The sequence below is a fragment of the Streptomyces sp. NBC_01451 genome, from assembly GCF_036227485.1.
In the GTDB taxonomy this organism is placed as follows: domain Bacteria; phylum Actinomycetota; class Actinomycetes; order Streptomycetales; family Streptomycetaceae; genus Streptomyces.
This window is the reverse complement of the sequence record NZ_CP109479.1, coordinates 7390056-7446970: the sequence shown is the minus strand read 5'-3', so window position 1 is coordinate 7446970 and position 56915 is coordinate 7390056. Positions and strand designations below refer to the sequence as shown.

At 70.7% G+C, this 56915-nt stretch carries 53 protein-coding genes, 1 tRNA gene and 1 pseudogene (2 of these 55 cut by a window edge); 19 read left to right on the top strand and 36 right to left on the bottom strand.

The window, feature by feature from the left end:
• The 5 genes from OG595_RS32760 to OG595_RS32740 form a co-directional block, all read left to right on the top strand.
• Positions 1-1019, top strand: the 3' portion of a protein-coding gene (locus tag OG595_RS32760) for a branched-chain amino acid ABC transporter substrate-binding protein (RefSeq protein WP_329283412.1). The gene continues 196 nt to the left of window position 1, outside the view; the window shows 1019 of its 1215 coding nt (coding positions 197-1215); its start codon lies beyond the left edge, outside the window; the stop codon is at positions 1017-1019.
• Positions 1020-1162: 143 nt separating this feature from the next.
• Entirely contained in the window at positions 1163-2092 is a 930-nt protein-coding gene (locus OG595_RS32755) for a branched-chain amino acid ABC transporter permease (RefSeq protein WP_329278316.1), read from the top strand.
• Positions 2093-2097: 5 nt separating this feature from the next.
• The gene (locus OG595_RS32750) at positions 2098-3957 is read left to right on the top strand and encodes a branched-chain amino acid ABC transporter permease (RefSeq protein ID WP_329283410.1); all 1860 of its coding nucleotides are present in this window, start codon (positions 2098-2100) and stop codon (positions 3955-3957) included.
• A gap of 5 nt (positions 3958-3962) precedes the next feature.
• Entirely contained in the window at positions 3963-4835 is an 873-nt protein-coding gene (locus tag OG595_RS32745; RefSeq protein ID WP_329278313.1) for an ABC transporter ATP-binding protein, read from the top strand.
• Positions 4832-5548 (top strand): ABC transporter ATP-binding protein, encoded by a 717-nt coding sequence (locus tag OG595_RS32740; RefSeq protein ID WP_329278310.1) that lies wholly within the window; start codon positions 4832-4834, stop codon positions 5546-5548. Before OG595_RS32745 ends, OG595_RS32740 begins: the two co-directional genes overlap by 4 nt.
• Before the next feature lie 87 nt (positions 5549-5635).
• Here OG595_RS32740 and OG595_RS32735 read toward each other — a convergent pair whose 3' ends face one another.
• On the bottom strand, positions 5636-6292 hold the full coding sequence (locus tag OG595_RS32735) for a response regulator (protein WP_164314724.1): 657 nt from the start codon (positions 6290-6292) through the stop codon (positions 5636-5638).
• Between the two features lie 99 nt (positions 6293-6391).
• Here OG595_RS32735 and OG595_RS32730 point away from each other — a divergent pair.
• Both OG595_RS32730 and OG595_RS32725 read left to right on the top strand, forming a co-directional pair.
• A tRNA-Leu gene (locus OG595_RS32730) sits at positions 6392-6466 on the top strand.
• A 106-nt stretch (positions 6467-6572) separates the two neighbouring features.
• Positions 6573-7346 carry a transcriptional regulator gene (locus OG595_RS32725; RefSeq protein WP_329278307.1) on the top strand — a complete coding sequence of 258 codons (774 nt, stop codon included), beginning with the start codon at positions 6573-6575 and terminating at the stop codon, positions 7344-7346.
• A gap of 49 nt (positions 7347-7395) precedes the next feature.
• Here the strand turns inward: OG595_RS32725 and pyk are convergent, their stop codons facing one another.
• Both pyk and OG595_RS32715 read right to left on the bottom strand, forming a co-directional pair.
• Positions 7396-8832 carry a pyruvate kinase gene (pyk, locus tag OG595_RS32720; RefSeq protein ID WP_329278305.1) on the bottom strand — a complete coding sequence of 479 codons (1437 nt, stop codon included), beginning with the start codon at positions 8830-8832 and terminating at the stop codon, positions 7396-7398.
• A 157-nt stretch (positions 8833-8989) separates the two neighbouring features.
• On the bottom strand, positions 8990-9706 hold the full coding sequence (locus OG595_RS32715; protein ID WP_329278303.1) for an SIMPL domain-containing protein: 717 nt from the start codon (positions 9704-9706) through the stop codon (positions 8990-8992).
• A gap of 159 nt (positions 9707-9865) precedes the next feature.
• On the opposite strand from OG595_RS32715, the gene OG595_RS32710 reads away from it, so the two are divergent.
• Entirely contained in the window at positions 9866-11671 is a 1806-nt protein-coding gene (locus OG595_RS32710; RefSeq protein ID WP_329278301.1) for a bifunctional metallophosphatase/5'-nucleotidase, read from the top strand.
• Between the two features lie 65 nt (positions 11672-11736).
• Here the strand turns inward: OG595_RS32710 and OG595_RS32705 are convergent, their stop codons facing one another.
• The 7 genes from OG595_RS32705 to OG595_RS32675 all read right to left on the bottom strand — a co-directional run bounded on the left by OG595_RS32705 (position 11737) and on the right by OG595_RS32675 (position 20434).
• Positions 11737-13209 (bottom strand): lysine N(6)-hydroxylase/L-ornithine N(5)-oxygenase family protein, encoded by a 1473-nt coding sequence (locus tag OG595_RS32705; protein ID WP_329278299.1) that lies wholly within the window; start codon positions 13207-13209, stop codon positions 11737-11739.
• A complete protein-coding gene (locus tag OG595_RS32700) occupies positions 13206-14570 on the bottom strand; it encodes a pyridoxal phosphate-dependent decarboxylase family protein (RefSeq protein ID WP_329278297.1) in 1365 nt (454 codons plus the stop codon). The genes OG595_RS32705 and OG595_RS32700 overlap by 4 nt, the downstream gene beginning before the upstream one ends.
• Positions 14571-14750: 180 nt before the next feature.
• A complete protein-coding gene (gene pepN, locus OG595_RS32695; protein ID WP_329278295.1) occupies positions 14751-17258 on the bottom strand; it encodes an aminopeptidase N in 2508 nt (835 codons plus the stop codon).
• A 139-nt stretch (positions 17259-17397) separates the two neighbouring features.
• The gene (locus OG595_RS32690) at positions 17398-17943 is read right to left on the bottom strand and encodes a response regulator (protein ID WP_329278293.1); all 546 of its coding nucleotides are present in this window, start codon (positions 17941-17943) and stop codon (positions 17398-17400) included.
• A gap of 140 nt (positions 17944-18083) precedes the next feature.
• Entirely contained in the window at positions 18084-18428 is a 345-nt protein-coding gene (locus tag OG595_RS32685; RefSeq protein ID WP_164314705.1) for a chorismate mutase, read from the bottom strand.
• 87 nt (positions 18429-18515) lie between these two features.
• Positions 18516-19406: a helix-turn-helix domain-containing protein gene (locus OG595_RS32680; RefSeq protein ID WP_329278289.1), complete on the bottom strand. Its 891-nt coding sequence runs from the start codon at positions 19404-19406 to the stop codon at positions 18516-18518.
• Positions 19407-19639: 233 nt separating this feature from the next.
• Complete coding sequence (locus OG595_RS32675; RefSeq protein WP_329278287.1) at positions 19640-20434, bottom strand: S1 family peptidase; 795 nt, start codon at positions 20432-20434, stop codon at positions 19640-19642.
• Positions 20435-20614: 180 nt separating this feature from the next.
• Here OG595_RS32675 and OG595_RS32670 point away from each other — a divergent pair, with 180 nt between their 5' ends.
• Both OG595_RS32670 and OG595_RS32665 read left to right on the top strand, forming a co-directional pair.
• Positions 20615-21544 carry a hypothetical protein gene (locus tag OG595_RS32670; protein ID WP_329278285.1) on the top strand — a complete coding sequence of 310 codons (930 nt, stop codon included), beginning with the start codon at positions 20615-20617 and terminating at the stop codon, positions 21542-21544.
• 75 nt (positions 21545-21619) lie between these two features.
• Positions 21620-22357, top strand: a complete 738-nt coding sequence (locus OG595_RS32665) for an ankyrin repeat domain-containing protein (protein WP_329278283.1) — start codon at positions 21620-21622, stop codon at positions 22355-22357.
• Between the two features lie 177 nt (positions 22358-22534).
• On the opposite strand, the gene OG595_RS32660 is transcribed toward OG595_RS32665, so the two are convergent.
• The 6 genes and pseudogenes from OG595_RS32660 to OG595_RS32635 form a co-directional block, all read right to left on the bottom strand.
• A complete protein-coding gene (locus OG595_RS32660) occupies positions 22535-23341 on the bottom strand; it encodes an SDR family oxidoreductase (protein ID WP_329278281.1) in 807 nt (268 codons plus the stop codon).
• 5 nt (positions 23342-23346) lie between these two features.
• Positions 23347-24504: an acetyl-CoA C-acetyltransferase gene (locus OG595_RS32655; RefSeq protein WP_329278279.1), complete on the bottom strand. Its 1158-nt coding sequence runs from the start codon at positions 24502-24504 to the stop codon at positions 23347-23349.
• Between the two features lie 23 nt (positions 24505-24527).
• Positions 24528-25157 carry a TetR/AcrR family transcriptional regulator gene (locus tag OG595_RS32650; protein ID WP_329278278.1) on the bottom strand — a complete coding sequence of 210 codons (630 nt, stop codon included), beginning with the start codon at positions 25155-25157 and terminating at the stop codon, positions 24528-24530.
• A gap of 31 nt (positions 25158-25188) precedes the next feature.
• Complete coding sequence (locus OG595_RS32645; protein ID WP_329278276.1) at positions 25189-25974, bottom strand: SDR family oxidoreductase; 786 nt, start codon at positions 25972-25974, stop codon at positions 25189-25191.
• A gap of 261 nt (positions 25975-26235) precedes the next feature.
• Positions 26236-26451: pseudogene (locus OG595_RS45460) on the bottom strand (ubiquinol-cytochrome c reductase cytochrome b subunit); the annotation flags it as partial.
• A 122-nt stretch (positions 26452-26573) separates the two neighbouring features.
• Positions 26574-27293 (bottom strand): vWA domain-containing protein, encoded by a 720-nt coding sequence (locus OG595_RS32635; protein WP_329278274.1) that lies wholly within the window; start codon positions 27291-27293, stop codon positions 26574-26576.
• A gap of 117 nt (positions 27294-27410) precedes the next feature.
• On the opposite strand from OG595_RS32635, the gene OG595_RS32630 reads away from it, so the two are divergent.
• The gene (locus OG595_RS32630) at positions 27411-28250 is read left to right on the top strand and encodes a chitosanase (RefSeq protein ID WP_329278272.1); all 840 of its coding nucleotides are present in this window, start codon (positions 27411-27413) and stop codon (positions 28248-28250) included.
• 168 nt (positions 28251-28418) lie between these two features.
• Here OG595_RS32630 and OG595_RS32625 read toward each other — a convergent pair whose 3' ends face one another.
• From OG595_RS32625 to OG595_RS32615, 3 genes are all read right to left on the bottom strand, one after another.
• Positions 28419-29879 carry a glutamate synthase subunit beta gene (locus OG595_RS32625; RefSeq protein ID WP_329278271.1) on the bottom strand — a complete coding sequence of 487 codons (1461 nt, stop codon included), beginning with the start codon at positions 29877-29879 and terminating at the stop codon, positions 28419-28421.
• Entirely contained in the window at positions 29872-34497 is a 4626-nt protein-coding gene (gene gltB / locus OG595_RS32620; protein ID WP_329278269.1) for a glutamate synthase large subunit, read from the bottom strand. The genes OG595_RS32625 and gltB overlap by 8 nt, the downstream gene beginning before the upstream one ends.
• 363 nt (positions 34498-34860) lie before the next feature.
• The gene (locus OG595_RS32615; protein ID WP_329278268.1) at positions 34861-35592 is read right to left on the bottom strand and encodes a VIT1/CCC1 transporter family protein; all 732 of its coding nucleotides are present in this window, start codon (positions 35590-35592) and stop codon (positions 34861-34863) included.
• A gap of 316 nt (positions 35593-35908) precedes the next feature.
• On the opposite strand from OG595_RS32615, the gene OG595_RS32610 reads away from it, so the two are divergent.
• From OG595_RS32610 to OG595_RS32580, 7 genes are all read left to right on the top strand, one after another.
• Entirely contained in the window at positions 35909-36964 is a 1056-nt protein-coding gene (locus OG595_RS32610) for an ADP-ribosylglycohydrolase family protein (RefSeq protein ID WP_329278266.1), read from the top strand.
• A 124-nt stretch (positions 36965-37088) separates the two neighbouring features.
• Positions 37089-38216, top strand: a complete 1128-nt coding sequence (locus OG595_RS32605) for an ADP-ribosylglycohydrolase family protein (protein ID WP_329278264.1) — start codon at positions 37089-37091, stop codon at positions 38214-38216.
• A gap of 92 nt (positions 38217-38308) precedes the next feature.
• Entirely contained in the window at positions 38309-39457 is a 1149-nt protein-coding gene (locus OG595_RS32600) for an ADP-ribosylglycohydrolase family protein (RefSeq protein ID WP_329278261.1), read from the top strand.
• Positions 39445-40851 carry an ADP-ribosylglycohydrolase family protein gene (locus OG595_RS32595; protein ID WP_329278258.1) on the top strand — a complete coding sequence of 469 codons (1407 nt, stop codon included), beginning with the start codon at positions 39445-39447 and terminating at the stop codon, positions 40849-40851. The genes OG595_RS32600 and OG595_RS32595 overlap by 13 nt, the downstream gene beginning before the upstream one ends.
• Positions 40848-41744, top strand: a complete 897-nt coding sequence (gene rbsK, locus OG595_RS32590) for a ribokinase (protein WP_329278255.1) — start codon at positions 40848-40850, stop codon at positions 41742-41744. Before OG595_RS32595 ends, rbsK begins: the two co-directional genes overlap by 4 nt.
• Complete coding sequence (locus OG595_RS32585) at positions 41741-42982, top strand: CaiB/BaiF CoA transferase family protein (RefSeq protein ID WP_329278253.1); 1242 nt, start codon at positions 41741-41743, stop codon at positions 42980-42982. The genes rbsK and OG595_RS32585 overlap by 4 nt, the downstream gene beginning before the upstream one ends.
• Positions 42979-43845 carry an HpcH/HpaI aldolase/citrate lyase family protein gene (locus OG595_RS32580; protein ID WP_329278251.1) on the top strand — a complete coding sequence of 289 codons (867 nt, stop codon included), beginning with the start codon at positions 42979-42981 and terminating at the stop codon, positions 43843-43845. The genes OG595_RS32585 and OG595_RS32580 overlap by 4 nt, the downstream gene beginning before the upstream one ends.
• Positions 43846-43907: 62 nt before the next feature.
• On the opposite strand, the gene lgt is transcribed toward OG595_RS32580, so the two are convergent.
• The 11 genes from lgt to hisI all read right to left on the bottom strand — a co-directional run bounded on the left by lgt (position 43908) and on the right by hisI (position 53157).
• Positions 43908-44933, bottom strand: coding sequence for a prolipoprotein diacylglyceryl transferase (lgt, locus tag OG595_RS32575; protein ID WP_329278249.1), 1026 nt, complete (start codon positions 44931-44933; stop codon positions 43908-43910).
• 148 nt (positions 44934-45081) lie between these two features.
• Positions 45082-45858, bottom strand: coding sequence for a DsbA family protein (locus tag OG595_RS32570; protein ID WP_329278247.1), 777 nt, complete (start codon positions 45856-45858; stop codon positions 45082-45084).
• Between the two features lie 89 nt (positions 45859-45947).
• Positions 45948-46766 (bottom strand): tryptophan synthase subunit alpha, encoded by an 819-nt coding sequence (gene trpA / locus OG595_RS32565; RefSeq protein WP_329278245.1) that lies wholly within the window; start codon positions 46764-46766, stop codon positions 45948-45950.
• Positions 46763-48055, bottom strand: a complete 1293-nt coding sequence (gene trpB / locus OG595_RS32560) for a tryptophan synthase subunit beta (RefSeq protein ID WP_329278242.1) — start codon at positions 48053-48055, stop codon at positions 46763-46765. Before trpB ends, trpA begins: the two co-directional genes overlap by 4 nt.
• A 233-nt stretch (positions 48056-48288) precedes the next feature.
• On the bottom strand, positions 48289-48462 hold the full coding sequence (trpM, locus tag OG595_RS45455) for a tryptophan biosynthesis modulator TrpM (RefSeq protein ID WP_371659256.1): 174 nt from the start codon (positions 48460-48462) through the stop codon (positions 48289-48291).
• A 22-nt stretch (positions 48463-48484) separates the two neighbouring features.
• A complete protein-coding gene (gene trpC / locus OG595_RS32555; protein ID WP_329278240.1) occupies positions 48485-49294 on the bottom strand; it encodes an indole-3-glycerol phosphate synthase TrpC in 810 nt (269 codons plus the stop codon).
• Between the two features lie 166 nt (positions 49295-49460).
• Positions 49461-49910 (bottom strand): DUF2752 domain-containing protein, encoded by a 450-nt coding sequence (locus OG595_RS32550; RefSeq protein WP_329278238.1) that lies wholly within the window; start codon positions 49908-49910, stop codon positions 49461-49463.
• Positions 49911-50002: 92 nt separating this feature from the next.
• The gene (locus OG595_RS32545) at positions 50003-50257 is read right to left on the bottom strand and encodes an HGxxPAAW family protein (RefSeq protein WP_329278235.1); all 255 of its coding nucleotides are present in this window, start codon (positions 50255-50257) and stop codon (positions 50003-50005) included.
• Between the two features lie 267 nt (positions 50258-50524).
• Positions 50525-51172 carry a TIGR02234 family membrane protein gene (locus tag OG595_RS32540; RefSeq protein ID WP_329278234.1) on the bottom strand — a complete coding sequence of 216 codons (648 nt, stop codon included), beginning with the start codon at positions 51170-51172 and terminating at the stop codon, positions 50525-50527.
• Positions 51173-51241: 69 nt separating this feature from the next.
• On the bottom strand, positions 51242-52720 hold the full coding sequence (locus OG595_RS32535; protein WP_329278232.1) for an anthranilate synthase component I: 1479 nt from the start codon (positions 52718-52720) through the stop codon (positions 51242-51244).
• 11 nt (positions 52721-52731) lie between these two features.
• On the bottom strand, positions 52732-53157 hold the full coding sequence (gene hisI / locus OG595_RS32530) for a phosphoribosyl-AMP cyclohydrolase (RefSeq protein ID WP_329278230.1): 426 nt from the start codon (positions 53155-53157) through the stop codon (positions 52732-52734).
• A 170-nt stretch (positions 53158-53327) separates the two neighbouring features.
• Here hisI and OG595_RS32525 point away from each other — a divergent pair, with 170 nt between their 5' ends.
• Positions 53328-53963: a TIGR03085 family metal-binding protein gene (locus OG595_RS32525; protein WP_329278228.1), complete on the top strand. Its 636-nt coding sequence runs from the start codon at positions 53328-53330 to the stop codon at positions 53961-53963.
• Between the two features lie 83 nt (positions 53964-54046).
• Here OG595_RS32525 and hisF read toward each other — a convergent pair whose 3' ends face one another.
• The 6 genes in view from hisF to hisB are tightly spaced (at most 3 nt apart) and all read right to left on the bottom strand, a layout consistent with a single transcriptional unit that may run on beyond the window.
• Positions 54047-54802 (bottom strand): imidazole glycerol phosphate synthase subunit HisF, encoded by a 756-nt coding sequence (gene hisF / locus OG595_RS32520; protein WP_329278226.1) that lies wholly within the window; start codon positions 54800-54802, stop codon positions 54047-54049.
• Positions 54799-55197, bottom strand: coding sequence for a RidA family protein (locus tag OG595_RS32515; RefSeq protein ID WP_329278224.1), 399 nt, complete (start codon positions 55195-55197; stop codon positions 54799-54801). Before OG595_RS32515 ends, hisF begins: the two co-directional genes overlap by 4 nt.
• Complete coding sequence (gene priA, locus OG595_RS32510; RefSeq protein ID WP_329278222.1) at positions 55194-55934, bottom strand: bifunctional 1-(5-phosphoribosyl)-5-((5-phosphoribosylamino)methylideneamino)imidazole-4-carboxamide isomerase/phosphoribosylanthranilate isomerase PriA; 741 nt, start codon at positions 55932-55934, stop codon at positions 55194-55196. The genes OG595_RS32515 and priA overlap by 4 nt, the downstream gene beginning before the upstream one ends.
• On the bottom strand, positions 55934-56590 hold the full coding sequence (gene hisH, locus OG595_RS32505; RefSeq protein ID WP_329278220.1) for an imidazole glycerol phosphate synthase subunit HisH: 657 nt from the start codon (positions 56588-56590) through the stop codon (positions 55934-55936). Before hisH ends, priA begins: the two co-directional genes overlap by 1 nt.
• Entirely contained in the window at positions 56581-56745 is a 165-nt protein-coding gene (locus OG595_RS32500) for a hypothetical protein (protein ID WP_006377507.1), read from the bottom strand. Before OG595_RS32500 ends, hisH begins: the two co-directional genes overlap by 10 nt.
• A gap of 3 nt (positions 56746-56748) precedes the next feature.
• Positions 56749-56915, bottom strand: partial view of an imidazoleglycerol-phosphate dehydratase HisB gene (gene hisB, locus OG595_RS32495; RefSeq protein WP_006377508.1) — the end only. It continues 427 nt past the right edge of the window; the window shows 167 of its 594 coding nt (coding positions 428-594); its start codon lies beyond the right edge, outside the window — the gene reads right to left on this strand; the stop codon is at positions 56749-56751.

The following is a 56915-nucleotide window of genomic DNA, read 5'->3' as shown; positions in this document are numbered from 1 at the left end:
AGAACAACCTCGTCCCCGGCGTCAAGTTCAAGGTCAAGGCCCTCGACGACAAGGCCCAGCCCGCCACCGGCCAGTCCAACGCGACGGCCCTCGTCGGCGACAAGAACGTCGTCGGCGTCGTCGGCCCCCTGAACTCCGGCGTCGCCCAGTCGATGCAGCAGGTGTTCGAGTCGGCCAACATGGTCGAGATCTCCCCTTCCAACACCAACCCCACCCTGACCCTGGGCAAGGACTGGCAGACCAACAAGCAGCGCCCGTACAAGACGTACTTCCGTACGGCGACCACGGACGAGCTGCAGGGCACCTTCGCCGCCGAGTACGCGTACAACAACCTCAAGAAGAAGAAGGCCTTCGTCGTAGACGACAAGCAGACCTACGGCGCCGGCCTCGCCTCCATCTTCAACGAGCAGTTCAAGGAGCTCGGCGGTACCGTCGCCGGCACCGACCACGTCAACACCGGCGACAAGGACTTCGGCTCCCTCGTCACCAAGATCAAGACGTCCGGCGCCGACCTGCTCTACTACGGCGGCCAGTACGACGAGTCCGCGCTGATCACCAAGCAGCTCAAGGACGCCGGCGTCAAGATCCCGCTCTTCGGCGGTGACGGCATGTACGCCACCACCTACATCGAGACCGCGGGCGCCGCCGCCGAGGGCGACCTCGTCACCTCCGTCGGCGTCCCCGTCGACACCCTCGCCGGTGCCAAGGCCTTCGTGGCCGAGTACAAGGCCAAGGGCTACAAGGGTGACTACGGCGCCTACGGCGGTTACTCGTACGACGCCGCCACCGCCATCATCAAGGCCGTCGGCGCCGTGAAGTCCGCCAACGACGACAAGCTGCCCGACACCAACGACCTGCGCGCCAAGGTCGTCGACGCCGTCCAGAAGTCCGACTTCGAAGGCATCACCGGCAAGGTCTCCTTCGACGAGTACGGCGACACGGGCAACAAGCAGCTCACCGTCTACCAGGTCGTGAAGGGCGCCTGGAAGGCCGTCCACACCGGTACGGCCGGCAGCTGATCATCTGACCGGCTGATCCAAGCCCAGCAGAACACCACGGGCCGCGCGGCAGGACGACCCCGACCGCGCGGCCCGTTGTCACACCCCACCACCCCCGGCACGTATCCAGTGCACACGACCACCAGCGACATGGAGGCCACGCGGTGAACACCCTGCCGCAGCAGCTGGCCAACGGGCTGCTCCTCGGCTCGATGTACGGGCTCATCGCCATCGGCTACACGATGGTGTACGGCATCGTCCAGCTCATCAACTTCGCGCACGGCGAGATCTTCATGACCGGGGCATTCGGCGCCCTCACGGTCTACTTCTACGTTCTCCCCGACAACACGGCGATGATCATCGCCGTGCCCCTGATGCTGATCGGCGGCGCCATCGTCGCCATCCTCATCGCCGTCGGAGCGGAACGGTTCGCCTACCGACCCCTACGCGGAGCACCACGACTGGCGCCGCTCATCACGGCCATCGGCCTCTCCCTGGCCCTCCAGGAGGTCGTCCGCAACTTCTACCCCGACGCCGACCGGGCCCGCGCCTTCCCCGGCCTCGACGCCACCCACGACATCGGCTCCGTCACCATCAAGGACGCCGACATCTTCCTCGTCGTCGCCGCCATCGTCTGCATGTCCGGCCTCGCGCTCTTCGTCCGCCGCAGCCGCACCGGCCGCGCCATGCAGGCCACCGCGCAGGACCCCGACACCGCACAGCTGATGGGCATCGACACCAACCGCATCATCGTCATCGCCTTCGCCATCGGCGGCTTCTTCGCCGCCGTGGCCGCCCTCGCCTACGGCCTCAAGTACGGCAACGTCGACTACCGCATGGGCTTCCTGATGGGCCTCAAGGCCTTCACCGCAGCCGTCCTCGGCGGCATCGGCAACATCTACGGCGCCATGCTCGGCGGCATCGTCCTCGGCGTCGCCGAGACCCTCGCCTCCGCCTACATCGACGGCATCCCCGGCATGCAGCAGCTCGGCGGCCAGGGCTGGGCCAACGTCTGGGCCTTCTGCCTCCTCATCATCGTGCTGCTCGTCAGGCCACAAGGCCTGCTCGGCGAACGCGTCGCGGACAGGGCGTGATCACCATGACCGACCTCTCCAAAGCGACGCCCGCCCCCGAGCCGGGCCTCATCCCGCTGCCGCCCACCGCGGCCCGCGCCCTCACCCTCGTCGGCGGCATCGCCACCACGGTCTCCGCCTTCCTCGCCTGGACCTGGACCTCCAAGTTCCCCGGCGACCTCACCATCACCGGCTACCCCGGCGGCCTCCAGTGGCTCACCTTCACCGGTGGCCTCCTGATCACCCTCTTCGCCCTCGCCGCCTACGGCATCCGCGGCCTCGGCTGGCTCGTCCCCGGTGGCAACAACGGCCCCATCGTCCTCACCGCCCTGGGCACCTTCGGCACCACCTGGTTCACCGTCGTCGCCATCACCGTCAACCTCGACGGCCTCGTCAACCTCGAACCGGGCGCCTACGTCGCCGCCGCCGCCTCACTCCTCACGGTCGTCGGCGCCTTCGCGCTGCCCACCACGGCCGACGAGACCCGCAACGCCAAGGCCGCCTACGACGCGGGCCTGCGCAAGGGCGGCATCCCCTCCCGGACCCGCATCGTCATCGCCACCCTCAAGGGCCTGACCGCCTACATCGGCAAGCCCGACCGCGTCCCCGCAGCGCAGACCCTCTCCCCCTGGATCGAGCGCGCGATCATCACCGCGGTCACCGCACTCGGCCTCGGCGTCTTCACCTACGGCATCGACACCGAGTACGGCGAGCTGTTCATCGGCTACCTCATCCTCGTCGTGTTCGCCATGTGGGCCGTACACTCCGCGGGCCTCACCGACCGCTTCTCCCGGCTCGTGGCCCACCACCGCGGCTTCACGCTCGCCATGGGCTTCGCCGCCGCGATCCTGTTCCCCTTCACCCAGACCGACGACCACTACGCCAACATCGGCGTCAACATCCTGATCTTCGGGACCGTCGCCCTCGGCCTCAACATCGTCGTCGGCCTCGCCGGCCTCCTCGACCTCGGATACGTCGCCTTCCTCGGCGTCGGCGCCTACACCGCCGCCCTCGTCTCCGGCTCCGAGTTCTCCAAGTTCTCCGGCGTCCAGTTCCCCTTCTGGGCCGCCGCCCTCTCCGGCGCCGCCGCCTCGCTCATCTTCGGCGTCCTCATCGGCGCGCCCACCCTGCGCCTGCGCGGCGACTACCTCGCCATCGTCACCCTCGGCTTCGGAGAGATCTTCCGTATCGCCGTCAACAACATGGACGGCGTCTCCGGGCCCGACATCACCAACGGCCCCAACGGCATCCCCTCCATCCCCGACCTCGACTTCTTCGGCTTCAACTTCGGCGAAGCCCACGACGTCGGCGGATTCACCCTCGGCCGGTTCGCCAACTACTACCTCCTCATGGTCCTGATCATGGCGATCGTGGTCCTCGTCTACACCCGCGCCGCCGACTCCCGTATCGGCCGCTCCTGGATCGCCATCCGCGAGGACGAGACCGCCGCCACCGCCATGGGCATCAACGGCTTCCGCGTCAAGCTCATCGCCTTCGCCCTCGGCGCCTCCCTCGCCGGCCTCGCCGGCACCGTCAGCGCCCACGTCACCTACAGCGTGGTCCCCACCCCGTACCAGTTCGCCGGCTCGACCCCGCCCAACTCGGCGTTCCTCCTGGCCGCGGTGGTCCTCGGCGGCATGGGCACGGTCGCGGGCCCACTCCTCGGCGCGGCACTGCTCTACCTGCTCCCCGAGAAGCTCGTCTTCCTCCAGGACAAGTCGCTGCTCGCGTTCGGCATCGCCCTGATCGTCCTCATGCGCTTCCGCCCCGAGGGCATCATCGCCAACCGCCGCCGCCAGCTCGAATTCCACGAGACCGGCCAGCTCGACGTACCCGACACAGAAACACTCGCCGACGATCCGGCCGTCACCAAGGCGGGGGCGTAACCACCATGACCACAAGCACACCCACCCCCGTACTCGAAGCGCGCAACGTCACCATGCGCTTCGGCGGCCTCACCGCCGTCCGCTCCGTCGACTTCACGGTCAACAGCGGAGAGATCGTCGGCCTCATCGGCCCCAACGGCGCCGGCAAGACCACGTTCTTCAACTGCCTCACCGGCCTGTACGTCCCCACCGAGGGCACGGTCTCCTACAAGGGAACCGTCCTCCCCCCGAAGCCCCACCTGGTCACCCAGGCAGGCATCGCCCGTACGTTCCAGAACATCCGTCTGTTCGCCAACATGACGGTCCTGGAGAACGTCCTCGTCGGCCGCCACACCCGCACCAAGGAAGGCCTCTGGTCCGCCCTCCTCCGCGGCCCCGGCTTCAAGAAGGCCGAAAAGGCGAGCGAAGAACGTGCCATGGAACTCCTGGAGTTCATCGGCCTGGCCCACAAGCGGGACCACCTCTCCCGCAACCTCCCCTACGGCGAACAGCGCAAGCTGGAAATCGCCCGCGCGATGGCGTCGGAGCCGGGCCTGCTCCTGCTCGACGAGCCGACGGCGGGCATGAACCCCCAGGAGACGCGGGCGACCGAGGAACTGGTCTTCGCGATCCGCGACAAGGGCATCGCCGTCCTCCTCATCGAGCACGACATGCGCTTCGTCTTCAACCTCAGCGACCGGGTCGCCGTCCTCGTCCAGGGCGAGAAGCTCGTCGAGGGCACCTCCGAGGTCGTCCAGGCCGACGAACGCGTCATCGCCGCCTACCTCGGCGAACCCTTCGAAGGCGACCCCGGCCAGGCGGAAGCCGCAGAGGTCGAGGCCGCCGAAGCCGCCAAGGACGCGACAAGCACCACCAGCACCAAGGGAGAAGGCCAGTGACCGCACTCCTCGAAGTCGAGGACCTGAGGGTCTCCTACGGCAAGATCGAAGCCGTCAAGGGCATCTCCTTCAGCGTGGAGGCCGGCCAGGTCGTCACCCTCATCGGCACCAACGGCGCCGGCAAGACGACCACCCTGCGCACCCTCTCCGGCCTGCTCCAGCCCACCTCCGGCAAGATCCTGTTCGACGGCAAGCCGCTCAACGGCGTCCCCGCCCACAAGATCGTCTCCCTCGGGCTCGCCCACTCCCCCGAGGGCCGGCACATCTTCCCCCGCCTCACCATCGCCGAGAACCTCCAGCTCGGCGCCTTCCTCCGCAAGGACAAGGAAGCCATCGAGAAGGACATCCAACGCGCCTACGACCTCTTCCCCATCCTCGGGGAACGCAGGAAGCAGGCCGCAGGAACCCTCTCCGGCGGCGAACAGCAGATGCTGGCCATGGGCCGCGCCCTGATGTCCCAGCCCAAACTGCTCATGCTCGACGAGCCCTCCATGGGCCTCTCCCCGATCATGATGCAGAAGATCATGGCCACCATCGTCGAACTCAAGTCCACGGGTACGACGATCCTGCTGGTCGAGCAGAACGCCCAGGCGGCTCTCTCCCTGGCCGACCAGGGACACGTCATGGAGGTCGGCAACATCGTCCTCTCCGGCACCGGCCAGGACCTGATCCACGACGAGTCGGTACGTAAGGCGTACCTCGGCGAGGACTGAGTCCCCCGACGGCACGTACGAGGAGGCCCGCACCCCCGACCGGGGGTGCGGGCCTCCTCGTACGTCGTACGCCCGCCTGTGGCCGCGTCAGCCCTTGGCAGCCTTCTTCTCCTCGGCGTCCGCGATGACCGCCTCCGCGACCTGCTGCATGGACATGCGCCGGTCCATCGACGTCTTCTGGATCCACCGGAACGCGGCGGGCTCGGACAGGCCGTACTCCGTCTGCAGGACCGACTTGGCACGGTCGACGAGCTTGCGGGTCTCCAGCCTCAGCGTGAGATCCGCGATCTCCTTCTCCAGCGTCCGCATCTCGTTGAACCGCGACACCGCCATCTCGATCGCCGGCACGACGTCGCTCTTGCTGAACGGCTTCACCAGGTACGCCATGGCCCCGGCGTCGCGGGCCCGCTCGACGAGGTCGCGCTGCGAGAAGGCGGTCAGCATCAGCACCGGCGCGATGGACTCCTCGGCGATCTTCTCGGCCGCCGAGATGCCGTCGAGCTTCGGCATCTTCACATCGAGGATGACGAGGTCCGGCCGGTGCTTACGGGCAAGCTCCACGGCCTCCTCACCGTCACCGGCCTCACCGACGACGGAGTAGCCCTCTTCTTCGAGCATCTCCTTGAGGTCGAGCCGGATGAGCGCCTCGTCCTCGGCAATGACGACACGGGTCGTCAGCGGAGGCACGTGCGACTTGTCGTCGTCGGGCGCGTCTGCGGGCTGGGGCGACTCGGGGGCGGTCACGGGGGCTCCTTGATCAGGGCGGGGTGCTGCTGACAAGAGCGTACCTAGCTGCGGTAAGGTAGTCGGGCAGCGGGTCGAGGCAAACCTTCGATTCACTGGGCCCCGGTAGCCCAATTGGCAGCAGGCAATGGATTCAAAACCCATACAGTGTCGGTTCGAGTCCGACCCGGGGCACTTTTCCTTAGATTCCAAGGCTGATATCCGAAAGTGGATGTTCCCGTTCTAGTGAACATCCACTATTTGCTGCGCGCCGTCGCGATGACTCCCACAGTCTGTCGGTATGTACGACATTGGCACACGTAAGCGAGCCCTGGTGCTGGTGGGTCAGGGACGCAGCCTGAACTCCGTCAGCAAGGAGACGGGGATATCCCGGGCCGCAATCCGCAGTTGGCAACACCGCATCGAGCCTCGCACCCGCATCGGTCTGCCCTGCCCCAGGTGCGAGGACCCACCACGTCCGCCCGAGGACCAAGCTGCGTACGCCTACCTGCTGGGCCTCTACCTCGGTGACGGCTGCATCAGCGCTCATCAACGAGGGGTCTACTTCATGCGCGTCGTCCTGGACAAGGCATGGCCTGGTGTTGTCGACGCATGCGAGAAAGCGCTTCGCGCAGTGCGCCCGGACAACAGTGTGTGCCGGGTGAACAGGAAAGGCTGCCTCGCGGTCACCAGCTCAAGCAAGCACTGGCCGTGCCTCTTTCCTCAGCACGGCCCCGGCAAGAAACACGACCGCCGCATCGCCCTGGAGCCCTGGCAACAGGACATCGTCGACGCGCACCCCTGGGCATTCATCCGCGGCCTCATCCACTCCGACGGCTGCCGGATCACCAACTGGACCACTCGCCTGGTCGCCGGTGAGCGCAAGCGCTACGAGTACCCCCGGTACTTCTTCTCCAACAAGTCCGACGACATCCGCAGGCTCTTCAGCGACACCCTCGACAAAGTCGGCGTCCAATGGACCACCCTCGCCCGAGGCAGTGACCCCTTCAACATCTCCGTCGCCCGCAAAGCCTCCGTGGCCCTGATGGACACCCACGTGGGCCCCAAGCACTGAACCGGAATGGGCCCCTCCGTCAGTCGGAGAGGGGCCCTCCCGCCAACGCCTACTTGGGGCTGTCGTCCTCGCCGATGTGGTGTACCCGCACCAGGTTCGTGGACCCCGATACTCCGGGCGGCGAGCCGGCCGTGATCACCACCACGTCGCCCTTCTGGCACCGCCCGTACTTCAACAACAGCTCGTCCACCTGGTCGACCATCGCGTCCGTGGAGTCGACGTGCGGGCCCAGGAAGGTCTCCACGCCCCATGTCAGCGTCAGCTGTGACCGGGTCGCCGGGTCCGGGGTGAAGGCCAGGAGCGGGATCGGGGACCGGTACCGGGAGAGGCGCTTCACCGTGTCGCCGGACTGGGTGAACGCCACCAGGAACTTCGCGCCGAGGAAGTCGCCCATCTCGGCCGCCGCGCGGGCCACGGCGCCGCCCTGGGTGCGGGGCTTGTTGCGTTCCGTCAGCGGGGGCAGGCCCTTGGCGAGGATGTCCTCCTCGGCCGCCTCGACGATCTTCGCCATCGTGCGGACCGTCTCGATGGCGTACTTGCCCACGCTCGTCTCGCCGGACAGCATCACCGCGTCCGTGCCGTCGATGACCGCGTTGGCGACGTCGGACGCCTCCGCCCTCGTCGGGCGGGAGTTCTCGATCATCGAGTCGAGCATCTGCGTGGCGACGATGACCGGCTTGGCGTTGCGCTTCGCCAGTTTGATCGCGCGCTTCTGGACGATGGGGACCTGTTCCAGGGGCATTTCGACGCCGAGGTCGCCGCGGGCGACCATGATGCCGTCGAAGGCGGCGACGATGTCGTCGATCGCTTCGACCGCCTGCGGCTTCTCGACCTTGGCGATGACCGGGAGGCGGTGGTGTTCCTCGTCCATGATGCGGTGGACGTCGTCGATGTCGCGTCCGCTGCGGACGAAGGACAGCGCGATGACGTCGAAGCCGGTGCGCAGCGCCCAGCGCAGGTCTGCCTCGTCCTTGTCGGAGAGGGCGGGGACGGACACCGCCACGCCGGGGAGGTTGAGGCCCTTGTGGTCGGAGATCACTCCGCCTTCGACGACTCTGGTGTGGACGCGGGGTCCGTCGACGGCGGTGACTTCGAGGCAGACCTTGCCGTCGTCGACGAGGACGAGTTCGCCGGGGGTGACGTCGGTGGCGAGGCCCGCGTAGGTGGTTCCGCAGGTCTGCTGGGTGCCTTCGACGCCTTCTTCGACGGTGATGGTGAAGGTGTCGCCGCGTTCGAGGAGTACGGGGCCTTCGGTGAAGCGGCCGAGCCGGATCTTCGGGCCTTGAAGGTCGGCGAGGAGGCCGATGCTGCGGCCGGTTTCGTCGGCGGCTTTGCGGACGTGCTGGTAACGCACCTCGTGTTCGGCGTAGCTGCCGTGGCTGAGGTTGAAGCGGGCCACGTCCATTCCGGCATCGACCAGTGCTTTGATCTGGTCGTACGAGTCGGTGGCGGGGCCCAGGGTACAGACGATCTTTGCTCGACGCATACTTCGAGCGTAGGCCTTACCGGTGGGTAGTGAATTGGCCCTGCATGACTACTCAACAACCGTTGTGTGAAGGGTTATTGACAACTGTTGAATTGCGCGCCGGGTTGCTCCGATGAGCATTTCAGTGGCCTGTTCAGAGGTCCGTCGCCGGGCCTGTTCACAGTTGTGGCGGCACCATCGTGAAGCGGGCGTTCACCTGTGCGTAGACCTGTTGCCGCTGTGGTTCCAGGTCGAGCGGTGCGGCCTCGTCCGCGGCCTGTGCGCCGGCGAAGGCCGCGCGGCGGAGGGAGCGGGACTGGACTCCGTACTCCATGGGCTGTGCGGCCTCGGCGCCCACGTCGGCCAGTTCCACGAGGGCCGCGAGCGAGGTGCCCAGGGCTTCGGCGTACTCGCGGGCTCGTTGTACCGCTTCCCGTACCGCTTGTCGGCGGGCGTCGCGGTGGGCCGGGGAGTCGGGGCGCAGGGCCCACCAGGGGCCGTCGACTCCGGTGAGGTCGAGGTCGGCGAGTTTGCTGGTCAGTTCGCCGAGGGCGGTGAAGTCGGTGAGTTCGGCGGTGAGGTGGACGCGGCCGTGGTAGGCGCGGACGCGTTCTCCGCGGCCGTGTTTGGTGAGTTCCGGGGCGATGGAGAAGGCTCCTGTTTCCAGGCGTTCGACTGCCTCGCCGTAGGATTTCACGAGGTCCAGGACGGTGGCGTTGCGGCGGGTGAGGTCGTCCAGTGCCGAGCGGCGGTCCGTGCCCCTGGCGCCGACGGTGATGCCGATGCGGGCGATCTCGGGGTCGACTTCGAGGTGGGCTTCGCCGCGGACGGCGATGCGGGGAGCGTCCGGGGTGCCGTAGGGGACAGCGGTGGGGTGCTCCGGGCTGGAGGTCATACGCCCCACTCTGTCACTCGTAGGGCGGTTGCGGACCGCGTTCGGGAGGCTGCGGCGTCTGCCGGTCACCAGATCGAAACCTTCGGGGGCTGTTGCCGCCGGTCATGCGCGGGTCAGAATCTACGCGCGTCGTTGACCATTCCCCGAGGAGCCCGAAACATGCCGTTGAACCGCCGGAAGTTCCTGACGAAGTCCGCCGTGACCGGGGCGGGGGTGGCGCTGACCAGTGCTGTCGTGGCTCCGGCGGCGCAGGCCGCGGAGGCGAGGAAGCCCGTGAAGCCGGTGAAGCGGTACTCCCTGACCGTGATGGGCACGACCGACCTGCACGGTCATATCTTCAACTGGGACTACTTCAAGAACGCGGAGTACTCCGACGCGAAGGGCAACGCGCAGGGGCTGGCCCGTATCTCGACGCTGGTGGAGCAGGTCCGCAAGGAGAAGGGGCGTTGCAACACGCTGCTGCTCGACGCGGGTGACACGATTCAGGGCACTCCGCTGACGTACTACTACGCGAAGGTCGACCCGATCACCGCCAAGGGTGGTCCGGTGCACCCGATGGCGCAGGCGATGAACGCCATCGGATACGACGCGGTGGCGCTCGGCAACCACGAGTTCAACTACGGCATCGAGACGCTGCGCAAGTTCGAGTCGCAGTGCCGTTTTCCGCTGCTGGGTGCGAACGCGCTGGACGCGAAGACGCTGAAGCCGGCGTTCCCTCCGTATTTCATGAAGACGTTCCAGGTGAAGGGTGCTCCGCCGGTCAAGGTGGCGGTGCTGGGGCTGACGAACCCGGGTATCGCGATCTGGGACAAGGCGTATGTGCAGGGGAAGCTGACGTTCCCGGGTCTGGAGGAGCAGGCGGCGAAGTGGGTGCCGAAGCTGCGTTCGATGGGCGCGGATGTGGTGGTGGTGTCGGCGCACTCGGGGTCTTCGGGGACTTCTTCGTACGGTGACCAGTTGCCGTACGTCGAGAACTCGGCGGCGCTGGTGGCGCAGCAGGTGCCGGGTATCGACGCGATTCTGGTGGGGCACGCGCACACGGAGATCGCGGAGCTGAAGGTCACCAACACGGCGACCGGGAAGACGGTGGTGCTGTCGGAGCCGCTGGCGTACGCGGAGCGGTTGTCGCTGTTCGACATCGAGTTGGTGTTCGAGAAGGGCAAGTGGGCCGTCGAGTCGGTGGCGGCGACGGTGCGTGACTCGAAGACGGTCGCGGACGACCCGAGGATCACCAAGCTGTTGAAGGACGAGCACGACGTGGTGGTGGCGTACGTCAACCAGGTGGTCGGTACGGCGACGGACACGTTGACGACGGTGGAGGCGCGTTACAAGGACGCTCCGATCATCGACCTGATCACGAGGGTCCAGGAGGACGTGGTGCGGGCGGCGCTGGTGGGGACGTCGTACGCGTCGCTGCCGGTGATCGCGCAGGCGTCGCCGTTCTCGCGGACGTCGGAGATCCCGGCCGGCGAGGTGACGATCCGGGATCTGTCGAGTCTGTACGTGTACGACAACACGCTGGTCGCGAAGTTGCTGACGGGCGCGCAGGTGCGGGCGTACCTGGAGTACTCGGCGCAGTACTTCGTGCAGACGGCGGCGGACGCGGTGATCGACGTGGAGAAGCTGACGAACGCGGCGAACCGGCCGGACTACAACTACGACTACGTGTCGGGTCTGACGTACGACATCGACATCGCGCAGGCGGCCGGTTCGCGGATCAGGAACCTGGCCTACAACGGTGCCGCGCTGGACGACGCCCAGCAGTTCGTGTTCGCGGTGAACAACTACCGTGCCAACGGCGGCGGGGCGTTCCCGCATGTGGCGTCGGCGCCGGAGCTGTGGTCGGAGTCGACGGAGATCCGTACGCGGATCTCCGAGTGGGTGACGGCGAAGGGTGTGCTGGATCCGAAGGAGTTCGCGTCGGTGGACTGGAGGCTGACGCGCGACGGTACGCCGGTGTTCTAGCCGGCGGTTTCCGGCAGGGGGTCCTGGGCGGGGGGCGGGTCGTCGTCCCGTGTTTCTCGGACTTCTCAGATTCCTTCCACGAGAGGGGTCAGCACATGGTGCTGGCCCTTTTCTCGTTCCTGGCTCTGGCGGGGGGTGGGGACCGCGGGCAGTGGTTGTTCGAGGCCGAAGGTGGTGAAGGCGGTTCTGGCCGGCTGGGGGTAAGGGGCGTTGCCGGTGAGGGAGTTGAGGATGGTGGCGCTGCGCCAGGCGACGAGTCCGAGGTCGGGGGTGCCGACGCCGTGGGTGTGGAGTTCGGCGTTCTGGACGTAGACGTGGCTGCCGGAGGCGGTGACGGCGGGGTCGAGGACGAGTCTGAACTGGTCGTCGATGCGGGGGCGTTCGGCGTTGTCGCGGCGGAGGTAGGGGTCGAGGCCGGCGAGGACGCGGTCGAGGGGGCGGTCGCGGTAGCCGGTGGCGAGGACGACGGCGTCGGTGGTGAGGCGGGAGCGGGTGCCCTGCTGGGTGTGTTCGAGGTGGAGTTCGACTTTGGTGGTGGCGACGCGGCCGGCGGTGCGGACGCGGACGCCGGGGGTGAGGACGGCTTCGGGCCAGCCGCCGTGGAGGGTGCGTCGGTAGAGCTCGTCGTGGATGGCGGCGATGGTGTCGGCGCCGATGCCTTTGTGGAGTTGCCACTGGGCGGCGACGAGGCGGTCGCGCACGGGTTCGGTGAGGGCGTGGAAGTAGCGGGTGTGGTCGGGGGTGAAGTGTTCGAGGCCGAGTTTGGAGTACTCCATGGGGGCGAAGGCCTCGGTGCGTCCCAGCCAGTGGATCTTCTCGCGTCCGGCGGGGCGGTGGCGCAGGAGGTCGAGGAAGATCTCGGCGCCGGTCTGTCCTGAGCCGACGACGGTGACGTGTTCGGCGGTGAGGAGCCGGTCGCGGTGGGCGAGGTAGTCGGCGGCGTGCAGGACGGGGACGGTGGGGGCTTCGACGAGGGGTTTGAGGGGTTCGGGGATGTAGGGCTCGCTGCCGATGCCGAGGACGACGTTCTTCGTGTAGGTCCGGCCGAGGGCCTCGGCTTCTCCTTCGGCGTCGAGTTGGGTGAAGTCGACTTCGAACAGGTCTCGTTCGGGGTTCCAGCGGACGGCGTCGACCTGGTGTCCGAAGTGCAGTCGGGGGAGGTTCTCGCTGACCCAGCGGCAGTAGGCGTCGTATTCGGCGCGCTGGATGTGGAAGCGCTCGGCGAAGTAGAACGGGAAGAGCCGGTCGCGGCTTCTGAGATAGCTGAGGAAGGACCAGGGGCTGGCGGGGTCGGCGAGGGTCACCAGGTCGGCGAGGAAGGGGACTTGGACGGTGGAGCCGTCGATGAGGAGTCCGGGGTGCCAGTCGAAGCGGGGGTGTTGTTCGTAGAAGACGGTGTCGAGGCCGGGGATCGGGTGGGCGAGCGCGGCGAGGGAGAGGTTGCAGGGGCCGATGCCGATGCCGACGAGGTCGTGGGGGGCGTCGGGGGTGGGGACGGGGGTGGTGGCCGGGTCGCCGGCGGGCGTGGGGGGTTTCATCGGGGGGTGTTTCCTTCCACCAGCTTCAGGAGTGCGGCCAGGTCGTCCGGCCGGGTGTGGGGGTTGAGGAGGGTGGCCTTGAGCCAGAGGCGGCCGTCGAGGTGGGCGCGGCCGAGGACGGCGCGTCCGTCGTGGAGGAGTTTCCGGCGTACGGCGGCGACGGCGTCGTCGGTTGCTGCGGTGGGCCGGAAGAGCACGGTGCTGATGGTCGGCGGGGCGTGGAGTTCGAAGCCGGGGTGGGTCCGGACGAGGCGGGCGAACTCGTGGGCGTGGGCGCAGACCTGGTCGACGAGGGCGCCGAGTCCGTCGCGGCCGAGGGTCTTGAGGGTGACGGCGATCTTGAGGATGTCGGGGCGTCGGGTGGTGCGCAGGGAGCGGCCGAGGAGGTCGGGGAGGCCTGCTTCGGTGTCGTCGTCGGCGTTGAGGTAGTCGGCGTGCTGGGCGAGTGCGGTGAGGTCGTGGGGGTTCTTGACGGTGAGGAGGCCCGCGGCGACGGGTTGCCAGCCGAGTTTGTGCAGGTCGAGGGTGACGGTGTCGGCGTGTTCGAGGCCGGCGAGTTTTGTGCGGTGGCGCGTGCTGAAGAGGAGGCCGCCGCCGTAGGCGGCGTCGACGTGGAGCCGGGCGCCGTGGGCGGCGCAGAGGGCGGCGATCCTGGGCAGCGGGTCGATGAGCCCGGCGTCGGTGGTCCCGGCGGTGGCGGCGACGAGGAGTGGGCCGCGGGGGGCCGGCAGCGCGGTGAGGGCTTCGTCGAGGGCGGCGGGGTCGAGGGTGCCGGCGGGGGCGGGGACCGTGACGGGTTCGGGGAGTCCGAGGAGCCAGGCGGCGCGGGACAGGGAGTGGTGGGCGTTGGTGCCGCACACGAGGCGGACGCCGGGGTGTGTCTCGCGGGCGAGGAGCAGGGCGAGTTGGTTGGATTCGGTGCCGCCGGTGGTGACGAGGGCGTCGGCGGCGCCGGTCTCGGCGGCGAGGGCGCGCGTGACGAGGGTTTCCAGCTCGGAGGCGGCCGGGGCCTGGTCCCAGGAGTCGAGGGACGGGTTGAGGGCGCTGGCGGCGAGGTCGGCTGCGGTGGCGACGGCGAGGGGCGGGCAGTGCAGGTGGGCGGCGCAGTGGGGGTGGGCGGGGTCGGCGGCGCCTTCGGCGAGGGCGCGTACGAGGTCGTGGAGGGCGTTGTCGTCGCCCTTGTCGGGCAGTGCGTCCCCGAGCGTGTCGCGTATCCGCTGGGCGACGGTTTCGGGTCCGCCGGCGGGGAGGGGGCCGCCGCGCGCGTGGGCGCCGTCCGCGAGGGCGGCGAGGACCGTGTCGAGCAACGGCCGCAGGGCGTCGGGGCCTTCGGCGCCTGAGGCGAGGGGCGGCGTGCGCATGGTGGTCCTCCCGGGGCGCGTGGCTGGGGAGTTCCAGCTTGGACGGGGCCGGGGCGACGCGCCCGGGAAGACCAACGATCGGAACCCGAAAGGGGGTACGGGGGTTGCCGTGGGGCGCTCTGTGAGGCAGGGACGACCCCATGCCCGCAGAGCGCCCCTTACAGCGCGCCGCTGTTCGCGTTACGCCTGTTCCCGTGCCCCTTCCCGTACGCGCAGCGCGCGTCCCAGGTCGTCGAGTTGGTCGACGAGTTTGCGGCGCAGTCCCGGTATCGGGCCGGCGTCGCGCAGGCACTCCTCGCCGAGGCGGAGGGTGTCGGGGGTGACGGCGTGGGCGGGGAAGGCCCAGCGGCCGGCGGCGTCGGCCATGGCGGGGCCCCGGCGGGCGGCGACGGCGACGGCGTCGGTCCAGTACCGCTTGACGTACTCCTCGGTGAGGTCGGTCTGTTCGGGCTGCCAGAAGCCCTGGGCGGTGGCGACGAAGAGGTAGTTGGAGAGCTCGTCCGAGTTGAACATCTGTTCCCAGGCCCGGAGTTTGGCCTCGGGGTCGGGCAGGGCGGCCCGGCAGCGGGCGGCGCCTTCCTGGCCGGAGGCGCTGGGGTCGCGGGCGAGTTCCGCGTCGATCTCCGTCTCGTCGGTGGCGCCGAGGACGGCGAGCCGGGCCAGGACGCGCCAGCGCAGTTCGGGGTCGAGTTCGGGGCCGCCGGAGACCGTGCCGTCGGCGAGCCAGGCGGCGATGGTGTCGGGGTGCGCGGCGACGTCGATGAAGTGGCGTACGGCGATGAGGCGCAGGCCGGGGTGGTCGCCGTCCTCGGTGCGGCGGATGAGGTCGCGGCACAGGGAGGCGAGGGCGGCGAGGGCGGCGGGGCGTTCCTGCGGGGGCAGGTAGCGGTCGGCGACGACGCTCGACGCGAAGGTGAGGACGCCCTGGACGAGGGCGAGGTCCGTTTCGCGCGGGAGGTGGGCGCGGACGGTCTCCAGGTAGTCCGCGGGCGGGAGCTGGCCGTCGCGTACGGCGTCGCGCAGGGAGTTCCAGACGACCGCGCGGGTGAGCGGGTCGGGGAGGCCGGAGAGGGCGGCACGGACGGTTTTGAAGGACTCGGGGTCGAAGCGGACCTTGGCGTAGGTCAGGTCGCCGTCGTTGACGACGAGCAGGGCGGGCCGCTTGCCGATGGGCTCCGGGGCGTCCTGGGGGACGTCGATGTCGAGGCGCTCGCGGAGGGTGAGGGTGCCGTCGCCGGCGACGTCGTGGTCGTAGAGGCCCACGGCGACGCGGTGGGGGCGGCTGCCGTCGTGGCGGACGGTGAGGTTGCAGGTGCCGGCGTCGCCGTTGGTGAGGCGCGGGGTGAGGGTGTCGACGCCGGTGGTGCGCAGCCAGGCGTCGGCCCAGGCGTGGACGTCGCGTTCGGTGGCGGCGGCGAGGGAGTCGATGAAGTCGGCGAGGGTGGCGTTGCCGAAGCGGTGGCGGGCGAAGTGGGTGTTGATGCCGGCCAGGAAGTCCTTCTCGCCGAGCCAGGCGACGAGTTGACGCAGCGCGGAGGCGCCCTTGGCGTAGGAGATGCCGTCGAAGTTGACGAGGGCGGCGGCGGTGTCGTCGACGGCTTCGGGGGCGACGGGGTGGGTGGAGGGGCGCTGGTCGGCGTCGTAGCCCCAGGCCTTGCGGGAGACGCCGAAGTCGGTCCAGGTGTCGGTGTAGCGGGTGGCTTCGGTGAGGGTCTGGTAGCCCATGTACTCGGCGAAGGACTCGTTGAGCCAGATGTCGTCCCACCACTGGAGGGTGACGAGGTCGCCGAACCACATGTGGGCCATTTCGTGGGCGATGACCATGGCGCGGGTCTGGCGCTCGGTGTCGGTGACGGCGGAGCGGTAGACGAACTCGTCGCGGAAGGTGACGAGGCCGGGGTTCTCCATGGCGCCGAAGTTGAACTCGGGGACGAACGCCTGGTCGTAGGAGTCGAAGGGGTAGGGCTCCTCGAACTTCTCGTGGTAGCGGTCGTAGCACGCGCGCGTGATGTCGAGGAGTTCGTCGGCGTCGGATTCGAGGTGGGGGGCGAGGGAGCGGCGGCAGTGCAGGCCGAAGGGGAGGCCGCGGTGTTCGCTGCGGACGGAGTGCCAGGGGCCGGCGGCGACGGCGACGAGGTAGGTGGAGATGCGGGGGGTGGGGGCGGCCTGCCAGAGCCCGTCGGCGGTTTCGGTGGTGATGCCGTTGGCGAGGACGGTCCAGCCCTCGGGGGCGCGCACGGTGAACTCGAAGACGGCCTTGAGGTCGGGCTGGTTGAAGTTGGCGAAGACGGCTGCCGCGTCCTCCAGGGACATCTGGGTGTAGAGGTAGGTCTCGTCGTCGACGGGGTCGGTGAAGCGGTGCATGCCCTCGCCGGTGCGGGAGTAGCGCATCGCGGCGTCCACGCGCAGTTCGTGCTCGCCCTCGGCGAGGCCCTTCAGGGGCAGTCGGCCGTCGGTGAGGGTGCCGGTGTCCAGGGGGTGGCCGTCGAGGGTGGCCGATCGCAGCTCGGCGGGCCTGACCTCGACGAACGTGTCCGCGCCGGTGTGGCCCGCCGTCACCGCGAAGCGGATCACGGTACGGGAGTCGAAGGTGTCGTCCCCGGTGGTGAGGTCGAGTTCGACCGTGTACCGGTGGACGTCCAGGAGGGTGGCACGGGCTTGCGCTTCGTCGCGCGTCAGTACGGACATGGAGGACATGCTGCCTGATGCCGCTGGCAGGGCACAGGGGCGGATCGGTACACGGCCTTTGTCCCTGCGTGCGCCCCTGGCTCCCGTCCGGCCCGTGGGGCCGTTTGCGGGCGGTTCGCGGCATCTGGGGCGCTGTTCCCTAGGTGCGGCCCTCCTCCAGCTCCGGGTCGGGGGCCCGGGCGGGCTCGTCGTGGGTCTCGTGCGGGTGCGGGAGTGCGGGGCGCGGGGTGTGTCCGGTGAGTACGTCGTGGTCCTTGACGAGGGCGCGGAGTTCGCGTGCTTCCTGTTCGAGGGCCAGGTGGCGGCGGTGGGCGTCGTACAGGTAGCGGACCTTGGTGCGCAGGGTCCAGGGGTCGATGGGTTTCCGGACGAGGTCGGCGACGCCGAGTCCGAAGGCGGTGGAGGTGAGCTCGGCGTCGGGGCCGAAGCCGGTGAGCAGGACGACGGGGATGTGCTGGGTCTGTTCGAGGCGGCGCATGTAGCGCACGACGTCGAGGCCGCTGACGCCGGGCATGCGTACGTCGAGCAGGAGGAGGCCGACCTGGCCGCGCAGTACCTGTTTGAGGGCCTCGTCGCCGCTGGTGGCGCGGGCGAGCAGGTAGCCGAGCGGGGCCAGGGCGCTCTCCAGGGCGTACAGGGTGTCCTCGTGGTCGTCGACGATGAGGATCTTGGCATCCGACGGCATGGCCCGACGTCACCTCCCGTGTGGACAACCGGCCGGCGCCCGCGCCGCTGACGCGCAGTGTCCGTCGGTTGACTACGAGTGCACAAGGAGTGCACAGCGCAGCATGCCCCCGCGGGTGCCCGGCTGTCACGCCCCGGGGGTCAATTCACCGGTGGTTTCCCGCCGTTCAGGGTGTCCTCGGCGATGCGCTCGTGGTGTCTGATCACCTCGGCGATGATGAAGTTGAGGAGTTTCTCGGCGAACGCGGGGTCGAGGTTGGCGCTTTCGGCCAGTCGGCGCAGGCGGGCGATCTGCTGGGCCTCGCGGTTCGGGTCGGCGGGCGGCAGCTGGTGTGCGGCCTTGAGGTGGCCGACCTGCTGGGTGCACTTGAAGCGCTCGGCGAGCATGTGGACGACGGCGGCGTCGATGTTGTCGATGCTCTCGCGCAGCCGGCCGAGTTCCGCTCGGATCGCGGGGTCGACTTCACGGTTGTTGCTGGTGGTCATGGGCGTCCACATTACGTGGCACGGATCGGGCGGGTTGGTGGGGCGTCGGGGTTGCGCGGGGCGGGCGGGAGGGGTGGGAGCCGGGCCTTACGCGGTGTACGGGCGTTCGATCGTCGGGGGGTCCGCGGGGTCGGGGACACGGTCGCTCCAGCCGCCGGGGACCGTGCGTCCCTGTTGGGCCCGGAAGCGGACGGGGGCCATGCCGACGCGGCGGGTGAAGAGGCGGGAGAAGTACGCGGGGTCCTCGTAGCCGACGCGGCGGGCGACGGCGGCGACGGGCAGTTCGGTGGCGGCGAGGAGTTCCTTGGCGCGGCCCAGCCGGATGCCGAGGAGGTAGTCCTTGGGGCTGCATCCGGCGCCGCGGCGTACCGCGGTGCGCAGTTCGGCGGGGGTCATGCCGTGCCGGGCGGCGTGTTCGGCGACGCTCAGGGGCCGGCAGGCGTCCCGGGCGAGGGCGGCGAGGACCTGGCCGCCGTCGGGTGCCAGGTCGGCGCGGGTGCGCCGCAGGGCGACGAGGAGTTCGTGCACGGCGGCGGCCGTCTCGACCTCCAGGACGGGGTTGTCGCGGCGTGCCGCGCGGGCCATGCGCCCGATCACGGCCCGGGCGGGGCCGGCGTCGGTGAGGGGTACGAGGGGCCGCTCGGGCTCGATGTAGCCGAGTTCGGCGTATGTGGCGGTGGCGGGTCCGGTGAAGTCGACGAACGCCTCGTCCCAGCCGGTGTCGGGGTCGGGCCCGTAGTGGTGGGCGGTGCCGGGGGTGAGCCAGATCAGGGTGGGCGCGGTGACGGACCGGAGGCGTCCGTCGGCGCCCTGGAACCAGCCCCGGCCGCCGCTCACGACGACGGCCACGTGGTGGTCGAGGACGCGCGGGCCGACGGCGGGCAGGGCGCCGTGCTGGAGTCCGACGCCGAGGCAGACGAGGCCGAGCCGGTGGTGGACGGGCGCGGGGCTGAAGAAGCGCATCCAGGTGCGGTACATCCGCGGTCCTTCCGCCTGTGCCGTTCGTCTTCCCGGTCGGCGCTCGAAACCCGGCGTGGACCGGCGTGGACCGCCGTAGGCCGTCGTGGACCGCCGCGAGCGCGGTCCGGCCGGCGCCGGTTCTTGCCCATGGGGCCCGCGGTCCTCGCTGCGGGTCCCTGGCCCGGCGGTCCCGGGCGGAGGGTGACGAGCCGTTGCCGGCGGGGCCGGGCGCCCCGCCGGACCGGGTCGTCCTACAGCGCGGACGCCGCCCGGGCTATGTCCTTCGCGAACGTGGACACCTGGGAGTAGACGCCGGGTACGCCGGGCCGGGCGCAGCCGTCGCCCCAGCTGACGATGCCGACCTGGATCCAGGCGCCGGTGTCGTCCTTGCGGAACATGGGCCCGCCGGAGTCACCCTGGCAGGTGTCGACGCCGCCCGCCAGATAGCCGGCGCACAGTTCGTCGCCGGGCACGAGCCGCTTGCCGTAGTGCAGTTTGCAGCCCGCGTCGCTGACGTAGGGGACGGTGGCCTTCAGCAGCTTGGTCGTGCCGGTGCCGGCGTTCTCCGAGGTGTCGCCCCAGCCCGCGATGGTGAACGTGCCGCGGTTGTACTGGGTGGTCGTGGCGATCTTCAGCGTGGGCTTGTCGATCGGCCGGGCGAGCTTGATGAGCGCCCAGTCCTTGCCGGCGCCGACGTAGCCAGGGGCCTGGCGGACCTTGGTCGACCTGACCTTGATCGCCCCCGAGGCGTTCAGGTCGGCGACCCCGGCGGTGACGGTGATGCCCGTGTTGGCGCCGGAGCCGTCCACGCAGTGGGCCGCGGTCAGGACGACGTCCTTCTTGTAGAGCGCGCCGCCGCAGCCCATCGAGAGGTGCACCAGCCACGGGAACTCGTTCTGCGCGGCGGGCGTTCCTCCTACGACGGGCGCGGGTGCGGCCTGTGCGGCGAGCGGCTGGAGGCTCGCGATCGCGAGAGCCGCGGCACCGACCGCCGCGGCCCGCTTGACCAGGGAGATTCTTCTTCCGACCGACGAGGTGTGGGTCAACGTACGTCCTTTCGTGGGGGGTGATGACAAAGAACGCAAGTATGAAGATCCGAGCGGGTGCGGGACAAGGGCGGATGTCACGTACACGTGGCGGAACCGGACCGTGGGAAATCCGCTCTTACCGACAGCTCTCCGGCACGTAGGGTGGAAGACAGTTCAGGGCGTCTTGGGGGTACGGACGTGGCGAACGGCGGACCGGTCGAGCACGGCTACCCACATCTGGAGACGGTGCGGGCCGCGATCAACGCGCTCTACAAGAGGCTGTCGTACGACACCGTCCAGACCTTCGCGACCAGTGTGGCGCCGGTCGACGTGGCGTTCTGCGACACCGACGACCTGTATCTGGGTGCGCAGCGAGTGGCCCGGCAGATGGTGCGCCACTACCGGCTCCCGGACGCGCGCATGATCGTCGGATTCCGCGAGATGACCCATGCCGCGAACGTCGAACTGGCGGCGGGCCCCGAGTACTTCATCGAGCTGAACGACCGTTTCCGCACCCACCGCAGGGACATCGGCGCGGCCCTCGCGCACGAGGTGATGCATGTCTACCTGCACCGGCTCGACCTGTCCTTCCCGGGGACGCGGGACAACGAGATCCTCACGGACACGGCGGCGGCGTACCTGGGCGCGGGCTGGCTGCTCCTCGACGCCTTCCGCCAGGACGCGGCCTCCTCGCAGAAGCTCGGCTATCTCACGCCGGAGGAGTTCGGGTACGTCCTGGCCAAGCGCGCCCTGGTCTTCGACGAGGACCCGGCGATCTGGTTCACCAGTCCGCAGGCGTACACGGCGTACGCGGCGGGCATGGAGCTGGCCCGTCACGACACGCGCCAGCCCCCGCTGACGGCGGCGGGCTGGGCGGGCCGGCGCCGTTACGCACGCGACCGCCGCCATGCCCAGGACCACCGTTCGCCGGACGCGTCGCAGCCGGGCGGCGTCCCGTACAGCTTCACCCCGGACTCCCCCGGTTCCCCCGGCGACCACGACGGGCGCGGCCCGCTGCGGGTCTCGTTCCCCTGCCCGACGTGCCACCAGCGGATCAGGGTGCCGGTCCGGGGGCGGGTGCGGGCGCGGTGCGGAGTGTGCCGGACGGTCCTGGAGTGCGACACATGACGTCGGGGAAGCGTGGGACACCTCACCCCGAAACCCTTTGCCTCACCGGCCCTTCGCGAGCAAAGGTCGGAAGGTATGAACGGGCAAGAACCGCAAATCGGCAGTGAGCGCGATCTCTTCACGGCGTTGTACGCGGGTGACGAGGACGCGGTCGTACGGCTGCTGCGCCTCGGTGTGAGCCCGGAAGCGGTCGACGAGGACGGCCAGAGCGCCCTGTACGTGGCGGCGGTGAGCGACGCGCCCGGCATCGTACGGCTGCTGCTGTCCGCCGGTGCCGCGCCCGACCGGCTGAGCGCGGGGTCGGACCTCCCGCTGTGCGGGGCTGCCTGCGGCGGGCACACGGAGGTCGTGCGGGCGCTGTTGGCCTCGGGGGCCGTTCCGGACGCGGTGGAGGCGTTCGGTTTCACGGCTCTGACCTGGGCGCTGCGATGCGGTCACCCGGCGGTGGTGGAGGCCCTGCTGGCAGCGGGCGCGGACCCGGACCGCCCCGGACCGACCGGTGAACCCCCACTGGTCGCGGCGGCCCGCCGGGGCTCCCCCGCCTGTGTACGGTCCCTGCTGGCGCACGGCGCCGGGTCGCGGGGCGACGCGCTGACGGAGGCCCGCCGCTGGACTCGGCTGGACCTGGCGTCGGAGCTGCGGGCCGGGCTGGAGCGCGCGCACGGATTCGGCGGGGAGTACGTGACGCGGCGCTGGGCGGAGGGGTTGGCGGTGGAGCTCGTGCGGGACGGGAACGTGGTGGCGGGGGTCGATCAGGGGACCGGGCACGCGGAGATCGTGACGTTGCTGGAGGAGGCGCTGGGGATCGGGTGAGGCGTGGCCGCGCCGGCGTCGCGAGGCTGGTTCGGTACAGCCCGGACCGCGTTGCCCACCCACACCCACCACCCGTTCACCGCACCTCGCCAGCCCCGGCCCGGGTGTTCCGGCCCGTCCGGACGTACCCCCTCCGGGGGAGTTCGGGGACAATGCCTGTGCAGAGCCGGAGCGGGTTCAGCCACCTCCCCTGTTCGCGGTCGCCGCGTCCAGGAACGCGGGCCGTTCCCCGCCGCCGTGCACCAGCAGACTCGCCCCGCTGACATACGCGGCGGCGTCGGAGGCGAGGAAGACAGCGGCGGCCCCGATGTCGGACGGGTCGGCGAGGCGGCCCGCCGGGACCGTGCGGGCGACGGCGTCGAGACCGTCGTCGCCGCCGTAGTGCAGATGGGACAGCTCGGTGCGGACCATCCCGACGACGAGGGTGTTGACCCGTACGTCGGGTGCCCATTCCACGGCCATCGAGCGGGCGAGATGCTCCAGCCCGGCCTTGGCCGCGCCGTAGGCGGCGGTCCCCGGCGAGGGGCGGCTCCCGCTGACGCTCCCGATCATCACGACGGATCCCCGGGCCCGTTTCAGGTGCTCGTAGGCGGCGAGGGAGACGGTGAGCGGCGTGATGAGGTTCAGCTCGATGACACGGACGTGCCTCGCGACGTCGCCGTCCCTGTCCGCGTCCCCGTCTCCGTCCCCGCCGCCGCCCAACGGCCGATAGGGACTGCCCCCCACGTTGTTGACGAGCACGTCGAGGCGGGGCAGACCCCCGACGAAGTCGTGCACCGCGGTCCGGTCCCGCAGGTCGACAGCCGTGAACTCCACGCCGGGCAGCGGGACTTCGGGCGGCCGACGGGCGCAGACCAGCACCTCGGCGCCCGCCTCGACGAGGGCCCGGGCGATCCCCGCGCCGACTCCGCGGGTGCCGCCGGTGACAAGGGCGACCCGGCCCTTCAGGCCGGTCGGATCATGCGGAACGTTCGAGCCGTTCAAGTCGATCAGAGCCGTTCGATGATCGTCACGTTCGCCTGTCCCCCGCCCTCGCACATCGTCTGGAGGCCGAACCGCCCGCCTGTGCGCTCCAGTTCGTGCAGGAGGGTCGTCATCAGCTTGACGCCGGTCGCGCCGAGGGGGTGGCCGAGGGCTATCGCGCCGCCGTTGACGTTGACCCGGGCCGGATCGGCGCCGGTCTCCTTCAGCCAGGCCAGGACGACCGGGGCGAAGGCCTCGTTGATCTCGACGAGGTCGATGTCGTCGATGGACAGGCCGGTCTTCTTGAGGGCGTGGGCGGTGGCCGGGATCGGCGCCGTCAGCATCCGGATCGGGTCCTCGCCCCGTACGGACAGATGGTGGACGCGGGCCCGTGGCCGCAGCCCGTGTTCGCGTACCGCCCGTTCGGAGGCGAGCAGCATCGCGGCGGCGCCGTCGGACACCTGGGAGGAGACGGCGGCGGTGATGGTGCCGCCGTCGATGACGGGTTTCAGGCCGGCCATCTTCGCCAGGGAGGTGTCCCGGCGCGGGCCCTCGTCGACGGTCACCGCCTCGTAGGGGACGGTCTCGCGGGCGAAGCGGCCCTCGTCGATGGCCAGGACCGCGCGTTCGTGCGAGCGCAGCGCGTACTCCTCCTGGTCCTGCCTGCTGATGCCCCACTTGGCGGCGATCATCTCGGCGCCGGCGAACTGGTTCACCGGCCGGTCCCCGTACCGCGCCCGCCAGCCCGCGCTGCCCGCGAACGGGCCCTCGGTGAGCCCCAGGGGCAGGGCGGCCTGACGGGAGGCGAAGGCGATCGGGATCATCGACATGTTCTGGACACCGCCCGCGACGACCAGGTCCTGGGTGCCGGACAGCACGGCCTGCGCGGCGAAGTGCACGGCCTGCTGCGAGGATCCGCACTGCCGGTCGACGGTCACCCCCGGCACCTCCTCGGGCAGTCCGGCGGCCAGCCAGCTGGTGCGGGCGATGTCACCGGCCTGCGGCCCCACCGTGTCCAGGCACCCGAAGACGACGTCCTCGACGGCGGCCGGGTCCACGCCGGCCCGCGTCATGAGCGCCGTCAGCGCGTGCGCGCCGAGGTCCGCCGGATGGACAGCGCTCAGACCACCTCCGCGCCGCCCGACGGGTGTACGGACCGCTTCGACGATGTAGGCCTCGGCCATGGCAACTCCCTCACAGGAAAGGGTTAATCACATACCGGCTGTTCACGTACGGCGATCCCGTCCAGGACCATCGACAGGTACTGGCGGGCGATCTCCTCCGGGCTGTGCTGTCCGCCCGGCCGGTACCAGGACGCGGCGACCCACACGGTGTCGCGCACGAAGCGGTAGGTGAGGCGGATGTCGAGGTCGGCGCGGAAGACCTCGGCGGCGACTCCGCGTTCCAGCGTGGACAGCCACGCCTTCTCGAATCTGCGCTGCGACTCGGCGAGGAACGCGAACCGCTCCTGCGCGACGAGCTGCTTGGACTCCTTCTGGTAGATCGCGACGGCGGCACGGTGCCGGTCGATCTCCCTGAACGACTCGGTGACCAGCGCCTCCAGCGTCTCGCGCGGCCCGGACTCGGCGTCCAGGACGGTGTCGTAGCCCTCCCACAGCTCGTCGAGGAACGTGCGCAGGATCTCCTCCAGCATCGATTCCTTGGAGTCGAAGTGGTAGTAGAGGCTGCCCGCGAGCATGCCTGCGTGGTCCGCGATCTTGCGTACGGTGGTGGCGTTGTAGCCCTGTTCGGCGAAGACCTCGGCGGCGGTGCCGAGGATTTCGTGACGGCGGGCGGGCACGGCGGTCACCTGGGGCTTCTTCTTCGTAGGAGGCACGCGTCCATTGTGGTCCCAGACATGTGCCGCCCTAGGGGTGCTGGCTGCTGACGGAGACGACTTCGCCCGTCAGGTACGAGGAGTAGCCGGAGGCCAGGAACACGATCACGTTGGCCACCTCCCAGGGCTCGGCGTACCGCCCGAAGGCTTCACGGGCCGTCAGTTCGGCCAGGAGTCCGGGGGTGGTCACCTTCACGAGGTGGGGATGCATGGCGAGGCTGGGTGACACCGCGTTGACCCGGACCCCGTACTCCGCGGCCTCGATGGCCGCGCTCCGGGTCAGCGCCATCACGCCCGCCTTCGCGGCGGCGTAGTGCGCCTGTCCGGCCTGGGCCCGCCAGCCGACGACGGACGCGTTGTTGACGATCACGCCGCCCGCGCCTCCGGCGCGAAAGGCCCGCAAGGCGGCCCGCACGCACCGGAACGTGCCGTTGAGCGTCACGTCCAGCACCTTCGACCACTGTTCGTCCGTCATGTCGACGAGGGCCGAAGTGCCCCCGAGGCCGGCGTTGTTGACGACGATGTCGAGCCGCCCGTGCACTTCCACGGCCGTGTCGAAGAGGGCCCTCACCTGGCGCTCGTCGGTGACGTCACAGGGCAGTGATTCGACGCCCTCGAACTCCCCGGCCAGCTCTGCCTCGTGCTCCTTGAGCCGCCGCGCGTGCGCGTCGCTGATCAGCACGCGCGCGCCCTCCTCCAGGAACCGGCGGGCGGTTGCCCCGCCGATCCCCGCGCCCGCGGCTGCCGTGATGACGGCGGTGCGCCCCTTCAGCAGCCCATGTCCGGGTACGTACGCCGGACTGTCGACGTCTCCCATGCCGCCACACTAACCTACCAAACACTTGTTAGGGAAGGTCCGTGCCGGTGGACTCAGTGGTGACCATCGCCGCCGGTGAGTTCCCGGCACTCCTCCGGTGTCGGCTTGGGGATCCGGGTGCCGGGGCCGAACATGGACCGGGCCGGCCGGGCACGCAGCCTCTCCCCCGGTGCGACCCGGCACCGGACGCCGCCCGCGTCGACGGGCGGGCCGATCTCGTACGGCGGGGCCTGTTCGTGCCGGGAGAGGGTGAACAGGGCTTCCTGCGGTAGGGGTTCGTGGACCTCGACGTACTCGCCGTGCGGGAGCCGGGGTGAGGTGGACGCCGGTGAGGATCAGGACGAGGAAGCTGTAGAGACAGATCTCGCCGAGCATGAAGGACCAGTGGTCCGGGAAGGCCCTGCGCATGTTGGCCTTGGCGAGGGCGTAGAGGCCCAGCCGCCCGCCGGGCCGGTCGGCGAGCTTCTCGCCCTTGGGGTCTCACCCCGGTGCGCCGAACTCCCTTTGCCCGCAGCCGCGTTCATCCGCACTGCCTTCCCCTCGGATGATCCTCAGGGTGGCGCGGCGGGTAAGCGATGCCAACGGTGCCCGCACCGGCGTCAGTTGACGATCCCCTCCGCGCGGGCGGCGACCAGCCACTTCGGGAACTCGCCCACCAGACGGTCGTACAACTCGTCGTCGGACACGGCGCGCGGATCGGAACCCGCGTGGAAGAACCCGGCGTTGTCGACGACCCGCCGCTCCGGCACCGCCAACTCGTCGAGCCTGCGCAGGAAGTCGAACTGCTTGCTCGTCGCGTCCCCGAAGCCGATGAACTGCCAGAACAGCGGCAGCCGCGCCGCCTTGCAGACGTAGCGTTCGGCGGCGAGCTTGTTGATCGGGCCGCCGTCGGTCTGGAACACGACGAGCGCGGGGGCCGTCGACCCGCTGTCGAGGTAGTGCTCGATGACCGCGTCCATGGCGAGGTGATAGCTGGTCCTGCCCATGTGCCCGAGCCCGGCCACGATCCGGTCGACGCTCCCCGCGTGGTCGTCGAGCGCGATAGCGGTCACGGCGTCGACGTCGGTGGAGAAGAAGACGACGGGAACCGTCCCGTCGTCGTCGAAGTGGGCCGCCAGCCCCAGCACCCGGTCGGCGAGCGCCTGCACGCTGCCGTTCCGGTAGTACGGCTTCATGGAGCCGGAGTAGTCGACCACCAGGTAGACGGCGGCCCGCCGGCCGTCGAGTCCGTGCCGGTCCACGGCCTTCCCGGCGCTCTTGTAGAGGCTGACCAGCGCGGGCGCGGTCTCCTCCACCTTGGTGAGACTGATCGCGGCCATGCGTGGCTCCCCTCCCGGAATACGCCGGACTGATGGAGATCCTGAGGGTACGTCACCCGTATGCCCGCCCGGGCAGCATATGACCCTTGCGTACCCCGGCCCGTACCCTTGTGCCTCATGAAACGAACCGGCGTTCTCCTTCTCGCCGTGCTGCCCCTGCTGGCGACAACCGCGTGCCTGTCCGTCGCGTCGGACGACTCGCGCGGCCCGGACGCCAGACGGGTGGGGGCCGGTTCGCTGGACGCGGAGGCCACGCTCGCCGATCCGGCGAAGAAGGAGCTGGCCCAGCAGATCGTGGCGAGCGCCGAGAACGGGACGCTCGACTGGCGCAGCGCGTACGGCTACGTCGAGGACATCGGCGACGGACAGGGTTACACGGCCGGCATCATCGGTTTCTGCACGGGCACCCACGACCTGCTCACCCTGGTCGAGGACTACACGAAGGCGCACCCGGACAACGCCCTGGCGCCCTATCTTCCCGCGCTGCGCAAGGTCGACGGCACGGACTCGCACGAGGGTCTGGATCCGGGGTTCCCGGCGGCCTGGAAGCAGGAGTCGAAGGTCGCCGCGTTCCGCGAGGCACAGGACGAGAAGCGGGACACCGGCTACTTCGGGCCGGCTCTGCGGCTGGCCGTCGGCGACGGCCTGGGCCTGCTGGGTCAGTTCGTCTACTACGACGCGATGGTCTACCACGGCCCGGGCAGCGACTGGTTCAGCGTGGGCGGCATCCGCACCGCCGCCCTCAAGGAGGCCGACAGCCCGGCGGAGGGCGGCAACGAGAGGACGTATCTGGACGCGTTCCTCGACGCCCGCCGCACGGCGATGCTGGACAAGCGGCCGGGCGTGAACACCAGCCGCGTCGACACGGCCCAGCGGCGCTTCCTCGACGAGGGCAACCTGGACCTCCGTACTCCGCTGGAGTGGAAGGTGTACGGGGACACGTACAAGGTGCCGTAGTGGTGTCCGTCCGGAGGCGGAGGCGGACCCGGACGCGCCGCGGCGCCCGCCATGTCCGGTCGGGGACTGTGGCGAGCGCCGTGGTTTGTTCGTTCCGTACGCCTTTGTACGGGACGTCTTCGGGCGGATCCGTGGGACCCGTAGGTGCCGCGGGATCCGTGGGGCCCGTCAGACCGTAAGGGAACGGTCCGTCGGGCGGATCGGGGCCGGGAGGTCGCTCGCACCCGTGAGGAAGCGGTCGACCCCGCGGGCGGCCGAGCGGCCCTCGGCGATGGCCCACACGATGAGCGACTGGCCGCGCCCGGCGTCACCGGCGACGTACACGCCCGGGACGTTGGTCGCGAAGTCGGCGTCGCGGGCGATGTTGCCGCGCTCGTCGAGGTCCAGGCCGAACTGCGAGACGAGGCCGTTGTCCTGGTCGGTGCCCGTGAAGCCCATGGCGAGGGTGACCAGCTGGGCGGGGATCCTGCGCTCCGTGCCCGGCTTCTGGGTCAGCCTGCCGTCGATGAACTCGACCTCGGTGAGGTGCAGCCACTGCACGTTGCCGTGCTCGTCGCCCTCGAAGTGGGTCGTCGAGACGGAGTAGACGCGCTCGCCGCCCTCCTCGTGCGCCGAGGTGACCTTGTAGAGCATGGGGAAGGTCGGCCAGGGCTGGTTCGGGTTCCGGTCCTCGCCCGGGCGGGGCATGATCTCCAGCTGGGTGACGGAGGCCGCGCCCTGGCGGTGGGCGGTGCCCACGCAGTCCGCGCCCGTGTCGCCGCCGCCGATGACCACGACGTGCTTGCCCTCGGCGGTGACCGGCGGGGCCACGAAGTCGCCCTCCTGCACCTTGTTCGCCAGGGGCAGGTACTCCATCGCCTGGTAGACGCCCTTGAGCTCGCGGCCCGGGACAGGGAGATCACGGGCGGTCGTCGCACCGGCGGCGATCACGACCGCGTCGTACCGCTTGCGCAGGTCCGTCGCCTTGAGGTCGCGGCCGATCTCGATGCCCGTACGGAAGCGGGTGCCCTCCGCGCGCATCTGCTCGATACGGCGGTTGATGTGCCGCTTCTCCATCTTGAACTCGGGGATGCCGTAGCGCAGGAGGCCGCCGATGCGGTCCGCGCGCTCGTACACCGCGACCGTGTGACCGGCCCGGGTCAGCTGCTGGGCGGCGGCGAGGCCCGCCGGGCCCGAGCCGATGACCGCGACCGTCTTGCCGGAGAGGCGCTCCGGGGCCTGGGCGACGACATCGCCGGTCTCCCAGGCCTTGTCGATGATCGAGACCTCGACGTTCTTGATGGTGACCGCGGGCTGGTTGATGCCCAGCACGCACGCCGACTCGCAGGGAGCCGGGCACAGGCGGCCGGTGAACTCCGGGAAGTTGTTCGTGGCGTGCAGTCGCTCGGACGCCGACGTCCAGTCCTCGCGGTAGGCGTAGTCGTTCCACTCGGGGATCAGGTTCCCCAGCGGACAGCCGTTGTGGCAGAACGGGATACCGCAGTCCATGCAGCGGCCGGCCTGCTTGCTGATGATCGGCAGCAGGGAGCCGGGAACGTAGACCTCGTTCCAGTCCTTGAGACGGACGTCCACCGGGCGGGACTTGGCGACCTCACGGCCGTGGGTCAGAAAGCCCTTGGGATCAGCCATTGGTCGCCGCCTCCATCATCTTCTCGGTGATCTCGGACTCGGTGAGTCCGGCTCGCTCGGCGGCGTCCTTGGCGGCGAGCACTGCCTTGTACGTGCTGGGGATGATCTTGCTGAAGCGCTCCACCGCGACGTCCCACTCGGCCAGCAGCTTCTCGGCGACCGTCGAGCCGCTCTCCTCCTGGTGGCGGCGCACGACGTCGTGCAGCCACTGCTTGTCGGTGTCGTCGAGGGCCTCGATCGCGTCCACGTTGCCGACGTTGACGTTGTCGCGGTTCAGGTCGATGACGTACGCGACGCCGCCCGACATACCGGCCGCGAAGTTGCGGCCCGTCTCGCCGAGGACGACCGCGTGACCGCCGGTCATGTACTCGCAGCCGTGGTCGCCCACGCCCTCGGACACCACCGTGGCGCCGGAGTTGCGGACGCAGAACCGCTCGCCCGAACGGCCGCGCAGGAACAGCTCGCCGCCGGTCGCGCCGTACGCGATGGTGTTGCCCGCGATGGTGGAGAACTCGGCGAGGTGGTCGGCGCTCCGGTCGGGACGCACGATCACCCGGCCGCCGGAGAGGCCCTTGCCGACGTAGTCGTTGGCGTCGCCCTCCAGGCGCAGCGTGACTCCGCGCGGCAGGAAGGCGCCGAAGGACTGGCCCGCGCTGCCGGTGAAGGTGATATCGATGGTGTCGTCGGGCAGACCGGCCCCGCCGAACTTCTTCGTCACCTCGTGGCCGAGCATGGTGCCGACCGTGCGGTTGATGTTGCGGATGGCGACCTGGGCGCGGACCGGCTGGGCGTCGGTCGCGCTGTTCGCGGCGAGGGCGTCGGCGGCGAGCTTGATCAGCTCGTTGTCGAGCGCCTTCTCCAGGCCGTGGTCCTGCACGATAACCTGGTGGAGCGGCGTGCCCTCGGGCAGTTCCGGCACGTGGAAGAGCGGGGACAGGTCCAGGCCCTGCGCCTTCCAGTGGGTGACTGCCCGCTCCACGTCGAGGGTCTCGGCGTGGCCGACGGCCTCCTGGATGGTGCGGAAGCCCAGCTCGGCGAGGATCTCGCGGACCTCTTCGGCGATGAACTGGAAGAAGTTGACGACGTACTCGGCCTTGCCGGCGAACCGGTCGCGGAGCACCGGGTTCTGGGTGGCGATGCCGACCGGGCAGGTGTCCAGGTGGCAGACGCGCATCATGACGCAGCCGGAGACGACGAGGGGCGCGGTCGCGAAACCGAACTCCTCGGCGCCGAGCAGCGCGGCGATGACGACGTCACGGCCGGTCTTCAGCTGGCCGTCGGTCTGGACGACGATCCGGTCGCGCAGGCCGTTGAGGAGCAGCGTCTGCTGGGTCTCGGCGAGGCCGAGCTCCCAGGGGCCGCCCGCGTGCTTGAGCGAGGTGAGCGGCGAGGCGCCCGTTCCGCCGTCGTGGCCGGAGATGAGGACGACGTCCGCGTGTGCCTTGGACACACCGGCGGCGACCGTGCCGACGCCGACCTCCGAGACCAGCTTCACGTGGATCCGCGCCTGCGGGTTCGCGTTCTTCAGGTCGTGGATGAGCTGGGCGAGGTCCTCGATGGAGTAGATGTCGTGGTGCGGCGGCGGCGAGATGAGGCCGACACCGGGGGTGCTGTGCCGGGTCTTGGCGACCCACGGGTACACCTTGTGGCCGGGCAGCTGGCCGCCCTCGCCGGGCTTGGCGCCCTGGGCCATCTTGATCTGGATGTCGTCCGCGTTGACCAGGTACTCGCTGGTCACACCGAAGCGGCCGGACGCGACCTGCTTGATCGAGGAGCGGCGCGCGGGGTCGTACAGGCGCTCGGCGTCCTCGCCGCCCTCACCGGTGTTGGACTTGGCGCCCAGCTGGTTCATGGCGATGGCGAGGGTCTCGTGCGCCTCCAGGGAGATGGAGCCGTACGACATGGCGCCGGTGGAGAACCGCTTGACGATCTCGCTGACCGGCTCGACCTCGTCGATGGAGATCGACGGACGGTCGCTCTTGAAGCCGAAGAGTCCGCGGAGCGTCATGAGGCGCTCGGACTGCTCGTTCACCCGGTCCGTGTACTTCTTGAAGATGTCGTAGCGGCGGGTGCGCGTGGAGTGCTGGAGGCGGAAGACCGTCTCCGGGTCGAACAGGTGCGGTTCGCCCTCGCGGCGCCACTGGTACTCGCCGCCTATGTCGAGGGCGCGGTGCGCCGGGGCGATGCCGGAGGCGGGGTACGCCTTGGCGTGCCGGGCTGCGACCTCCTTGGCGATGACGTCGATGCCGACGCCGCCGATCTTGGTGGCGGTGCCGTTGAAGTACTTCTCGACGAAGGCCGTGTCGAGACCGACGGCCTCGAAGACCTGGGCGCCCCGGTAGGAGGCGACGGTCGAGATGCCCATCTTGGACATGACCTTGAGGACGCCCTTGCCGAGCGCGTAGATCAGGTTGCGGATGGCCTGCTCGGGCTCGCTGCCGGGCAGGAATGTACCGGCGCGGACCAGGTCCTCGACGGACTCCATCGCCAGGTACGGGTTGACCGCGGCGGCGCCGAACCCTATGAGCAGGGCGACGTGGTGGACCTCGCGGACGTCACCGGCCTCGACCAGCAGGCCCACCTGGGTGCGCTGCTTGGTGCGGATGAGGTGGTGGTGGACTGCGGAGGTGAGCAGCAGCGACGGGATGGGGGCGTGCTCGGCGTCCGAGTGGCGGTCCGACAGGACGATGAGACGGGCGCCGTTGTCGATGGCCGCGTCGGCCTCGGCGCAGATCTCGTCGATGCGGGCGGCGAGGGAGTCGCCGCCGCCGCTGACCCGGTAGAGGCCGGAGAGGGTCGCGGCCTTCATGCCGGGCATGTCGCCGTCGGCGTTGATGTGGATGAGCTTGGCCAGCTCGTCGTTGTCGATCACCGGGAAGGGCAGGGTGACGCTGCGACAGGAGGCGGCGGTCGGCTCCAGCAGGTTGCTGGCGGGGCCGAGGGAGGAGCGCAGGCTGGTGACCAGTTCCTCGCGGATGGCGTCCAGCGGCGGGTTGGTGACCTGCGCGAACAGCTGGGTGAAGTAGTCGAAGAGCAGGCGCGGACGCTCGCTCAGCGCCGCGATCGGCGAGTCGGTGCCCATGGAACCGAGCGGCTCGCCGCCGGTCCTGGCCATCGGCGCGATGATGACGCGCAGCTCTTCCTCGGTGTAGCCGAAGGTCTGCTGGCGGCGGGTGACCGAGGCGTGCGTGTGCACGATGTGCTCGCGCTCGGGCAGGTCGGAGAGCTCGATCTCGCCGGCCTCCAGCCACTCCGCGTACGGCTTCTCGGCGGCGAGGCCGGCCTTGATCTCGTCGTCCTCGATGATGCGGTGCTCGGCGGTGTCGACGAGGAACATCTTGCCGGGCTGGAGGCGGCCCTTGCGGACCACCTTCGCGGGGTCGATGTCGAGGACGCCGACCTCGGAGCCGAGGACGACGAGGCCGTCGTCGGTGACCCAGTAGCGGCCGGGGCGCAGTCCGTTGCGGTCGAGGACCGCGCCGACCTGGACGCCGTCGGTGAAGGTGACGCAGGCCGGGCCGTCCCAGGGCTCCATCATCGTGGCGTGGAACTGGTAGAAGGCGCGCCGGTCCGGCTCCATCGTGGCGTGGTTCTCCCACGCCTCCGGGATCATCATCAGCACGGAGTGCGGCAGCGAACGGCCACCGAGGTGGAGCAGTTCGAGCACCTCGTCGAAGGACGCGGAGTCGGACGCCTCGGGCGTACAGATCGGGAAGATCCGGTCGATCTTCTCCTGGTCGCCGAAGAGGTCGGAGGCGAGCTGCGACTCGCGGGCCGCCATCCAGTTCCGGTTGCCCTTGACCGTGTTGATCTCGCCGTTGTGCGCGACGAAGCGGTACGGGTGGGCGAGCGGCCACGACGGGAAGGTGTTCGTGGAGAAGCGCGAGTGGACGAGCGCGACGGCCGACGCGAAGCGGCGGTCGGACAGGTCCGGGAAGAAGGGCTCCAGCTGGCCGGTGGTCAGCATGCCCTTGTAGACGATGGTCCGCGCGGAGAGCGACGGGAAGTAGACGCCGACCTCGCGCTCGGCGCGCTTGCGCAGCGCGAAGGCCTTGCGGTCGAGGTCGATGCCCTTGGCGGGCACCGCGGCGCTGTCCGCGACGAAGATCTGCCGGAAGGCGGGCATCGTCGAACGGGCGGTGGCACCGAGGAGGCCGGGGGCGACCGGCACCTCGCGCCAGCCGAGGACGGTCAGGCCCTCTTCGGCGGCGATCGTGTCAATACGTGAGACGGCCTCGGCTGTCGTCGGGACGGCGTCGGTCGCCGTCTCCTCCGGGAGGAAGGCGATACCCACCGCGTAGGCGCCGGCCTCGGGCAGCTCGAATTCGGCCACCTCACGGAAGAACGCGTCCGGGACCTGCGAGAGAATGCCGGCGCCGTCGCCGGAATCGGGCTCGGAGCCGGTGGCACCGCGGTGCTCAAGGTTGCGAAGAACCGTGAGCGCCTGCTCGACCAGCACATGGCTCGCCTCGCCGGTGAGGGTGGCCACGAAGCCGACGCCACAGGCGTCGTGCTCGTTGCGGGGGTCGTACATACCCTGCGCAGCAGGGCGAGCATCCATGAAGGACCACTTCTGGCCATTCTCGGAATGCTGGGACGGCTGGCGCGGCGTACGCATCGGCTCTCCCGTCGTCGTTGTGTGGCATATGCATTAAGCCGAGGGACGACGTTGGCCCTCTTGGAGTGCAAAATTTCACGCAGGTTACATGATGGGGCGATTCTCGGGAACCGGATACCGCGTACCAACATGCGGACACCGCAGCGCGCGGCATGGTGACCGCGCTGCGGTGGAAGTAATGGGGGCCGAAACGGACAGATCGATGTCCCTCGACCCATGGCAAGGAGAGCGTCGTCGCCCTCTCCGCGGGTGCGCCGCAAGCTTCGTTGCCCACAGCGCGTACGGCTCATGCCCGGTGGTTAAGCGTTCGAAACCAGCGAGTAACGGCTACTTATGCGGCCCATCGCATAAGTGCACGATCCCCTATCCTACGGCCGCACCGAACAGGTTGCCCAGGGCGTACGTCACACCGGCCGCCGCTCCGCCGAGCGCGAGCTGTCGCAGCCCGCTGAACCACCAGCTCCGGGCGGTCACCCTGGCCACCACCGCACCACACCCGAAGAGCCCGGCCAGCGCGACCAGCACGGCGGGCCACAGCGCGGTCGCCCCCAGGAGAAACGGGAGTACGGGCAGCAGCGCGCCCAGCGCGAACGCGCCGAAGGACGACACCGCGGCGACGGCGGGCGAGGGCAGCTCACCGGGGTCGATGCCCAGCTCCTCGCGGGCGTGTATCTCCAGCGCCTGTTCGGGGTCGCGCGAGAGCTGCCGGGCCACTTCACGGGCGAGCTTCGGCTCGACACCCCGGGACTCGTAGAGCTCGGCGAGCTCACGCTCCTCGTCCTTGGGGTGCTTCCTCAACTCCCTTCGCTCGACGTCGAGTTCGGCCTCTACGAGTTCGCGCTGCGAGGCGACGGAGGTGTACTCGCCGGCGGCCATGGAGAAGGCGCCGGCGGCAAGTCCGGCGAGCCCGGTGATGACGACGACCTGATGCGAGACCGCCCCACCCGCGACACCGGTCATCAGGGCGAGGTTGGAGACGAGTCCGTCCATCGCCCCGAAAACGGCCGGCCGCAACCACCCGCCGCTGACATCCCGGTGGGTGTGGTTGTCGCGGTGCGCCTCGTGCAGCGTCGCCTCGGTCTCGATGATGGCCATGCCGTCCCCCTGATCCCTTCGAGCGTTGCTTCCGGAAGCTTTCCGAGCCGAACCGGACGGCCCGAACTTGGACTGATTCCACTTTTCGACAACCCTAAAAATACGCCCCGAATTCCCTTCCCGCCAGCAAGGAAAGGCTCCCCTCACCTGCACATTCACCACGCTCGCTCATCCGTTAGGGCTCTCGCACAAATGTCGACCGGGTGATGCTTGGGGCGCCTGAGGCGCACGTGAACCCCTCTGGTGGGACAGTTCCGCAAAGGGTTCCGCTCCCCCGCCAGGGAGCCCCCGGAACCCTCCGGAGGAGAGGCCGCGTATGGCATCGATCGCCTGCATTCCCTCGGTCCCGGCGCACCAGGACGCCGCCCTGCTCCGCGACAGAGCACACGGCGCCCTGCTCGGTCTGGCCGTGGGGGACGCGCTCGGCGCCCCCGCCGAGAACATGAAGCCCTCGGAGATCCGCGCCCGCTGGGGCCGCATCACCGGGTACGTGGCCGAGAACCCCGCCGGCACCGACGACACCGAGTACGCGATCTTCTCGGGCCTCCTCCTCGCCCGGCACGGCTCGGCCCTCACCCCGGCCCATGTGGAGGCGGCCTGGCACCAGTGGATCGCCGACCTCGACGAGGGGCCCTTCCGAGGTGCCGGTTTCAGCGAACGCGGCACTCTGGAGAACCTGCGCCGGGGTCTCGCGGCCCCCATCTCCGCCCAGCACCGGCACGCCTGGAGCGACGGTCTCGCCATGCGGGCGGCACCCTTCGGCGTCTTCGCTGCGGGCCGGCCCAGCGAGGCGGCCCGCCTGGTGGCGATCGACGGCTCGGTGAGCCACGACGGCGAGGGCATCTACGGCGGCCAGGCGGTGGCGGCGGGCGTGGCGGCGGCCATGGCGGGCGCGCCGACCATCGCCGTGGTGGCCTCCGCCCTGGCGGTGATCCCCGACGACTCCTGGACGGCGCGCTCCCTGCGCCGGGCGGTGGCCGTCGCCCACCGGGGTGAACGCGCGGTCCGCTCCGCGGTGGTGATCGGCGGCTACCCCTGGACCGACCTGGCCCCCGAGGCGGTCGCCCTCGCCTTCGGCGCGTACGCGGTGGCCGACGGCGACTTCACGGAATCGGTGCTGACAGCCGTCAACATGGGCCGCGACGCGGACACGACAGCGGCGGTGGCGGGCGCCCTGGCAGGCGCGACCCGCGGCGCCTCGGCGATCCCGCCCGAGTGGGCGGAGGCGATCGGCCCGGCCCGCGGCACCTGCCTCCCCTCCATGGCGGGCCACCACATCCTCGACGTCGCGGAACTCCTGACCCCGGTCGAGGGCGGCAAATGGGGCGCGAAGCCCGCCGTACAGGCGATGGAAACCGAGGTACGACCGTGACCCCGCACTTCCAGCCCCTCCGGCGTTTGAGGAGCGGGGGTTCGGGGGCGGAGCCCCCGAGGACGGGACGGGCAGGGGCGGCGGGGGCGAATCACACCACCCGAGCCGAATCCGAGGTCCACCCATGAACCCCCGCCGCATCGAGGGTCTGCTGCTCGGCCTGGCCGTGGGCGACGCCGCGGGCTGGCCCGCCGCCCGGCACCGGGCCGCCCGGATGCCCGAGTGGACCCGCCGCCTCACCCGCGAGCTGGACACCTTCGCCGAACAGAACGCGACGACCACCCTCCCCGTGCCGATCGCCCTCAACCAGCCCCCGGAACCACTCCGGCTCGGCCCCTCGGACGACGCGGAGTGGGCCGCGTTCTCGGCCGAGGCCCTGCTGCGGGCCGGCGACGACACCGTGCTCGGCGACCTGAGCCGCGAGCGCCGCGCCCGAGCCGCCATCGACCTGTCCTGGAACGCGGTCGCCAGCGAGGTGGCAGCCGCCGCCGAACGCGCCCCCGAGGTCGAGTCGGCGGTGCTGCCACTGCGCGCCCGTATCTCCGTACGGGCCGGCCTCGGCAATCTCGCCGCCGGTCTACGGCCGCCCGCCACCGGCCACGACAACCCGCACTACTTCGACGACGCGGCCTGCGTACGGGCCTGTGTGCTGGCGGTGGCCCACCCGGGCGACCCCCGGCTCGCCGCCGGCCTTGCCGAGTTCGACGCCCGCTACACACAGGACGGCGACGGTGTGCACGGCGCCCGCGCGATGGCGGCGGCGCTCTCGCTGGCGCTGGTCGGCGAGGAGGTGGATGCCTGCGTCGACGCGGCGCTGGCGGAGCTGCCCGAAGGCACGGAGATCGGCCGCAACACCCGCCACGCGCTGAAGCTCGCGCGGGACGCGGACAGCGCAGACGGCGCGTTCGCACTGGTCCCGCTCCTGGAGCACCAGATCGTCGACCACGTCTACAGCTACGGCATCGCCGCCGCCGAGACGGTCCCGGTCGCACTGGCGCTGGCCACGGCAGCGCACGGCCGGATCGCCGAGGCGGTTCCGGCCGCCGCCTGTCTGTCCCGGGTCGCGGACTCGGCTCCCGCGCTGGCGGGCGCCCTCACCGGTGCGCTGGGCGGCGGCTCGGCGATCCCGCGGGCCTGGCGGGACGCCTGCCGCACCCTCTCCGGCTGCGCCCTTCCCAGGCTCACCGGCACCGACCTCGTGGAACTCGCCGAACTGCTGGAAGCCACACAACGGGTCACCCCAGGAGGATGATTCGCGACATGAAGCCCAAAAACCGAGAACGAGACCAAGAAGGTCAAGAGGGCCAAGACGGCCACGAAGACCAGGAGAGCCACGACGGCCAAGTGGCGGGCCTGGACGAGCGGATCACCGGCGCCCTGGTCGGCGCGGCCGTCGGGGACGCGCTCGGCGGACCCGTCGAGGGCTACACCCCCGAGCAGATCCTCGAACGCCACGCGGGCCGCGTCCACGGCATCGTCGGCCCCTGGAACGGCGACGCCTGGCGCACCGCCCGCCCGATCGCCCCGTACCACAAGGGCGACGGCCACGTCACCGACGACACCTTGATGACGCATGCGCTGGTACGGGTATACGCACAGGTCCGGGACCACCTGGACGCGTACGCGGTCGCCGACCACCTGGTGCCGGACCTGATGACGAACCCGCGCTGGATCCCGGAACTGGAGGCCGAGGCACTCCCCCTGCAACGTGTCTTCCTGGCGGAGAAGTGGCTGGTGGCCCGGCTGCACTACGGCCACATCGACCCCCGCGAGGCAGGCGTCGGCAACATCGTCAACTGCGGGGCGGCGATGTACATGGCCCCGGTCGGCCTGGTCAACGCGGCCAACCCGACGGGCGCGTACGCCGAGGCCCTCGAACTCGCGGGCGCCCACCAGTCCTCGTACGGCCGAGAGGCGGCGGCGGTCTTCGCCGCGGCGGTGGCGGCGGCCTGCACCCCGGACGCGACACCGGACTCGGTGATCGGAACGTGCCTCTCCCTCGCGAAGGACGGCACCCGGGCCGCGATCGAGGCGGTGTGCGAAGTGGCCTCCGGATACACGGACTTCGAGTCGGCGCTGCGGCCACTGCGGGAGGCGGTGACTCCGTACGACACGGTCGGACCGGACTACCGCAACCCGTCCCTGGGCGCCCGTCGGCCCTCCCGGCTCCACACGATCGAGGAACTCCCGGTGGCGCTCGGCATGTTGGTGGTGTCGGGCGGCGACTTCCGGCATGCGGTGCTGGGTTCGGTGAACTACGGCCGCGACTGCGACTCGATCGCCACGATGGCCGGAGCCCTCGCCGGGGCGCTGGGTTCCGAGGTGCCGACCGACTGGTCGAAGACGGTCGCGGAGGCGAGCCGCCTGGACCTGTGGGAACCCGCCCGGACACTGACCGAGGTGACCCGGGAGATCTTCGACCGGGACACGCGTCAACGCCGTTCCCACGAAAGGGCGTTCGCCCGGCTCAGGAGCGCGGGATGCTCCGACTGACCTGGGTCCAGCCGGAGGACCTGATCGGCCACGAACTGCGCCAGGCGGCCCAGGACGGCCGCGAGCCGAGCAGAATCGCCGCCCGCTGGCGGGCGGCGGGCGGATCTCAGGCGCCGCGGTGTGCGGGCGCGTCCCCGGACCGGGCCTCGCGATACCTGCGGCTCCTGGCGGAGGACCTCCTGGACGAACTGGCCGATCTGCCGAGCAAGTTGGCGGACGACGAGCCGACAGACCTGTCGGCGATCAAGGCCGGCTGCCCGGCCTGGCCCGCTCGGCCGGGCGGCACCCCGTCGGCGCCGGGCCCCCGGGCCCACCCCCCGGCGACCGCCCCCCTCCGCCTGGAAGCCGCCTGGCTCGGCAGAGCCGCCGGCTGCCTCCTGGGCAAACCGGTGGAGAAACTCCCCCTCACCGCCATCCGCCAACTCGCCCGGGCCACCGGCAACTGGCCCCTGAACACTTGGTTCACCGCCAGAGGAGTCCCCGAGGAACTGACGAGGGCACACCCCTGGAACCGCCGGTCGGCAGCAACCTCCCTCGCCGAGAACATCGACGGGATGCCCGAGGACGACGACCTCAACTACCCCCTCCTCAACCTGCTCCTGCTCCAACGTCACGGCCCCCGCTTCACCACCGCCGACGTGGCGCGACTCTGGCTGGACGAACTCCCCGCGGGCCGCACCTTCACGGCCGAACGCGTTGCCTACCGAAACCTCCTCTCCGGCCTCGAACCCCCGCTCACCGCCCGCCACCGCAACCCGTTCCGCGAATGGATCGGCGCCCTGATCCGCGCCGACGTCCACGGCTGGACCAACCCCGGCGCCCCGGCCACCGCCGCCGAGCAGGCGTACCGCGACGCCACGCTCACCCACACCGCCAACGGCGTCTACGCGGCGATGTTCACGGCGGCCACCATCGCCGAGGCCGCCACCGGCACCCACGACATCCACGCCTGTCTGCGCACCGGCCTGACCGTCGTCCCGCCACGCTCCCGCCTGGCCCGGGCGATCCACCACGGCATCCAACTGGCCGAAGCCCACCACGACTTCACGACCGTCGTCGACGAACTCCACGCCACCCACGCGGCCACCCACCACTGGGTCCACGCCATCCCCAACACGGCCCTGATCGCCGCCGCCCTCACCCACGCCGACGGCGACTTCACCGGTTCCGTCTGCCGTGCCGTGTCCGGCGGTTGGGACACCGACTCCAACGGCGCGACCGCCGGAAGCATCGCCGGGCTCCTCGCGGGCTCGCCCGCCGCTCTCGGGGACCGCTGGACAAGCCCCCTGAAGAACCGGCTCGCCACCTCCGTCGCGGACTTCAAGGGCACCGGCTTCGACACCCTCGCCCAACTGACCCACTCCCTGACCCACTTGGAGACAGCCCACCCATGACCCATATCGCCGTGCTGGGCAGCACGAACATGGACCTCGTCGCGTACGTCTCCAAGGCCCCGCAGCGCGGGGAGACCGTGACAGGACGGGAGTTCCGTACGATCCCCGGTGGCAAGGGCGCCAACCAGGCCGTCGCCGCGGCCCGCGCGGGCGCCGACGTCTCGATGATCGGCGCGGTGGGCAACGACGGGTACGGCACCCGACTCCGTTCCGTACTGGAGCAGTCGGGCGTCGGCACCGACCATCTCCGCACCGCCGAGGGCGACTCCGGGACCGCGCACATCGTCGTGGACGACGAGGGCGGCAACGCGATCGTCGTCGTCCCCGCCGCCAACGGCACCGTCACCGCTCTCGCCCCCGGCGACGAGAGCCTGATCGCCACCGCCGACGCGCTGCTGCTCCAGCTGGAGATCCCGCTCACGGCGGTCGTCGAGGGCGCCCTGGCCGCTCACCGCCATGGCGTCCGCACGATCCTCACCCCGGCCCCCGTCCAGCAGCTCCCGTCCGAACTCCTCGCCGCCACCGACCTGTTGGTGCCCAACGAGCACGAGGCTGCGGCGCTCACCGGACTGACCGACCCGCACGAAGCGGCCACCGCACTCCTCGACCGGGTGCCGGAGGTCGTCATCACCCTGGGCGCGGCCGGCAGCCTCTACGCGTCCCGGGACCTCACCGAACCCGTCGCCGTCCCCGCGCCGCCCGTCACCGCCGTGGACTCGACCGGCGCCGGAGACACGTTCGTCGGCGCTCTCGCGGTGGCCCTGGCCGAGGGCCGTCCGATGCCGGACGCCCTGGCGTGGGCAGCGGCGGCGGGGGCACTCTCCGTACAACGGCCGGGCGCGTCGGCGTCGATGCCGTTCCGCTCGGAGATCGAGGCCAGGTACGCGTCATGACCACACCGGAGACGAGCACACCCGCATCCGCAGCCGGTGGGACCACAACCGCCGCGGCCCCGCTCACCGGCCTTCGCGTCCTCGACCTGGCCACCCTCTTCGCCGGCCCGCTCGCCGCCACCATGCTCGGCGACTTCGGGGCCGAGGTGATCAAGATCGAGCACCCGGTGAAGCCGGACCCCTCCCGGGGCCACGGCCCGTCCAAGGACGGCATCGGCCTCTGGTGGAAGCTGCTGGGCCGCAACAAACGCACGATGACCCTCGACCTCTCCCGGCCCGGCGGCCGGAGCACGCTCCTCCGGCTCGCCGCCACCGCCGACGTCGTCATCGAGAACTTCCGCCCGGGCACCCTGGAGAAGTGGGACCTGGGCTGGCCGGAGCTGTCCGCCGCCAACCCGCGCCTGGTCCTCGCCCGGGTCACCGCCTTCGGCCAGTTCGGCCCGTACGCGCACCGCCCCGGTTTCGGCACCCTCGCCGAGGCGATGAGCGGTTTCGCCGCGATCACCGGCGAACCGGACGCGCCCCCGACGCTCCCGCCCTTCGGCCTCGCCGACTCGATCGCGGGCCTGGCCACTGCGTACGCGGTCATGACGGCTCTGTCCGCCCGCGACCGCACCGGCGAGGGGCAGGTCGTCGACATGGCGATCATCGAGCCGATCCTCACCGTCCTGGGCCCGCAGCCGCTCTGGTACGACCAGTTGGGCCACGTCCAGCCGCGCACCGGCAACCGCTCGCAGAACAACGCGCCCCGCAACACCTACCGCACGGCCGACGGCACCTGGGTCGCCGTGTCGACCTCGGCCCAGTCGATCGCCGAGCGCGTGATGCGTCTGGTCGGCCGCCCGGAGCTGATCGACGAGCCCTGGTTCGCCACCGGCGCCGACCGCGCCCGCCACGCGGACGTCCTCGACGAGGCGGTCGGCGCGTGGATCGCCCGCCACTCCCACTCCGAGGTCGTCGCGGCCTTCGAGAAGGCGGAGGCGGCGGTGGCCCCGGTCCAGGACGTACGGGAGGTGATGACCGACCCCCAGTACCAGGCCCTCGACACCATCACCACGGTCGAGGACCCCGACCTCGGTCCGATCCGTATGCAGAACGTCCTCTTCCGGCTCTCCGCGACCCCCGGCGCGATCCGCTGGGCAGGCCGCGCGCACGGCGCGGACACCACCGCCGTCCTCACCGAACTGGGCCTCACCGGGCCCGACATCGACGCCCTGCGAACCGAGGGAGCCCTGTGACGGCCATCCCCCTGACCTGGCTGTACGTCCCCGGCGACCGCCCCGAGGTGGTGTCCAAGGCCCTCGCCTCGGGCGCCGACGTGGTCGTCGTCGACCTGGAGGACGCGGTCGCCCCCGACCGCAAGGAGTACGCCCGCGCGGCCACCGCCGAGCGCCTCACCGACCCCCAGCCGGTCCCGGTCCACGTCCGGATCAACGCCCTGGACGGCCCTCGGGCCTCCTGCGACCTCCGGGCCCTCGAAGGCCTCCCCGGCATCTCGGGCCTACGGCTCCCCAAGGTGACGACACCGCAGGAGGTCGTGCGGGTGGCCACCCGCACGAACATGACCACGACCACGACCACGACCACGACCACGACCACCGGGGGCGGGCTCCCGCTCCACGCCCTGCTCGAAACCGCCCTCGGCATCGAACACGCCTTCGCCATCGCGACCGCCCACCCCGCCCTGCACGGCATCGCGCTCGGCGAGGCCGACCTGCGCGCCGATCTGGGGGTACGAGGGGACGCGGGCCTCGACTGGTGCCGCTCCCGGGTCGTCGTGGCCGCACGGGCGGCCGGACTCGCCCCGCCGCCCCAGTCGGTCCACCCGGACACCCGGGACCTCGGCACCCTGGCCGTGTCCTGCGCCCACGGACGCGCCCTGGGCTTCCTGGGCCGGGCGGCCATCCATCCCCGCCAGCTCCCGGTCATCGAACGCGCGTACCTCCCCACCCCGGAGGAGATCGAGGACGCCGAGCGGATCGTCAAGGCGGCGGCGACGGACGAGGGCGCCCAGGCCCTCCCGGACGGCCGCTTCATCGACGCCGCGGTGGTCGCGGCGGCCCGCAGAACCCTGTCCCTGGCCGACCGCGGCCGTCCCTGACCCGCACAACGAACGAGGGCGCCCCGGTCCCCGGGGCGCCCTCGTCGTCGTACGACCGACACTCAGCTCTTCTTGGTCGGCTCAGCTTCCACCTTGGCTTCGGCGTCGTCCTCTGCTTCTGCCTTGCCCTCCGACCCGTCCTCGGCCACGGAGTCGGCCTTGCCGTCGGGGTCGGCATCGGGATCGGTGGCGCTGTCGGCCTTCACCTTCGCCGACTCCGCGTCGCTCCCGTCGTCCTCGGCAGCGTCCTGCGCCGAACCGTCGGGGAGATCCTCACCCGGCTCCACCACTTCCTCCCGGCCCGGCCGCTTCTTCGCCGAGAGCACGAAGTAGACCACCGCGAGGATGAAGACGAAGATCGCGGTCCAGTTGTTCAGCCGCATGCCCAGGATGTGGTGGGCGTCGTCGACGCGCAGGTACTCGATCCAGAAGCGGCCCACACAGTAGGTCGCGACGTACAGCGCGAACGCCCGGCCGTGGCCCAGTGTGAACCGGCGGTCGGCCCAGATGACCAGCAGCGCGACACCGACGCACCACAGCGACTCGTACAGGAACGTCGGGTGGTAGTAGCCCGGGACCCGGCCGTCGGTCGAGGAGGTGATGTGCAGGGCCCAGGGGACGGTGGTCTCCCGCCCGTACAGCTCCTGGTTGAACCAGTTGCCCCATCGACCGCACGCCTGTGCGAGCGCGATACCGGGGGCGAGCGCGTCGGCCCACGCGGGCAGCGGGATACCGCGCCGGCGGCAGCCGATCCACGCACCCAGCGCGCCGACGGCGATCGCGCCCCAGATACCGAGGCCGCCCTCCCAGATCTTGAAGGCGTCCACCCAGTCGCGGCCCTCGCTGAAGTACAGCTCGTAGTCCGTGATCACGTGGTAGAGGCGGCCACCGACCAGGCCGAAGGGCACGGCCCAGACCGCGATGTCGGCCACCGTGCCGGGTCGGCCACCGCGGGCGAGCCAGCGCTTGTTGCCGAGCCAGACCGCGACGAAGACACCGATGATGATGCAGAACGCGTAGCCGCGCAGCGGAATGGGTCCGAGGTGGTACACCCCGTGCGCCGGACTGGGAATGTAGGCGATATTCATAGCAGCCCCGACGCTACCTTGACGGACGCGGCGGATGTGAGCCGCCCCGGGCAACGGCTCCATAACGGGCGGTGCCCCCGGTTCCGCCGACTGCGGTGGACCGGAGGCACTCGGGAGGCCCGCAGGACGCTCAGGTGATGCCCGTGCCCTACGCCTTGTCGGCGGCCTCGACCATCTGCTTCAGCTTCGCCGGGGTCATCGTCTGGTCCTGGTAGATGTTCTTCCCGTTGAGCAGCACGGTCGGCGTGCCACCGAAACCGCCGCTCTGGAAGGCCTGGTTGGACTTCACGACCCAGCTGTTGTGCGTGCCGTCCTCGACACACGTCCGGAACGCGGGGGTGTCGAGCCCGTCGGCCTTCGCCGCCAGCTCGATGAGCCTGCTGTCCTTCGCGAAGGCGTCGTCGGTCTCCTGCGGCTGGTTCTCGTACAGCACGTCGTGGTACGCGGTGAACCTGCCCGCGTCCTGGGCGCAGGCGGCGGCGTTGGCCGCGTGCCGGGAGCCGCTGCCGCCCATGTTGCCGTCGATGATCGTCGCCAGGTGGTAGTCCACCTTCAGCTTGCCCGCGTCCGTCAGCTCATGGATGACCGCGCGGTAGTTGGTCTCGAAGGACTGGCAGGCGGGGCAGCGGAAGTCCTCCCACACCGTGAGCGTCGACTTGGCGCTCTCCTCGCCCACCGGGATCGCGAGGCTGTCCTTGCCCTGCGCGCCCGAGGGCGCCACGACCGGGCCGGCGCTCTCGCTCTTGCTGTCCTTTCCGGCGTTCGCGGCGACGACGCCGATCACCGCCGCGAGTCCCAGCACGCAGACGACACTGGCGCCCACGATCAGCACCCGCCGCCGCTTCTCCGCGGACTTCTGCTTCTCACGCTCGACCGCCAGCCGCTCGCGGGCGGTGCGCTTTCCGTCACGATTCTTCTCGCTCACACCCCGCAGAACGAACCGGGGAGACGCATTGCGTCTCCCCGGCCCCAGGTCCACCCGTTCGGGCGACCTGTACGAAATGTCCCGAGCGGTTACGCGGTTCCGCGCACGCCCTTCGCGAGGTCGGCGGCGAGTTCCCGCACGGCCTCGACACCGGCCGCGTGGTCCGGGGCGTCCAGCATCCGCTTCACGAAGGCCGACCCGACGATCACCCCGTCGGCGAAGCCGGCGACCTCGGCGGCCTGAGCGGCGTTGGAGACCCCCAGCCCGACGCAGACGGGCAGGTCGGTGCCGGCGCCGCGGGTGCGCCGAACCAGGTCCTCCGCCTGCGCGCCGACCGACGCCCGGGTCCCCGTGACGCCCATGAGCGAGGCGGCGTACACGAACCCGCTGCCCGCCGCGGTGATCTCGGCGAGCCGCGCGTCCTTGCTGCTGGGCGCGACGACGAACACGGTAGCGAGCCCGTGCTTCTCGGCGTGCTCCCTCCACAGCGCCGACTCCTGCACCGGCAGGTCGGGCAGGATGCACCCGGCGCCGCCCGCCTCCGCGAGCTCGGCGGTGAACCGCTCGACGCCGTAGCGGTCGATCGGGTTCCAGTACGTCATGACGAGCACCGGCTTCCCGGTGGCCTCGTACGCCTCCCGGACCGTGCGCATCACGTCCGCGATCTTGACGCCGCCGCGCAGGGCGATGTCGTCGGCGGTCTGGATGACAGGTCCGTCGAGCACCGGGTCGCTGTGGGGCAGCCCGACCTCGACCACGTCGGCGCCGCCCTCGAACGCTGCCTTGATGGCGTCGATCCCGCCGTCGACGGTCGGGAACCCGGCGGGGAGGTACGCGATGAGCGCGGAGCGGCCCTCGGCCTTCGCACCGGCGAGGGTGTCGCTCAACAGCTGGATGTTGCCGCTCACTTGGCGTCCCCCTCGATCTCGGCGGCGGCGCTGCCCGCGTTGGCCGCGACGGTGGCGTCGGCCTCGGTGTCGTACAGGTTGAAGTACCGGGCGGCGGTGTCCATGTCCTTGTCGCCGCGCCCGGAGAGGTTGATGACGATCAGCCCGTCCTTGCCGAGCTCCTTGCCGATCTCCAGCGCACCGGCGAGCGCGTGGGCGCTCTCGATGGCCGGGATGATGCCCTCGGTGCGGGACAGCAGGCGCAGCGCCTGCATGGCGGCGTCGTCGGTGACCGCGCGGTACTCGGCGCGGCCGGTGTCCTTGAGGTAGGAGTGCTCGGGTCCGATGCCCGGGTAGTCGAGTCCGGCGGAGATGGAGTAGGGCTCGGTGATCTGCCCCTCCTCGTCCTGGAGGACGTACGACCGCGAGCCGTGCAGGATGCCCGGCTCACCGGCGGTGAGGGTGGCGGCGTGCTCGCCGGTCTCGACACCGTGCCCGGCGGGCTCGCACCCGATGAGCCGGACGCCGGCGTCGGGGATGAAGGCGTGGAAGAGCCCGATGGCGTTGGATCCGCCGCCGACGCAGGCGACGGCGGCGTCGGGCAGCCGCCCGGCCTGCTCCAGGAGCTGCCTCCGGGCCTCGACACCGATCACCCGGTGGAAGTCGCGCACCATGGCCGGGAAGGGGTGCGGCCCGGCCACGGTCCCGAACAGGTAGTGCGTACGGTCGACGTTGGCGACCCAGTCGCGGAACGCCTCGTTGATGGCGTCCTTGAGGGTGCGCGACCCGGACTTCACGGCGACGACCTCTGCGCCGAGCATGCGCATCCGGGCGACGTTGAGGGCCTGGCGCCGGGTGTCGATCTCGCCCATGTAGATGGTGCAGTCGAGCCCGAACAGCGCACAGGCGGTCGCGGTGGCGACCCCGTGCTGACCGGCACCGGTCTCGGCGATGACGCGGGTCTTGCCCATCCTCTTGGTGAGGAGGGCCTGCCCGAGCACGTTGTTGATCTTGTGGGACCCGGTGTGGTTCAGGTCCTCCCGCTTGAGGAAGACCCGGGCGCCACCGGCGTGCTCGGCGAACCGGGGCACCTCGGTGAGGGAACTGGGCCGCCCGGTGTAGTGGACGAGCAGATCGTCGAGCTCACGGGCGAACTCTGGGTCGGACTTCGCCTTGTCGTACTCGACGGCGACCTCGTCCACGGCGGCGACGAGCGCCTCCGGGATGAACTTGCCGCCAAAGGCACCGAAGTACCCGTCGACGTTGGGTACTTGACCCTCAGGATCAGGAATGAAGAACTCACTGGACATACGGCTACCTCGCAGGGGCAAGAAAGCCCCGGGGTCGATCGGACAAGGTCACGTATATGGCGTGCAGCGCGACGAGGGGTTGGCAGCGGGTGCCGTGCAAACACCGCCGCCCAGGACGCGCCCTTCAGGGGCGCGGGGAACTGCGCGACCGGCCACAACGGGCCCACAGCCGAAGAACCACCCCTCGCGAAGCGCTCAGCGCAGGGCGCAGCCCGATCAGACGAGCCGCATCCCTACCGCCAGGCCCCGCAGGGCCATCGCATCCCGTTGACCTGTCCGGGCTCATCCCCGATGACATACCGGACCCGCCGCCCGTGCACACGCCTCGCGGGCGCACGGCAGCCACGTGGACGGCAGCCGCGCGCGAGGCGGGCGTACCGGTCCATCGGTGTCAGGGTGAGTGTCATCGGCGCCAACTCTAGCGGGAGATCAGCCCCGCCCGTGCCGCAGCGCGGGGTGCTCGCCGGCGGCCACCAGGTCCGACACGGCGGACTTGGGGTCACGGCCGGTGACGAGGGACTCGCCGACCAGCACCGCGTCGGCGCCCGCGTTGGCGTAGGCGATCAGATCGTGCGGGCCTCGGATACCGGACTCGGCGATCTTGACGACGCTGTCGGGGATCTCGGGGGCGACCCGCTCGAACGTGGCGCGGTCGACCTCCAGCGTCTTCAGGTTGCGCGCGTTGACACCGATGATCCGGGCCCCCGCGTCGACCGCCCGCTCGACCTCGTCCTCGTCGTGCACCTCGACGAGCGGGGTGAGCCCGATGGACTCGGCGCGCTCGATGAGGGACTCCAGGGCGGACTGGTCGAGGGCGGAGACGATCAGGAGGGCCAGGTCGGCGCCGTACGCCCGCGCCTCCCACAGCTGGTACGACGTGACGATGAAGTCCTTGCGCAGCACCGGGATGTCCACCCGGGCGCGCACCGCCTCCAGGTCCGCCAGCGAGCCGCCGAAGCGGCGCTGTTCGGTGAGGACGGAGATGACGGCCGCGCCGCCCTCCTCGTAGTCGGCCGCGAGGCCGGCCGGGTCGGCGATCGCCGCGAGCGCGCCCTTGGAGGGGCTGGACCGCTTGACCTCGCAGATGACCTTGACGCCGTCGCCGCGCAGTGCGGCGACCCCGTCCTTGGCGGCGGGAGCCTTCGCCGCGCGCTCCTTGAGCTCGTCGAGGCTGACGCGCGCCTGTCGCTCCGCGAGGTCGGCACGGACTCCGTCGATGATCTCGTCGAGCACACTCACGCGAGCGGCCCCCTTCCAGACGGTAGGCGATTGGCTGTTCAAGCCATTCACACCAATTGAAGCTGCACAAACTGTCAAAGTAGGTCACTCCGATGGTATCCGGAGGAGGGCGAGCCCCTCGCATCCGGTTGACACCGGTCCCACTACCTGGACATTCATCATTTGATCAAGGGTGGAGCCAGCCACCGAACGGCAGGTTCCGGACAACCGTGAAGACCAGCAGCAACGCGCCCAGACTCCACAGCTGCACCGGCCTGAGGTCGATCCGCATCGGCCGTCCGCGCGCCGCGCGAACCACCCAGACGGTCCACAGGACGGCGAAGGCCAGGTATCCCGTCACGGCGAGCGCGTTGGCCCCGAGGGCCGTCACCCAGTCGCCGTGCACGAAGGCGTAGGCGCTGCGCAGTCCGCCGCAGCCGGGGCAGTACACGCCGGTCAGCCGCAGGAGCGGGCAGACGGGGTAGTGGCCGGGCTGGTTGGGGTCGACCGTCCCGACGTAGGCGAAGGCCCCGGCGACGGCCGCGAGCACCCCGGCGGGCACGGCAACCCGTCCCGCCACGGTGCCGGCGCCCGGCGGCACGCCCTGTTGAGCCCGCTCGGTGTTCACCCCACGCATTCTGCCCCCTGCGGGGCGTACACGCGCGAGGGGCGGCCCGGCGCTTTCGCCGGACCGCCCCTGCCAGTCCGAAAACCGGTCCCCTACGGGGTTCAGCTCCCGGCACCCGCCGGTTCACGCGTGACCTGGTGGCCCTCACGGCCCCGGGTGGTCGGCTTCTGCTTGCCGAGGCCCATCGCGGCCATGATCCAGCCGACGACACCGCCGAGGACCACGATCACCATGCCGGCCCAGAAGCCGAGCGGCTCGGCCATCACCATGAAGGCGCCCGATACGCAGAAACCGATGATGGTGATGGTGACGCCGGTCCAGGCGGCCAAAGTGTGACCGTGGCTGCTGCCCGCCATGACTTGCTCCTCGTTGCTGAGTTGCTGGTTGCTGAGTTGGTGAATGCAGTACGTGGTGAGCCGGACGCTCGTCGCCCATTGTCACGCACGCGCACGCGTGGGGTATGCCCGGGGTCAACACAGCGAGTCGCTCCGGGGCTGAGCGAGCCCGGCGCAGGCGGCACCGCCCGGCAGGGGCGCGGGGCCGCGCATGTCCGCGGCTCCGCCGCGTGGGCGCGACCGGCCAGGACGGGCCCGCGGACGGCGCACCGCCCTTCCGGCGGAGCGCTACGCCCCCGTGGGGTCCTCGCCCCGGTCGAGGGCCTTCCAGATCTCCTCGGGCCGGTCGGGGTCGGCGGCCCTCGCCCGGGGGCGTGGCCGGGCGGCGCCACCACGCTCGTAACGGCCGGACATGGCGGGCCACAGACGGCCGTAGCGCAGGGCGAGGAGTCCGGCGAGGAGGATCAGCGCGCCGCCGACCGCGGCGGCGTACGGCCAGGCGGTGTGGCTGAGGGTGCTCACGGTGGCGGCGGTGTCGCCGGTGGCCCGGGCGGCCTTCTCGTCGAGCGCGGAGCTGTCGGAGGCGCCGAGGACGGCCGCCGCGACCGTACCGGCGCCGGAGAGCGCGAGCAGGGCGGCGACCAGGAGGCGCCCGGAGCGGCGGACGGCGAAGACGGCGACGAGCGCGGCGAGGCCCACTATGGCGAGGGCCGCGGGCACGCCCGTGACGTCGCTGCCGCTGGCGGTCAGCGGGAAGTCGCCGCCGGCCACCGTCGTGGTGCCCTCGGACCAGCGTTGCCGGGTGGCGAGCAGCGCGACGGCCGCGCCGAGCGCACCGGCCAGCAGGGCGACGGCGAGGCTGAGCCGGCCGGCCCGGCCGGGAAGGGGGGCTTCGGAACGGGGGGAAGGTACGGGTACGGCAGTCACGTACCCCACTATCGCCTGAACCCCGGGCGAAGCGTCACCCGGGGTTCAGTGAGAAGCGCCCCATTCGCGGGGAACGCCCTACTGTCCGAGCCGGTTCGCCGTGTGGACGGCGCGCAGGACCGCCGCCGCCTTGTTGCGGCACTCGTTGTCCTCCGCGACCGGGTCGGAGTCGGCGACGACACCGGCGCCCGCCTGGACGTACGCCGTGCCGTCGCGCAGGAGGGCCGTGCGGATGGCGATGGCGGTGTCGGAGTCGCCCGCGAAGTCGAGGTAGCCGACGGCGCCGCCGTACAACCCCCGCCTGGACGGCTCCAGTTCGTCGATGATCTGCATCGCGCGCGGCTTGGGCGCCCCGGAGAGCGTGCCGGCCGGGAAGCAGGCCGTCAGGACGTCGAAGGCGGTGCGGCCGGACGCCACGCGGCCGGTGACGGTCGAGACGATGTGCATGACGTGCGAGTACCGCTCGACGGACATGAAGTCGACGACCTCGACGGAGCCCGGCTCGCAGACCCGGCCGAGGTCGTTGCGCCCGAGGTCGACGAGCATGAGGTGCTCGGCGCGCTCCTTGGGGTCGGCGAGCAGTTCCTCGGCGAGGGCCTGGTCCTCCTGCGGGGTCGCCCCGCGGTGCCGGGTGCCCGCGATGGGGTGGACCATGGCGCGCCCGTCCTCGACCTTGACGAGGGCCTCGGGGGACGAGCCGACGACGTCGAACCCGTCGAAACGGAACAGGTACATGTACGGGGACGGGTTGGTGGCGCGCAGCACCCGGTAGACGTCGAGCGCGCTTGCCGTGCACGGCGTTTCGAAGCGCTGGGAGGGGACGACCTGGAAGGCTTCCCCGGCCCGGATGCGCTCCTTGATGTCCTCGACGGCCACCTGGTAGTCGGGGCCGCCCCACAGGGCCGTGTACTCGGGGAGTTCGGAGGGCGGGAGCGCCGCGGGCGGCTGGGAGACCGCGCGCGAGAGGTCGGCCTGCATGGCGTCGAGGCGGGCCACGGCGTCCGCGTGGGCCTCGTCGACGCCGGTGTCGAGGTCGTTGTGGTTGATCGCGTTGGCGATCAGCAGGACCGAGCCCTCCCAGTGGTCCATGACGGCCAGGTCGCTGGTGAGCAGCATGGTCAGCTCGGGCAGCTTGAGGTCGTCGCGCTCACCGGGACCGATCTTCTCCAGGCGGCGCACGATGTCGTAGCCGAGGTAGCCGACCATGCCGCCGGTGAAGGGCGGCAGGCCCTCCTGGTGGGGGGTGTGGAGGGTCTCGATGGTGGCGCGCAGGGCGGCGAGCGGGTCACCGGCGGCAGGCACGCCCACGGGCGGGGTGCCGAGCCAGTGGGCCTCGCCGTCGCGGGCCGTGAGGGTGGCGCTGGAGCGGACCCCGACGAAGGAGTAGCGGGACCAGGAGAGACCGTTCTCGGCGGACTCCAGCAGGAAGGTGCCGGGGCGTTCGGCGGCGAGCTTGCGGTAGAGCGCGACCGGGGTGTCGCCGTCGGCGAGGAGCTTGCGGGTGACGGGGATGACGCGCCGGTCGGTGGCCAGCTTGCGGAAGGTCTCGAGGTCCATGGCGGCTGACCTTACTGACCCTGCGGGAGTACACCGGAATCGGCGTCCTCGAACGACACGTCGAGCAGGATGTCCGCGTCGAAGCAGTTCCGCGCGCCGGTGTGGCAGGCGGCGCCCACCTGGTCGACCTTGACGAGCACGGTGTCGGCGTCGCAGTCGAGGGCGACGGACTTCACGTGCTGGACGTGGCCGGAGGTGTCGCCCTTGACCCAGTACTCCTGGCGGCTGCGCGACCAGTAGGTGCAGCGGCCGGTGGTCAGGGTGCGGTGCAGCGCCTCGTCGTCCATCCAGCCGAGCATGAGCACCTCACCGGTGTCGTACTGCTGGGCGACGGCGGGGACGAGCCCGTCGGGGCCGCGCTTGAGACGCGCGGCGATCTCCGGGGCCAGGGGGCTGGGGCCGCCGGTCCTGCTGGGCGGGGGCGTGCTGCTGGTCATGGGGCCATTGTGCCGCGCCCCACTGACACGGCCCGCAGATGTCCATGGAGTGGATAGGGGCGGCGCGGTGGGGGTCCCCCCGGCCTTTGAGGCACTGGGGGAGCCCCGGTGAGGGGTCGTGGCCGGGCGACGGGTGGGCGGACCGTGGGGACAGTCGTACGCTTGCTGGCATGTCTACCTACGCGAAGCGTGAACGACTTCTTCTCGCCGACCTGTTGGAGACCGAGGGCCCCGACGCCCCGACTCTGTGCGAGGGCTGGCAGACCCGTGATCTCGCCGCGCACGTGGTGGTGCGCGAGCGCCGCCCGGACGCCGCCGGCGGACTGCTGATCAAGCAGCTCGGCTCCCGTCTCGACCGGGTGATGGCGGAGTTCGCCGACAAGCCGTACGACGAGCTGATCCAGCTGATCCGCACCGGCCCGCCGCGTTTCTCGCCGTTCTCCCTCAAGCAGGTGGACGAGGCGTCGAACATCGTGGAGTTCTACGTCCACACGGAGGACGTCCGCCGGGCGCGGCCCGACTGGACGCCCCGCGAGCTGGACCCGGTCTTCCAGGACGCCCTGTGGTCCCGGTTGGAGCGCACCGCCCGGCTGACGGGCCGGGGCGCGGCGACGGGCCTGGTGCTGCGCCGCCCGGACGGCCAGACGGCGGTCGCCCACCGCGGCACCCCGGTGGTCACGGTGACCGGCGAACCGTCCGAACTGCTGCTGTTCCTGTACGGCCGCCAGGAGGTCGCCGACGTGGAGCTGGACGGCGACAAGGACGCGATCGCCAAGCTGCACGAGTCGAAGCAGCTGGGGATCTAGGTCGGGGGCGCCCCGCGCCCCCGACAGGGGCGCGGGGAACTGCTCGACCAGCCCCACCGGACCCGCGGCCAAAGAACCGCGTGTCAGCGAACAGGATGCCCGGCCGCGCGCAGCGCCCCCTTCACCTGCCCGATCCGCAGATCCCCGAAGTGGAAGACGGAGGCGGCGAGGACCGCATCCGCGCCCGCCGCGACGGCCGGCGCGAAGTCGGCAAGGCGGCCCGCTCCCCCGCTGGCGATCAGCGGCACGCGCACGTGCTTGCGTACGGCCTCGATCATCTCGATGTCGTAGCCGTCCTTCGTGCCGTCCGCGTCCATCGAGTTGAGCAGGATCTCGCCGGCGCCCAGTTCGGCGGCCTGGTGGGCCCACTCGACCGCGTCGATGCCGGTGCCGCGCCGGCCGCCGTGGGTGGTGACCTCGAAGGAGCCGGACTCGGTGCGGCGGGCGTCCACGGACAGCACCAGCACCTGGCGGCCGAACCGCTCGGCGATCTCGCGGATCAGATCGGGACGCGCGATGGCGGCCGTGTTGACGCCCACCTTGTCGGCACCGGCGCGCAGCAGCTTGTCGACGTCCTCGGCCGCGCGCACCCCGCCGCCCACGGTCAGCGGGATGAACACCTGCTCGGCGGTGCGGCGCACCACGTCGTAGGTGGTCTCGCGGTTGCCGGAGGAGGCGGTGATGTCCAGGAACGTCAGTTCGTCGGCGCCCTCGGTGTCGTACACCTTGGCCATCTCGACGGGGTCGCCCGCGTCGCGCAGGTTCTGGAAGTTGACGCCCTTGACGACACGGCCGTTGTCCACGTCCAGGCAGGGGATGACTCGTACGGCAAGGGTCATGCTGCGGACACCCCTCGGAACGCCTCCACCTCGACCTCGACGACCAGACTGGGGTCCACGAGGCCGGCGACGATGATCATGGATGCGGCGGGCCGGACGGAGTCGAACAGCTCCTTGTGGGCGCGTCCGACGTCGTCCACGTCCCGCGCGTGGGTGATGTACATGCGCGTGCGCACGACGTCGTCGCGGCCGAGCCCCAGCTGCTCCAGCGCCGCGAAGGCGACCTTGAAGGCGTTCACCGCCTGCTCGTAGGGACCGCCGCCGGCGATCTCGCCGTCCACGATCGAGGTGCAGCCGGAGACCAGCACCAGGCCGTTCGGCAGCTCCACCGCGCGGGAGTACCCGAAGGTGTCCTCCCAGGGCGCACCGGTCGTGACACGCCGTACGTCGCTCACTTGGCCACCGCCTCCAAGGCCTCTTCCAGGGTGAACGCCTTCGCGTACAGGGCCTTCCCGACGATGGAGCCCTCGACACCGAGAGGTACCAGCTCGGCGATCGCCCGCAGGTCGTCCAGGGACGAGACGCCGCCGGAGGCCACGACGGGCCGGTCGGTCGCCGCACAGACGTTCCTCAACAGCTCCAGGTTCGGGCCCTGGAGGGTGCCGTCCTTGGCGATGTCGGTCACGACATACCGGGCGCAGCCCTCGGAGTTGAGGCGCTCCAGCGTCTCGTAGAGGTCGCCGCCGTCCCGGGTCCAGCCGCGTCCACGCAGGGTGGTTCCGCGGACGTCCAGACCTACCGCGATCTTGTCGCCGTGCTCGGCGATGACCTTGGCGACCCACTCGGGGGTCTCCAGGGCTGCCGTGCCGAGGTTCACCCGGGTGCAGCCGGTGGCGAGGGCCGCGGCCAGCGTGTCGTCGTCCCTGATGCCGCCGGACAGCTCCACCTTGATGTCCATCGCGCCGGCGACCTCGGCGATCAGCTTGCGGTTGTCACCGGTGCCGAAGGCGGCGTCCAGGTCGACCAGGTGCAGCCACTCGGCGCCGGAGCGCTGCCAGGCGAGGGCGGCCTCCAGGGGGGAGCCGTACGAGGTCTCCGTACCGGACTCGCCGTGCACGAGGCGGACGGCCTGGCCGTCGCGGACGTCGACGGCGGGGAGGAGTTCGAGCTTCGCGGAAGAGAGCGAGGGCATCAGAGGGTTCCGATCCAGTTGTTCAGCAGCTGCGCTCCGGCGTCGCCGGACTTCTCGGGGTGGAACTGGGTGGCCCACAGGGCGCCGTTCTCGACGGCCGCCACGAAGGGCTTGCCGTGCGTCGACCAGGTGACCTTGGGGGCACGCATCAACGGGTTCACGGTCTCCAGGGACCAGTCGTGGACGGCGTACGAGTGGACGAAGTAGAAGCGCGCGTCGGCGTCAAGGCCCGCGAAGAGCTGGGAGTCCGCGGGGGCCTCGACGGTGTTCCAGCCCATGTGGGGCACGATGTCGGCCTGGAGGGGCTCGACGGAGCCGGGCCACTCGTCGAGGCCCTCGGTCTCGACGCCGTGCTCGATACCGCGCGCGAAGAGGATCTGCATGCCCACGCAGATGCCCAGCACGGGACGCCCGCCGGACAGCCGGCGCCCGACGATCCAGTCGCCGCGCGCCTCCTTGAGGCCCCGCATACAGGCGGCGAAGGCGCCGACGCCCGGCACGAGCAGCCCGTCCGCGTTCATGGCCGTGTCGAAGTCACGCGTTATCTCGACGTCGGCACCCGCGCGCGCGAGAGCGCGTTCGGCGGACCGGACGTTCCCGAAGCCGTAGTCGAAGACGACGACCTTCTTGGATGCGTTCGACGCACTCAATTCCATACCTCCAGCCTCATGACGCCGGCGACCAGACACATCGCGGCGCCGATCGAGAGCAGCACGATGAGGCTCATCGGCATCTTCTGCTTGACGAAGGAGTAGATCCCGCCGAGCAGGAAGAGTCCGACGACGATCAGGACGGTGGAGAGGCCGCTCATGGCTTACAGGGCGCCCTTCGTGGAGGGGAGGATGCCCGCCGCGCGCGGGTCACGCTCGGAGGCGTAGCGCAGCGCCCGCGCGAGGGCCTTGAACTGGCACTCCACGATGTGGTGCGCGTTGCGACCGTAGGGCACGTGCACGTGCAGCGCGATCTGGGCCTGGGCGACGA

Coding starts and splice junctions, on each gene's coding strand:
- pyk (WP_329278305.1), bottom strand. CDS start 8,832: ATGCGTCGAGCAAAGATCGTCTGTACCCTGGGCCCCGCCACCGACTCG.
- OG595_RS32705 (WP_329278299.1), bottom strand. CDS start 13,209: ATGAAACCCCCCACGCCCGCCGGCGACCCGGCCACCACCCCCGTCCCC.
- OG595_RS32700 (WP_329278297.1), bottom strand. CDS start 14,570: ATGCGCACGCCGCCCCTCGCCTCAGGCGCCGAAGGCCCCGACGCCCTG.
- hisI (WP_329278230.1), bottom strand. CDS start 53,157: ATGACCAGCAGCACGCCCCCGCCCAGCAGGACCGGCGGCCCCAGCCCC.
- lgt (WP_329278249.1), bottom strand. CDS start 44,933: ATGAATATCGCCTACATTCCCAGTCCGGCGCACGGGGTGTACCACCTC.
- OG595_RS32725 (WP_329278307.1), top strand. CDS start 6,573: ATGTACGACATTGGCACACGTAAGCGAGCCCTGGTGCTGGTGGGTCAG.
- OG595_RS32545 (WP_329278235.1), bottom strand. CDS start 50,257: ATGGCGGGCAGCAGCCACGGTCACACTTTGGCCGCCTGGACCGGCGTC.
- OG595_RS32690 (WP_329278293.1), bottom strand. CDS start 17,943: ATGCCGTCGGATGCCAAGATCCTCATCGTCGACGACCACGAGGACACC.
- OG595_RS32710 (WP_329278301.1), top strand. CDS start 9,866: ATGCCGTTGAACCGCCGGAAGTTCCTGACGAAGTCCGCCGTGACCGGG.
- OG595_RS32745 (WP_329278313.1), top strand. CDS start 3,963: ATGACCACAAGCACACCCACCCCCGTACTCGAAGCGCGCAACGTCACC.
- OG595_RS32625 (WP_329278271.1), bottom strand. CDS start 29,879: ATGGCTGATCCCAAGGGCTTTCTGACCCACGGCCGTGAGGTCGCCAAG.
- OG595_RS32610 (WP_329278266.1), top strand. CDS start 35,909: ATGGCATCGATCGCCTGCATTCCCTCGGTCCCGGCGCACCAGGACGCC.
- OG595_RS32635 (WP_329278274.1), bottom strand. CDS start 27,293: ATGGCCGCGATCAGTCTCACCAAGGTGGAGGAGACCGCGCCCGCGCTG.
- OG595_RS32615 (WP_329278268.1), bottom strand. CDS start 35,592: ATGGCCATCATCGAGACCGAGGCGACGCTGCACGAGGCGCACCGCGAC.
- gltB (WP_329278269.1), bottom strand. CDS start 34,497: ATGCGTACGCCGCGCCAGCCGTCCCAGCATTCCGAGAATGGCCAGAAG.
- OG595_RS32605 (WP_329278264.1), top strand. CDS start 37,089: ATGAACCCCCGCCGCATCGAGGGTCTGCTGCTCGGCCTGGCCGTGGGC.
- hisH (WP_329278220.1), bottom strand. CDS start 56,590: ATGGAATTGAGTGCGTCGAACGCATCCAAGAAGGTCGTCGTCTTCGAC.
- OG595_RS32645 (WP_329278276.1), bottom strand. CDS start 25,974: ATGGGAGACGTCGACAGTCCGGCGTACGTACCCGGACATGGGCTGCTG.
- OG595_RS32665 (WP_329278283.1), top strand. CDS start 21,620: ATGAACGGGCAAGAACCGCAAATCGGCAGTGAGCGCGATCTCTTCACG.
- trpM (WP_371659256.1), bottom strand. CDS start 48,462: ATGACACTCACCCTGACACCGATGGACCGGTACGCCCGCCTCGCGCGC.
- priA (WP_329278222.1), bottom strand. CDS start 55,934: ATGCCCTCGCTCTCTTCCGCGAAGCTCGAACTCCTCCCCGCCGTCGAC.
- OG595_RS32715 (WP_329278303.1), bottom strand. CDS start 9,706: ATGACCTCCAGCCCGGAGCACCCCACCGCTGTCCCCTACGGCACCCCG.
- OG595_RS32525 (WP_329278228.1), top strand. CDS start 53,328: ATGTCTACCTACGCGAAGCGTGAACGACTTCTTCTCGCCGACCTGTTG.
- pepN (WP_329278295.1), bottom strand. CDS start 17,258: ATGTCCGTACTGACGCGCGACGAAGCGCAAGCCCGTGCCACCCTCCTG.
- OG595_RS32535 (WP_329278232.1), bottom strand. CDS start 52,720: ATGGACCTCGAGACCTTCCGCAAGCTGGCCACCGACCGGCGCGTCATC.
- hisF (WP_329278226.1), bottom strand. CDS start 54,802: ATGACCCTTGCCGTACGAGTCATCCCCTGCCTGGACGTGGACAACGGC.
- OG595_RS32685 (WP_164314705.1), bottom strand. CDS start 18,428: ATGACCACCAGCAACAACCGTGAAGTCGACCCCGCGATCCGAGCGGAA.
- OG595_RS32550 (WP_329278238.1), bottom strand. CDS start 49,910: ATGCGTGGGGTGAACACCGAGCGGGCTCAACAGGGCGTGCCGCCGGGC.
- OG595_RS32655 (WP_329278279.1), bottom strand. CDS start 24,504: ATGGCCGAGGCCTACATCGTCGAAGCGGTCCGTACACCCGTCGGGCGG.
- trpB (WP_329278242.1), bottom strand. CDS start 48,055: ATGTCCAGTGAGTTCTTCATTCCTGATCCTGAGGGTCAAGTACCCAAC.
- OG595_RS32595 (WP_329278258.1), top strand. CDS start 39,445: ATGCTCCGACTGACCTGGGTCCAGCCGGAGGACCTGATCGGCCACGAA.
- OG595_RS32680 (WP_329278289.1), bottom strand. CDS start 19,406: ATGTACCGCACCTGGATGCGCTTCTTCAGCCCCGCGCCCGTCCACCAC.
- OG595_RS32750 (WP_329283410.1), top strand. CDS start 2,098: ATGACCGACCTCTCCAAAGCGACGCCCGCCCCCGAGCCGGGCCTCATC.
- OG595_RS32630 (WP_329278272.1), top strand. CDS start 27,411: ATGAAACGAACCGGCGTTCTCCTTCTCGCCGTGCTGCCCCTGCTGGCG.
- OG595_RS32500 (WP_006377507.1), bottom strand. CDS start 56,745: ATGAGCGGCCTCTCCACCGTCCTGATCGTCGTCGGACTCTTCCTGCTC.
- rbsK (WP_329278255.1), top strand. CDS start 40,848: ATGACCCATATCGCCGTGCTGGGCAGCACGAACATGGACCTCGTCGCG.
- OG595_RS32585 (WP_329278253.1), top strand. CDS start 41,741: ATGACCACACCGGAGACGAGCACACCCGCATCCGCAGCCGGTGGGACC.